Raw genomic sequence first — 55,908 nt, forward strand, 5'->3', positions numbered from 1 at the left:
CCCGGGGCTTTTTTTTTTTGGTCGGTTTCACCCGGGGGGCTATTTTTTTGCACTCAAAACCGGAACCAAAAAGCGGCCGCGATCCAGAAGATCGCGGCCGCTTTTCTGATGGAAGCTCGCAGCCGATCAGCTGATCAAAGCACGCAGCATCCAGGCATTTTCTTCGTGCTTGCCGATGCGGGCGGTCAGCAGATCGGCGGTGAACACGTCATCGGCCTCTTCTGCGACTTCGACGAAATCGCGCATGCGCTTGGCAATGGCTTCGTTGTCGGTGATCAGACCCCTGATCATCGCGTCTGCGTCACGCGGCGTTTCGCTCGAATCGACCACCGAAAGCTTGGTATAGTCACCGAACGATGCAGGTGCGATTTCACCCAGAGCGCGAATGCGCTCGGCGATCACGTCGGCCGCAGCGTGCAGATCTTCATACTGCTCTTCGGTCAGCTTGTGGACCGAGTAGAACGAAGGGCCGACGATGTTCCAGTGAACGCCCAGCGTCTTCAGATACAGCGAATAGGTATCGGCCAGCCCGTGCTGAAGCGCCTTGGCGACTTCCTTGCGATCGTTGGGCTCGATGCCGGTGTTGACGTTGTCCTTGCTGGTCGTGCCCTGAAGACCGGACTTGCCGGCACCCTTCTTGGTCGCAGCTTTGGCGGTGGTTGCCATGATATGTCTCCTGTTAGAAAATCGAAAAACGGCTGGCTCCTGCTCCTGGCAGCAACCTTACCCGACAGCCTACGCGTCACGCGATACGCGGTTCCGCCAGGTCGCAAGCGATCATACGTTCCAAATGTGACACAACCAGACTCTTGACAGTCCGCTGCAAATAGAAGCTAATCGGGAGAGGAGTGGGGCTATGAACGACGAACTGCAACCATCGGGCGTCAAACAGAAATCTGAGCAGCAACCGCCGCTTGCTCTGGTGGGCTGGACACATCTCGACATGCCCAACGGCATCGATCTTAGGGTCGAGTGCGCCAGATCGCGGATCGCGCTGGACAACGACATGATCGAGCAGCAGGACATCGTGATGACCCGCAACCAGGCGTTGCTGCTGGCGCGCTATCTCTTGAAGGTGACCGGGCAGACCCTGCAGGAAGACCCCAAACCGACATTCTGGGTGCGGGTGAAGCAGTCGCTGGCATTTTCCAGATCCCCCGCCAGACCGCCAGCCAGACCCGCTGCACGCGGTGCGCCGCGCCGCTGGGCCTCCTGATCCCGCCACGCGCTTAACGCTTGAAGTGCGAAGGGTCCGGGTCTAACGGGCCAGGCGATGGGACACCTGCGCACTCTTGCGAACACTCTGCTGCCGGCGCTGCTGGTGGCGCTGCTGTTCGGTGCGCTTGCGCCGCAGGGGTTCATGCCAAGGTTCGGGCCGCAAGGCCTGACGATCGAGCTTTGCTCAGGACTTGGCAACAAGACGGCCACGATTGCGCGCGACGATCCGCGCTATCAGGATTACGCCATGCTGGCAGCGGCCAGCAGCGATGCAAGCGACCACGATTCCGGCGAAGGTGACGACAATCCCGTGCCGCCCTGCGCGTTTGCTGGCCTCGCGACATTGGCCCTGCCGGATGTCCCGGTAACCTTGCCGCATATGGTCGCAAGCCGCGATGTTCCTCCCGCGCTGCACCACAGCCTGCTGCGCGCGCGGCACCATGCCGCAACCCCGCCTGCCACCGGACCACCCTCGCTCACCTGAACCTTGTCGAAGCTGCCGCAGCTGGGCCTGCGCGCCGGATAAACCGGCGCGTCGATGGCTTATGCGGTTCATCCTTTCCCCGTTCAGGGACGAGTACATCCATGAAGAAATCCGCCATTTTGCGCGCCGCCCTGCTGGGCGGTGCCGCGTTCGCTATCGTGTCTCCCGCTCTTGCGCAGGGCGTCGGCCAGCGCACCGAGCCGGTCATCGTCGTCACCGCCAGCGCCGCCGGCACGCCGACATCGCCCTCGATCGAGGAGGCCCGGCATAGGCTGGAGCGCATCCCCGGCGGCGTCGGGCTGGTCGAGGACACGGTGTTCGCCGAGGATTTCGCCCAGAGCATCGGCGATGTCCTGATCTTCACCCCCGGCGTGTTCGCCGACACCAGCGCGCAGCGCGAATCGCGCATCTCGATCCGCGGATCGGGACTCAATTCGGGCTTCGAGCGGCGCGGGCTGACCGTGCTGCGCGATGGCGTGCCGATCAGCCGTGCGAGCGGATCGACCGAGTTCCAGGAGATCGACCCGCTTACCATCCGCTATCTCGAGGTGTTCAAGGGCGCCAACGGCCTGCAGTTCGGCGCGGCATCCTTGGGCGGCGCAGTCAACATCGTCTCGCCCACCGGACGCACCGCGCGCTCCAATTTCTCCGCGCGGATCGAGGGCGGCAGCTTCAACACCCTGCGCGGCAACGTCAGCGCATCGGGGGTGGCGGGAGACACCGATTACTATATCGGGTTGACCGGCCTTCGCGATGATGGCTTCCGCGAGCACAGCGATGTGCGCAGCCTCTATGGCCACGGCAATATCGGCTTCAGGCTGAGCGATGCGGTCGAAACCCGCTTCTATGTCACCGCGCTCAGCGACAATTTCGAATTGAACGGATCGCTGCGCCTTGCCGATGCGCTGGCCAATCCCCGCGCTGCGGGGCGTCCGGTCACCGTCGGCCCGTTCCGTCCCGGCGGCCCGGTGACGGTGCTCGATCCTGGCCCCGTCGCCGATGACTGGGACCGCAACCTCGATGTGCTGCGCATCTCCAACCTCACCGCGATCACTCTGGGCGCCAGTACGCTCGAGATCGGAAGCTGGTACACCCGGCGGACGCTCGATCATGCGATCACCCGCTTTGCCGGGATCATCGACCAGAAAGAGGACGAGTTCGGCGTATCGCTGCGCGCGCTGGGCGAGTTCACGCTATTGGGCGATGCTGTCAGCCGCTGGACGCTGGGCGGCAGCTACGCCAAGGGCGACACCCGCGCCCGCCGTCACCGCAACCTCAATGGCGAGCGCGCCGGGCTGACCAACGAATCCGATCAGGATTCGGCCAATCTCACCGCCTTCGGCCAGCTCGACCTGGGACTCACCAGCAGGCTGACCGCGGTGCTGGGCGGCCAATATGTCAAGGTGACCCGCGATGTCGAAGCGATCCTCGCCGAGGTCTCGGGGCGCGGTGAATACGAGCAGTTCAGCCCGCGTGTCGGTGTGCTCTACGCGCTTGGCGGCAACGCGCAGCTCTACGCCAACATCAACCGCAGCTTCGAACCTGCGAGCCTTGCCGACCTGACCTCGGGCGGCTCGCGGCCGTTCGCCCCGCTCAAGGAGCAGCGCGCGACCACCTACGAGATCGGCAGCCGGGGGCAGGCGGACTTCGTCGCCTGGGACATCTCGCTGTATCGCAGCGAGGTCGAGAACGAGTTTCTCGACTTCGGCGTTCCGGGCACCAACGGGTTCGTGTCGTTCACCGACAATGCCGACAGGACCATCCACCAGGGTGTCGAACTTGGCCTGGACGTTTATGTCGCGCGCGCGCAGCTGGCGGCGCGGGGGCAGGCGTTCACGCTGCGCGGGGCGTTCACCTTCAACGACTTCCGCTTCGACGATGATGTCACGTATGGCGACAACCAGCTCGCCGGCGTCCCGCGCACTCTCTTCGTGTCCGAAGCACGGTTCGAGCAGAAGGAGTCTTGGTACGTCTCGGCCAACCTGCGCTGGGTGTTCGATGGCCCCTGGGCGGACTTTGCCAACACCGAGCGAGCCCCGGGATACGAGCTGGTCGGGCTGACCGCGGGGGTCGACGTGCTGCCCGGGGTGCGATTGTTCGGATCGGTCGAGAACCTGTTCGACACCGTGTTCATCTCCAACGTCGCCACCAACGCCAACCAGTCGCTCGAGCGCGCCGCGATCTACACGCCCGGGGTAGGGCGCGCGATCTACGGCGGCATCACCGCGCAATTCTGAGCGAAATAGGGAGAACAGCATCATGGCAAACCGTCCCAAGCTCGCACGCTGGTCGATGAGCAAACACCAATGGCTGGCGCTGATCGGCGGCATTAGCCTCTTCATCTGGGGGCTGTCAGGCATGGCGCATATCGTCATGGTGCTGTTCGGCCCGCAACAGGCCGAATTCATGCCGCCGATGCGCGCCATGGATATGACGAACGCGCAGCCGGTGGAAACGGTGTTGGCAAAGGCCGGGATCGCGAAGGCGACATCGGTCAAGGTGGTGGTCAGCGAGGACAGCAACCTGTTGCAGGTGACGCAAGCACCCCAGGCCCCTCGGCGATACTTCGCGCTCGACTCAGGTGCCGAACTGGCAGGGCAGGACGCCCGCCAGGCGGAGTTCATCGCGCGGCACTACCTCAATGACCAGCGCCCCGTCGCCGAGATCGTCCACCAGACCGCGTTCGATGCCGATTATCCCTGGGTCAACCGGCTGCTGCCCGTCTGGCGCGTCCGCTTTGCAGGCGATGACCGGCTGACCGCCTATGTGCACACCGAAACGAGCAGCCTCGCTGCGGTCAACAATCTCACCAAGACCCGGCTGCAGACGGTGTTCCGCTGGCTGCACAGCTGGGAATGGGTGCCGCCGCAGCTGGAATGGTTGCGCGTCATCGTCATCACGCTAATGGTCGGGAGCCTCGCCGCACTCGCGGTCACCGGAACCCTGCTGCTGGTCGCGATCCGGCGCGGCAAGCGGCTGGCAGGATCCAAGGGCTGGCACCGCGCGATGGGCTATGTCCTCGCATTGCCGCTGCTGATGTTCTCGGTCAGCGGCATCATCCATCTGGTGCAGTCAGCGTTTGAACGCCCGACCAGCCAGATGCGGATGTCGCCGCCGGTGAATGTCGCGGGCGCGCGTTACCCGATCGAACGCGATTGGGCCGAGGTGGCAGCAGGGCTCGACGTCAACAGCCTCTCGCTGGTCGAAGCCCCCGATGGCCGCCCGCTTTATCGCCTGGGGCTGGCCCAGCCGCGCGATGCGATGCCCAAGGGCGAGCACGATCACAGCGCGCACGCCGGACACGCGATGCCGATGGGCGACACCGCGATCCGCAATGCCCGCTTCGACGGGGTAAGCCCCACCGGCCCCGCGCTTTATGTCGATGCCGCCACCGGCAAGCCCTGGGCAGACGGCGACAAGGCACTGGCCAGGGCGCTGGGGCGCCGTTTCAGCGGCGCGCCGGACAGCGCAATCACCGGAATGGAGGTCGTCACCCGCTTCGGACCGGACTATGACTTCCGCAACAAGCGGCTGCCGGTGTGGCGGATCGATTATGGCGCGCCGGTGGATGCCACGCTGTTCGTCGATACCACTACCGGCGTCCTCGCCGACCGCACCGAAAACTGGCAGAAACCCGAGCGCACCATCTTCAGCTTCATCCACAAATGGAACTTCCTGTTTCCGATCGGCCGGGTGGGGCTGAACGTCGTGGTGGGCGTGTTTGTGCTGCTGCTGATGGGGTTCATGGGCGGCATCGGTCTGGTCTGGGACCGGCGTCGCAGGCGGGCGCGGACAGGTTGATGACGGGCCGATGCGATCAGCGGACCAGCAGATGCATACAATAGCCCGCTGCCCTGACGCGCGAACAGCCTGTTTCAGTCACAAATCCATCCACTTTACTTTCCTTGGATGCAGATGTTGTTTGACAGTCTTGTATGGCACGGGCATTCAACTCTAACCGACTGAAAATACAGGGGAAAATTTGGTGAAAAATTTTGCATATGCTATGTCATTAGTGCTACTGTCTACAACCATAGGGACGTCCTGCTTCGCGCAGGAGGTCATGACGATTGGGGCCGAACAGCGCCCTACGCTGCGCGCCGGAACGTCGGTTCCGCTCAAAACGCTCACCGAATTGACCACCAAGGGCAAGAAGCTGCGGGTGGGCGACCGCTTCAATCTTGAAGTGTCTGAACCCGTGATGGTCGATGGCGTCACGGTGATTCCGGTGGGCAGCCCGGCAATCGGTGAGGTCACAAGCGTACGCAACAAGGGCATGTGGGGCAAATCGGGGGCAATCGAGGTGCGGATGCTGTATGCCACCGTCAATGGCCGCCAGATCAGGCTGTCGGGCGCGAGCGATGACAAGGGGGTGACGGGCACCGCTGGCGTCGTTGGAGCCGTGGTATTGCTGCCGGTCGCAGGTTTCTTTCTGACCGGTACAAGTGCGGTGATCCCAGCTGGCAGTTCGGTCACCGGCTTCGTGCAAGAAGACGTGCCGCTGTCGTTTGCCAAAGGCGCCGAACCGGCACCGATGGTCGTAGGAGCCGCCGCAGCCGCGACGGCTGCCGTTGCAACCGAGCAGCCGGTCGTGGCGTCGCCGGTCGGTCAGTAAGCGAGTATCCAACAGCGGGGCAGGCGGCGGCAAAAGCTGCTTGCTCGCTGACACCATTGGCCCCTAGTCTTGGCCAAAGACTGGGGGTCCAATGAACCGAACACTTGCACTTGCGCTGGGCCTTGCGGCTGTCCTTTCCACGCCGCAGGCCCATGCTGCGCCACGTGCGGCCGTAGCGGCCAGCCCCTATGTCGGCACCGAAAAGCGCGACGGGCTGTATCCGGTGCATGTCGACCAGAAGACCGGTCGCATCCTGCTCTCGCTGCCTGCTGCAGATGCGGACGGGGTGGTCGCGCGGATGCTCTACACCACGGCGTTGCGCACCGGACTGGGCTCCGCACCGATCGGTCTCGATCGCGCACAGCCGGGACCTGCGCAGATCCTGCTGATCCGCCGGTTGGGCAAGAAGGTGTCGTTCGAGCTCGAAAACCCGCGCTTCCGTGCCAGCGCCGGATCACCGTCCGAACAGGCCGCTGCCGCGAACGCCTTTGCGACATCGATGCTGTGGCTGGGCGATGTTATCGATGCGCCCGATGGCCGGCTGCTGGTCGATATCGCGCCGTTTCTGGCGCGCGATACCCGCAACGTCGTCGGTCAGCTCAATTCCAGCGGCGAGAAGGGCTGGAAGCTGGTCGATGGCTTGAGCGCCGCCGATCCCGCTGCGGTCCGCGCCTTTCCGCTGAATCTCGAGTTCGAGGCGCGGCAGACCTATGCCACGGACACGCCAGGCCCCGAAGTGCGCAATATCGCGCCCGATTCCCGGCAGGTGACTTTGGTGGTCCGCCACAGCCTGATTGCCTTGCCCGAGGCTGGCTATGTGCCGCGCGCCTTCGACCCGCGCGGCGGAAGCTTCGCGACGCAGATGCTGGATTTTTCCGCACCGCTCGGCGGGCAGATCGTCCAGAACCTCGCCAACCGCTTCCGGCTCGAGCGGGTCGATCCGACCGCGCCGCGTTCGCGGGTGCGCAAGCCGATCAAGTTCTACATCGACAACGCCGCACCCGAGCCGATCCGCACCGCCCTGCTCGAAGGCGCGTTGTGGTGGAAGAGCGCGTTCGAGGCGGCGGGCTATATCGATGCCTATCAGGTCGAGATCCTGCCCGAGGGCGCCGATCCGCTCGACATGCGCTACAATGTCGTCAACTGGGTCAACCGCGCGACACGCGGCTGGTCCTATGGCTATGCGGTCACTGATCCGCGCACCGGCGAGATTCTCAAGGGCGCGGTGCTGCTGGGGTCGCTGCGCGTGCGGCAGGACATGCTGATCTACGAAGGGCTGGTCGGCGCGGACAAGACCGGCACCGGTGGCCCCAACGATCCTGCGCAGGTCGCATTGGCGCGAATCCGCCAGCTTTCCGCGCATGAGATCGGCCATGCGCTCGGGCTGTTGCACAATTTTGCCGGCAGCACACAGGACCGCGCTTCGGTGATGGACTACCCCGCGCCGCGCATCGGCCTGAAGGATGGCCTGCCCGATCTCTCCGATGCCTATGGCGTGGGGCTGGGGCGCTGGGACGCTTATGCGATCGATTGGCTCTATGGGGATCCGGTTAGCGGCGACCCCGACGCGGCGGCGATGGTCAAAGCGGGCGAGGCGGCGCGGCAGGGGCTGCGCTTCGTCGCGGACGAGAACGCCCGCAATGTCTCGACGAGCCAGCCCTGGGGCAGCCTGTGGGATGACGGCGCCGATCCGGTGGCAGAGCTCGACCGGATGATGCAGGTGCGTGCCGCGGCGGTGTCGCGGTTCGGACCAGCGGCACTGGCGCCCGGCGAACCGGTTGCCAATCTGCGGCGCAAGTTCGTGCCGATCTGGCTGGTGCATCGCTATCAGGTCGAGGCGGCGGCCAAGCTGCTCGGCGGGATGTACTCGCAATACGCGGTGGCGGGGCAGGGCGATGGCACAGCCGCGCCGGTTGCGCCAGGTGAACAGCTGCGCGCGCTGGATGCGCTGATGGCGACGCTCCAGCCTGCGGTGCTCGACGTGCCCGCGCCGCTGATCCCGCAATTGTCCGCCGGGTTCTCGGGCGACAGCGACCGCCAGACCGAGATCGAGCTGATGCCGATGGCGGGCGCTGCGGCGTTCGATCCGCTGGCGGCATCGCAGGTCGCAGCACAGATCACGCTCAACGCGCTGCTTGCGCCCGAGCGGCTGGCGCGGATGACGCAGCAACACCGCGCCGATCCTGCAAGCCCCGGCGCGCAATCCGTCGCACAGCGGTTGCTGGCGCTGGTCGATGCGCCTGCAGGCGAGGCCCGGCTGCAACCTGTCCGCCGGGCGTTGGCCACGCGGATCGTGCTGTCGCTGGCCAAGGCGGCGCGCAATGGCGCCAGTGGCATCGACGCTTCCAGCAGGATCGATCAGGCGTTGCACGACTGGGCCGACGCGCAAGCAGGGCGGCGGTTTGGCGACCCTGCCGACCGCGCCTGGGCGCTTTCGATGGCGCGGCTGGTCAAGGACAGGGACGCGCTGACCGCAGCGCTCGCCGGCGAAAAGGCCGAGGTGCCGATCCCGCCGGGCATGCCGATCGGAGGGTGATAGCGGCCTGCCGCCGCTGAGAAAGCCGACAACCGGGGAACACAAACGGCCGCGCTTCGCTTTCTGTAGAAGACAGCGAAAGGATGACGAAACGATGGGTTTCCTGAAAGACGGCAAATGGCACGACGAGTGGGACTATAACGACGAGGACAGCGGCGCGTTCGAGCGCGACGATAGCGCTTTTCGCAACTGGGTGACGGCCGATGGATCGCCCGGGCCGACAGGTGAGGGCGGCTTCAAGGCCGAACCCGGGAGGTACCTGCTCTACATCAGCCTGGCCTGCCCCTGGGCGCACCGGGTCAACGCCGCACGCCATCTCAAGGGGCTCACCGGAGCGATCGAACTGGTCGTGGTCCATTGGCTGATGCGCGAAGGCGGCTGGTCGTTTCGCGACGGCGAATGCGTGACGCCCGATCCCGTGTGCGGCGCGGCGAACTTGCACGAGGTCTATACCAAGGCAAAGCCGGACTATTCGGGCCATGTCACTGTTCCGGTGCTGTGGGACACAAAGACGGAGACGATCGTCAACAACGAGAGTGCCGACATTCTGCGGATGCTGGGCAGCGCGTTCGATGACTGCGGCGCGAACGATCTCGATCTTTACCCCGAACCGCTGCGCGGCGAGATCGATGCCCTCAACGACAAGGTCTATGATGCGGTCAACAACGGCGTCTACAAAGCGGGCTTTGCCGCGTCACAAGAGGCGTATGAGGCTGCGGTGCATCCGCTGTTCGCCATGCTCGATGAGCTGGAAGAACGGCTGGACGGCAAGGATTGGCTGGTCGGCGACCAGTTCACCGAGGCCGATCTTCGGCTCTGGACAACGTTGATCCGGTTCGATCCGGTGTACGTCACCCACTTCAAATGCAACATCCGCCGCATCGCCGACTATCCCAATCTTTCGGCCTTTACCCGCCGGATATATGAGATGGATGGAATGGCCGAAACGACAAATTTCAAGCACATCAAACATCATTATTTTGAGAGCCATCTCCACATCAATCCGACCGGGATCGTGCCTGCCGGTCCCGATCCACTGGTGCCCGGCCTGGATCGGCAGGACTAGAGCCAGGCGATCGGGTTGGACAGTCGTTGGCCAACAGGATGTGGTGCTGATCTCGGCAGGCTGAATTCAAGGCGTTATGTCTTGGCCAGCAACACCGCCGACCTGCAGCAATTGCGCCCTGCGGCCTTGGCCGCATACAGGGCATTATCGGCAGCACTCAGCAACGCCTCCGGCATGGTGACCGACCCGCCGTCGCGCGCCATGGCGGTTGCGCTGCCGATGCTGACCGACACGGGCTGGGCATCCAGGCCGCCATGGAGAATCTGCAGGTTGACGGTGGCTTTGCGGACACGCTCGCACACGATCGCTGCAGCGCGCGTGTCCGCTTCGGGCAGAATGATGCCGAGCTCCTCGCCGCCATAGCGGGCGACGACATCGCCCGGATAATGCACCGCAGATTGCACCGCCAGCGCGACGCTGCGAAGGCAGTCGTCGCCCACCTGATGACCATAAGCATCGTTGAACGCTTTGAAGTCGTCGATATCGACCAGCAGCAGCGACATCTGGCTGCCGGCACGCAAGGTGGCCTGCCAGGTCTCGCGCAACGCCTCGTCGAACGCACGGCGGTTGGCCAGCCCGGTAAGGCCGTCCTTCATCGCCATCGCGCGCAGGGCATCCTCGAGCGCCTTGCGATCCGATACGTCCCTGATCACGACCGCGCGGTTGCCCGGGTCGCCGTCGATCCGCTGACCCATCAGCCGGGATGCTATCTCGACCCACATCTCGGCGCCATCCGCCCTGATAACCCGAACGGTGACAACCGTGTCATCGGTCCGGCCGGCGATGACCTCTCTGGTGGCCTGGGTGATCAGCGCAAAGTCCTCGGGAGCCACGAAATCGGCGACATGACGCCCGATGATCTGCGACGTCGGCAGACCGAATAGCCTCTCGGCCGACGGAGAGATGTAGCTCACCGTCATGTCTGGTCGCACCTGCGCTATCACATCGCTCGAATATCGGGCGATCAACTCCAGGACGGTCTGGTCGTCGCTGTCGTGCGTCATTGTCCTTTCCCTTCAAGACAATCCGCCCCCGCTGGATTGCAGTATGGAGAGACGGGCCTAACATGGTATGAACGCTTCCCATGAGACAGGCAGGCCCTGTCGCAGCGGGCAGTCCCGGTGGTAGCTGCTTGGCTGGATCGGACAGCGCGGATCGCGCGCGCGGATATCAGCCCGCTGATTTCAGCCGGGATACGACGTCCTCGTCGCGGATACGGCGCCAGCGTGCATCGACGAAGCTATGGATGCCGAACAGGAACAGGCCTGCGGAAACCAGGATGTAAAGCTGCGGATATTCGTTCAGCGATGACAGCGCGTCGCCCAGCCCCTTGACTTCGGAGGCCGATCCAAACCAGCCCGCGCGCAGCAGCGACAGGCCGATGACAGCGAACACCACCGCCCGTGCCGCAAGGCCCGCCCGCCCGACAGGGACCACCCAACGCGGGGCGCTGGAAGCCACGCCTTTCATGAAATCGACGGTCCAGGCCTTGACCGCCTGGTGCGCGGCTGCAGCGAGGAAACACAACCCTACCGCGCCGAGCGCGGTGTCGCCGAGCGGCATATCGAGCATCATCTGTCCCGCCGCCTGCTCCTGTTCGCCGCTGCCTTGCCCCGATCCGCCGGTTGCAAGGCGCGTCGCCGCATACGCCATCAGGAAATGCGCAATGCCGCTTGCGGCATAGCCGACGCGAACGGCGATGCCCTTGGCGTCATCGCCCTTGCCTTCGCTGTCCAGCACGGCGCCGTACAACCTGTAGGCGCCATAGAACGCCAAGCCGACCGCCAGCAGGATCAGCAAGACCATCCCGCCCTGTGATTCCCCAATCGCGCGAAACACCCCTTGCGGGCTGGCCTCGGAAGACCCTGCGCCCGAGATCGCGAAATATGCCAACAGGCAGTAGACGACGCCGCGCGCAAACCAGCCGGCCCGGGCAAATGTCTCAAGCCTGCGCAATCTATCGATCATAATGTTCCCCGGAAAAATGGTAGCAGGCTTACGCATGCACGCAGGCGCAGTTCCCCCCAAGGCTCGCCGCAAGCCGCGCGCGCATCGACACCGGCGCGAGAGGCAGCCGAATGCGAGGCATCAGGCCTGATTCTGGCCTTGCGGTATTGCGCGACAAGGCAATTGTCTGACATTTTCACCTTGTCGAGGCATGTTCGGCTATGGCAGGTAGCACGCGAATTCCTGCCGACACTGGTCGGGACCAAGGGTAATAGGACAGCGCATGGCTCGACTGAGGATATGGCATACGGACAGCCAGAACGGCGTCCATCCACGGCGTTCGTGCCAGGCGCTGGCGCGCGCACGCTTTGCCCGTGAGGCGCAGCTGTGATGCCCATGCGCCCACTCACCCTCCACCCCGACCGCCTGTTCCCCGCCGACAGCGATATCCGGGCGATCACCCGCCGCCTTTACGACAGCGTTCGTGCTCTGCCGATCATCAGTCCGCATGGGCACACCGATCCGCACTGGTTTGCGCACGACGCGCCCTTTGCCAATGCCAGCGCACTGCTGCTGCAGCCCGATCACTATGTCTTCCGCATGCTGTACAGCCAGGGCGTGCCGCTCGAAGCCCTTGGGCTGACACCGGTATCCGATGAGGGCGCTGCCAAGGTCGATCCGCGCGAGGCCTGGCGCATTCTGGCCGGCCATTACCACCTGTTTCGCGGCACACCGTCGCGCATGTGGCTCGACTGGGTGTTTGCCGAAGGCTTCGGCATCGATGTGCAACTCACCGCCGAGACGTCCGATGTGTATTACGACCGGATCACCGATGCGCTTGCGACGCCCGCATTCCGCCCGCGCGCGCTGTTCGACCGGTTCAACATCGAGGTGCTGACCACCACCGAGTCGCCGCTCGATACGCTCGAACATCACCGTACGATCCAGTCGAGCGGCTGGAAAGGCCGGGTGCTCACCGCCTATCGCCCCGATCCGGTGGTCGACCCGGAGTATGAAGGCTTTCGTGACAATCTGGCCCGCTTTGCCGAGCTGACCGGCGAGGACACTCTGACCTGGCAGGGCTATCTGGCCGCGCATCGCAAGCGCCGGGCGTTTTTCGCCGAGCATGGCGCGACCTCGACCGACCACGGCCATCCGACCGCGCTGACCGCCGATCTTTCCGAGGCAGAGGCCGAGGCCCTGTTCGCGCGCGTCATCCGCCCCGATGTCTCGCCGCAGGATGCAGAGCTGTTCCGCGCGCAGATGCTCACCGAAATGGCGGGGATGAGCGTCGACGATGGGCTGGTGATGCAGATCCACCCGGGCGCGCTGCGCAACCACAACCCTCATGTCTTTGCCCGGTTCGGCCGCGACAAGGGCGCAGACATGCCGATGCGCACCGATTATGTCCACGCGCTGCGCCCGCTGCTCGCGCGGCATGGCAACAACCCCGATCTCACGATCATTCTGTTTACGCTGGATGAGACGGTCTATGCCCGCGAACTCGCGCCGCTGGCCGGGCATTATCCCGCGCTCAAGCTGGGCCCTGCCTGGTGGTTCCACGACAGCCCCGAAGGCATGCGCCGCTTCCGGCTGGCGATGACCGAGACCGCAGGCTTCTACAACACCGTCGGCTTCAACGACGACACCCGCGCCTTCCTGTCGATCCCCGCACGGCACGATGTCGCCCGCCGGATCGACTGCGGCTTTCTGGCGACGCTGGTGGCCGAACACCGGATGGAGGAGTGGGAGGCCGCCGAACTGGCGCACGACCTGTCCTATGCGCTGGCGAAGAAGGCCTACCGGCTGTGAGGCTGTCGCGCGAGGCGGCGGCTTCGCTCTCCCCGGACGTGGCGCGCCCGGGCTATGACTTTGCCCATCAGCGCACGGGCATCGTGCATTTCGGCATCGGCGCGTTCCACCGCGCGCATCAGGCGGTGTACACCGACGATGCGATGGCGGCAGGCGATGCCAACTGGCGGATCATCGGCGTGTCGCTGCGCTCGGGCGATGTCGCGGCGCAACTCAACCCCCAGGATGGCCTTTACGCGCTCGCCCAGCGCGCGACCGATCAGGTCTCGACCAGACTGATCGGCGCTGTCGCCGGAGTGATCGTCGCGGCCGATGCACCCGATGCCGTCATCGACGCGCTGGCCTCGGCAGATACACATATCGTCAGCTTCACGGTCACCGAAAAGGGCTATGTCCGCCGCCCGGACGGATCGCTGGACTGGGACAATGCCGATGTCGCATCCGACCGCGCCGGAACCGCACCGCCGCGCACTATCTACGGATTTGTCGCGGCGGGGCTTGCCCGGCGCAAGGCAGCTGGTCTGCCCGGCCTCACCTTGCTCAGCTGCGACAACCTGGCCGACAACGGCGCCAGGCTCCACCGCCTGATGAGCGGCTATCTGTCCGCCACCGATCCGGCGCTGGCCGACTGGTTCGACGAGCATTGCCGCTGCCCCGCCACGATGGTGGACCGGATCGTTCCTGCGATGACCGAGGCCGATCGGCGCTGGATCGCCTCTGTCACGGGGGTGGAGGATGAGGGCGCGGTGATCACCGAGCCGTTCTGCCAATGGGTGATCGAGGATGATTTCGCCGGACCGCGTCCGTGCTGGGAAGCCGTCGGCGCGCAACTGGTCAGCGATGTCGGCCCCTATGAGGCTGCCAAGCTGCGGATGCTCAACGGCGCGCATTCGGCGCTCGCCTATCTCGGGCTCGATCGCGGCCACGAATATGTCCACCAGGCGATCGGCGATCCTGCGCTGCGCGGGACCATCGACACGCTGATGCGCCAGGAGGCTGCGGCCACCCTGGACCAGGATGCGGGGATCGACTTGCATGCCTATGCCGATGCGCTGATCGCCCGCTTCGCCAATGCTGCGCTTGAGCACCGGCTGACGCAGATCGCGATGGACGGATCGCAGAAGATCCCGCAGCGCTGGCTCGAGCCGCTGGCGATCAACCAGGCCGCAGGCCGCAGCACGCCAGCCACGTTGCAGGCACTGGCGGCCTGGATCGTCCACATCCGCGGCACCAAGCGGCCCGTCGATGACCCGATGGCAGCGCAACTGGCGGAGTTATGGCAGCAGAACGGCGCCGCCGGAATTGCTGCGGCATTGTTCGGCCAAGACGGACTGTTTGCATCGACCTGGCAGGCGAAGCCCGATGAGCTTGCCTTGCTGAGCGAGCAGGTGAGGGCGGGATAGGGGCAGAAGAATATCGATATCGCGCTCGCCCAGCGCCAAAAAGGCCGCGCCAGCGCCCGCGTGCATTCAGATATTCACCGGCGCGTGGTGTGTGGCCGATGCGTTTCGAAGCGGCCCAGTGCGACAAAGCCCGCTGTCATTCCCGGCAGGCTGTCGGCAAGGTGGACGATGTCTCCAGCACACAGCATCGCTCCCCTGGTGCGGGTGATCAGTATCTGGTCGCGCGCAAGGCGTGCCCCGCCATGTCTCGGCCGGTTGATGACCGCCTTGCGGCCGGCCATCTGGTAGACGATCCCTTCGCCGGCGATGATCCGGGTGGACCGGATGCGGTTGAGGGCGATGCACTCGGTGCCCGTATCGACCAGCGGCAGCGCCTGCTCGTCGACCGGGGGCACGAACAGCAGCGTGTCACCGACCGGTTGCGCCGTGCCGGCAGAGCCGGTGATCGCTGACAGCAGCGCCACCACAAGCAGCGGATAGTGCATGTAAGCCACGTTCTGGATGCTCCTGCAGCGCGGTTTGTGGGCACCTTGAGGGGAAGGGCTAGCCGGAACCTTCCCCTCAAGGCGCTTCCGGGCTGCCCGGGGCGAGCAGGTCCGGTCAAAACCAGCCTGGGGTGTGGCTGGCTTTGATGGTAAGACGTCGCCCGCACGGGGAACCCGCAATCGGCCGTCTCGATTTTTTTGGGGCAAAATGCCGCGCGTTATACGGCTGCTTGCAGGTGGTGACGTCTGGGTGCATGGGCATCGCCCGATTTCCCGTTCTGAAATTGTTAGAAACCGCTTTCCTTAGAAAACCGCTGTCCGATGTCTGCCCAAGGTCTCGAAGCCGTATTGATCGCCGAACGCGAGCCGCTGCTGCGGTTCCTGCGTGCGCGTGGTGCAGCCGATGCCGCCGAAGACATCCTCCAGGACCTTTGGCTGCGGCTGTCTGCGCTCGATACCGGGCCCATTGCCGACGCGCGCAGCTATATCTATCGGGCCGCCAACAACGTGATGCACGACCGCTATCGATCCGCTCGCCGGTCCCGGCAGCGCGATGCGGACTGGGTGGAGGCGCATGGCGCTGACGGAGAGGCATCGGAAGCGCCGCTCCCCGACCGGCGGCTGATCGCGCAGGCGGCGCTGGCCGAGGCCGAGGCGCTGCTCAGGGGCGAGGGCGAGCGGGTGCTGCAGATCTTTCGCATGTTCCGCATCGAAGGCATAGGCCAGCGCACGATCGCAGACAAACTCGGCCTGAGTCTCAGCGCGGTGGAGAAGGATCTGCAAAAGGCGTACCGCGCGCTGATGCATTGGCGGGAGCAGCAGGATGCGGATTGAGCGCCACCGTGACGTCCTTGTTGCAGGACAGATGATATGACGGACACAAAAGACCACATCCGCCAGCAGGCGATCGAATGGGCGTTGGCGACCCAAGAGACGGATTTTACCGGCTGGGACGGGCTTGTCCGCTGGCTCGAGGCCGACCCGCGCCATACCGATGCCTATGATGCGGCGCTTGCCGCTGGCAACGTCATTCCCGATCTCGCGGCGCTTGCTGCGCCGCCCTTGCCGCGTGCGGCGAATGATGAAGACCAGGGCACGCGCCGTCCAGCCGCGCCGCGCCGATGGATCGTCGGCGCGCTTGTCGCATCGGTGCTTCTGGTCGTCGCAGCGCCGTTCTGGCAGATGCGGCCGCAGCCTTATTCGGTGACGACGGCAATCGGCGAACGGGAAACGGTCAAGCTCGCCGATGGCAGCCGCATCCTTCTCAACGGCGGCACGCGTATCGCTCTCGACCGGCGCAACATCCGTTTTGCCCGGCTGGAGAGCGGCGAGGCGCTGTTCGAAGTCCGGCACGATGCGCGCAACCCGTTCGTGGTGGAGACCGGCGATGTCCAGCTGGTCGATGCCGGTACCGCGTTCAACGTCATCCGCACCGGCGCTTGGCTTGACGTCGCGGTGTCGGAAGGGGTGGTGATCGTCAATCCGCAGCGGGAGAATGTGCGCCTGCCAAGCGGACGGCGCGCGCGCGTCGATGGCAGGACCGACAGGATCGTCGTGTCCGATATCGCGCCCGATCAGGTCGCAGGCTGGCGGTCGGGGCAATTGAGCTTTGCCGACACCAGCCTGGCAGACGTCGCAGCGGCGCTGGAGCGTGGCCTGGGCACACGGATTGCGGTCGATCCTGCGATTGCGGCGAGGCCGTTCAGCGGCGTGGTGCAGATCAACGGACGCGATGGCGGCTCCGTTGCGGCGATCGCGCCGGTGCTGGGCACACGGGCCGTCCGCCGTGGCGAGGGCTGGGAGCTGGTCGGCGCCGATGCGAACCCCTAGTCTCTCGCTGCTGGCCTTTCCCCTGCTGGTGGTTGCGTCGCCGGTGCTGGCCGAGGCGCCGGCATCGATCGACATCGCTGCCGGCCGGCTGGATGCCGCGATCATCACGCTGGGGCGACAGGCGGGCATCAACATCGGCATCAGCGACCGGCAACTGGGCGCACACCGGGTGCTGCGCCTGCGCGGGCGGATGACCCCGGCGCAGGCGCTCGAGCGTCTGCTCAAGGACAGCGATGCCCACCCGGTGCGGTTGGCGTCCGGGCACTGGCGCATCGTCCGTCAGTCGAAAACCACGCGGCGAAGCGGCGCACCGATCCGGCTGGCGGTGGCGCTGCCAACCGGCTTGCCCGCGCCGGTCGAGGAAATCATCGTCACCGCCAAGCGGCCACCGCCTGCTGGGCTGCTGGCGCGCGATGTGCCTGGCCAGTTCGAATTGGCCGGCGATTTCGTGCTGGGTGCGCAGGGACGCGGATCGGCGGCGCTGGCCGAACGGTTGCCGGCGCTCGGATCGACGCAGCTCGGTCCGGGGCGCAACCGGCTGTTCCTGCGCGCCATCGCCGACTCGAGCTTCAACGGCCCGACGCAGGCGGTGGTCGGCCAGTATCTCGGCACCGCACGGCTCAACTACAATGCTCCTGATCCCAATCTGCAACTGGTCGACTTGGGAACGATCGAGGTCCGGCAGGGGCCGCAGGGAACGCTGTATGGCGCAGGCACGCTGGGCGGGGTGATCCGGCTGATTCCCAATATGCCCGACCTGGACGGCTGGCACGCCGCACAGTCGATCTCGCTGGCCGCCACGCAGCACGGCGACCCTTCCTTCGATGGCAGCGCGATGGTCAACCTGCCGGTGATTCCGGGCGCGGTTGGCCTGCGCGCTTTGGTCTATGGCAGCCGTGACGGCGGGTATATCGATGACCGGCTGCGCCAGCGCGACGACGTCAACCGTGTCGATACCATCGGCGGACGCATTATCGGGCGGATCGAGCCGGGCAACGGCTGGGCGATCGACCTGATGGGAGCGGCGCAGGACATCGACGGACGCGACAGCCAGTATGCCGACCGGATCGGCAGCCATCTCGACCGGGCTAGCCCGTTCGCGCAGCCGTTTCGCAATCGCTTCCGGCTTGGACAGGTGGCGATCGGCAAGCAGTGGGACAGTTTCGAGCTGATTTCCACGACGACCGTCACCGGTCTCGACCTGCTCGAAACCTTCGACACCAGCCAGCCCGGTTCCGCGCCCAGCCTGTTCCGGCAGCGCGGCGAAACCCGGCTCATCACCAACGAGACACGGCTTTCCGGGGCGACGGCAGGCGGCATCGGCTGGCTCGCCGGTACCAGCCTGCTCAACAACAGCTATCGCATCCGCCGGGAGCGCGGTTCGCTTGCGCGGGCATCGGCGATCACCGGGATCGAAAACGAGGTCGACGAGGCGACCGCCTTTGCCGAACTGACGCTTCCGGCGAGCGACAGGCTGTTCGTCGATATCGGCGGGCGGATAAGCCATGTGCGGCTGTCGGGCGAGGCGCTCGATACGCCGTTGACGGCGATGGCTGCCTTCGCGCGCAACGAGGCGCGGCGGGCGCAGACCGCGTTCCTGCCATCTGCAGGTGTCCGCTACCGGTTCTCCGATTCCGTGTCGGGTCATGCGCGGTATCAGGAGGGGTTTCGTCCCGGCGGCATCAGCGTGCGCAACGAGATGGTCCGCCGCTATCGACCCGACCATGTCTCGGCGGTCGAGGCGGGGCTTGCGTTTTCGGGCAGCACGCTGAGCGGTGACGTCACCCTTGCCTATACCCGCTGGCGCAACATCCAGGCCGATCTGATCGACAGCGACGGGTTGCCTGCGACCGAAAACATCGGCAGCGGACGCATCATGACCGTCGATGCGACGCTGGCTTGGCAGCCGTCGCGCGCGTGGTCGTTCGAGGCGTCGGCGGTGTGGGCCGACAGCCGCCTCGCCAGCCCATCGGCGGGGATTTTCGTGCTGCCGGAAAACCGCGTGGGGTTCGATGTTGCCACCATCCCTGCAGGCGCGGTGGTTGCAGACAGCAACGATCTGCCCAATGTCGCACGTCTTTCAGGGCGCTTGGGAGGAAGCTACCGATCCGTGCTTGGCACGCTGGGCGATCTGACCGTCAGCGGATCGCTGCGCTATGTCGGACGTTCGCGGCTGGGCATCGGGCCGGTGCTGGGGGCAGAGCAGGGCGATGTGCTCGACACCAGCCTGTCTGCCAGCGTGACGCGCGGTGGACGAAAACTCTGGATCGAGGCGACCAACCTGGCCGATGCGCGCGGTAACCGCTTTGCGCTGGGATCGCCCTTCACCCTGCCGCTGGGCGAGCAGATCACGCCGCTGCGCCCGCGCACCATCCGGGTCGGCGCAGACTTCAGCTTCTAAAATTTGCTCCTGTTTGCAAGCGCTTGATCTGAAATCGCGCGATATTTGCGTAGCGACAATACGGGTCTGAATCGTCGGCAGCGTCTTGGAGAGTGAACCTGAAGGTTCCTTCCCATCACCGAAAGGACGAACATGCGCCTCTTGCTGGCTTGCACCTGCCTGACCCCGATTTCGATGCTTCTGCCCCACGCTGCAGCGCTGGCCGAGACCAACGTGACCACCGCGCGCACCACCCCGATCGCCACCGGCACCGCCAACAACGGGGCGGCCGACAGCATCAAGATCACCAGCACCGGATCGATCAAGCCGGCATCGGGCGTGGCCGTGACGGTCAACAGCAACCATGCCGTGACCAACGAGGGAACGATCCAGATCACCGATGCCAGCAACTCCGCCGGGATCGTGGTGAATGACGGAACGAACGCGACGATCACCAACAGGGGCACGATCACGATCGATGAAACCTACGCGCCGACCGACACCGACACGGACGGCGATCTCGACGGACCATTTGCGCAAGGTCAGGGCCGGTTCGGCATCCGCACCCTGGGCGCGCTGACCGGATCGGTCGTCAACAGCGGCAACATCACCATCGAGGGCAACGACAGCGCTGCGATCAGCCTGGAAGGGCCGCTCACCGGGTCGCTCACCAGCAGCGGCGCGATTGCGGTGCTGGGCAACAACGCTGTCGGCATCCGCACCGGTGCGGTCAGCGGCAACGTGGCGCTGACCGGATCGATCGCAGCGACCGGAGCCAACGCGACAGGGGTCGCCATCACCGGCCCGATCGGCGGCGCGCTGACGGTGCAGGGGGCCATCACATCGACCGGCTACCGCAGCACGACCTCGCCCGCCGACCCCAGCAAGCTCGATGCCGACGATCTGCTCCAAGGCGGCCCGGCGCTTCGGGTGGCAGGCTCGGTCGCGGGCGGAATCCTGTTCGATGCCCCGCCGCCGAATACCAAGCCCGACGACAAGGACGAGGACAAGGACGGCATCGACGACGACAAGGAGGGCACGGCTTCGGTCATCTCGTACGGCGCGGCACCTGCGGTGCAGATCGGTTCGGCCAGCGAAGCGGTCAACGTCGGTGCGGTCGCGGGAACGGCCGCCGCGGGCCATGGCATCGTCAACAACGGGCGCATCCAGGGCAATGGCGTCTACAAGGATGTCGCTGCCAACGGGATGGTCATCGGCGGGCAGGGAGGCGCGACGACGATCACCGGCGGTATCCTCAACAACGGCACGGTCGGTGCGCTGTCGAATGGCGGCAATGCCACTGCGATCCGCATCGGCAATCTTGGAACCGTGCCCTCGCTGCGCAATACCGGCACCATCGAGGCTGCGGGAGGCAGCGCGGCGACAAGCCTGGTGCGGGCCATCGTCGTCGATGCCGGCGGCACGCTGACCAGCCTGTCGAACAGCGGCAAGATCACCGCGACCGCCGCCACCGATGGTGCAGCCAGCGCGATTGTCGATCTGTCGGGATCGCTTCGGACGGTCGAGAACACAGGCACGATCAGCGCCATCGCCGCCAAGCCCGGCACCGACAAGGCGATCGCGGTCGATCTTGCCGCCAACACCACCGGTGCCACGGTCCGCCAGAGCGCGTTGACCGCCGAAGGCCGGCCGTCGATCACCGGCGATATCCGGTTCGGGTCGGGCAACGATCTGCTGGAGGTTTCGGCGGGCAGCATCACCGGGGCGATGCGCTTTGGCGAAGGCGCAAACCGGCTGGCAGCCAGCGGCGAGTCCCGGCTGACCGGAGACGCGACGTTCGGCAGCGGGGCCGATACGGTGCAGCTTTCGGGCAAGTCCTTGCTGGCGGGCAAGCTCGATCTGGGCGGCGGCAACGACACGCTGGCGATCTCCGGCACTGCGCAGCTGCGCGGCACGCTCAGCGGGGCTGGGCAGGCGGCGATCACCGTTTCGGGCGGATCCTTGTCCATCACCAGCCCGGGGGCAGTGCGGCTGGGTTCGCTCGCCGTGACCGACCAGGGGACCATCGGCGTCACCATCGATGGCAAGGCGGGAAGCTTCACCCGGTATGAAGTCGCCGGAGGCGCCAGCTTTGCCACGGGTTCCAAGGTTGCGATCAATCTGGTCAACGTCAGCCAGTCGGAAGGGACCTACCAGATCGTCTCCGCCGGCAGCCTGACCGGCAGCGCCAATCTTTCGACGACCAGTGTCGCGCTTCCATTCCTGTTCAAGTCGACCCTGACCGGCAGCGATGCCGCTGGCACGGTTTCGGTCGACGTCAAGCGCAAGTCGGCCACCGAACTCAGCCTCTCGGCATCGCAGGCGCGGGCCTATGATGCCGTGTTCAAGGCACTGGACAGCGATGCTGCAGTGGCGGGCAGCTTTCTGGCGATCAGCAATGCCGATCAGGCAAGTGCCGCCGTGCAGCAGATGCTGCCCGATCATGCCGGGGGCACCTTTGCCACGGTGACCCAGGGTTCGCGCGCCACCGCGCGCTTCCTCACCGATACCGCTGCGCCCTATAGCGACCAGGGGAACTGGGGCTTCTGGCTGCAGCAGACGGTGTGGGGAAGCACCAAGGACCGCGATAGCACCGCCGCGTTCGATACCAGCGGATGGGGCGGCACCGGCGGGGTCGAGATCAAGGCGGGCGATGTCGGCAATTTCGGCGTGTCGCTGGGCTATCTCAACGGCAAGAATGACGGCGACGAAACCGGCAACCAGATCAGGTCCGACCAGTACGAGCTGGCCGCGCACTGGCGTGGCAACTGGGGCGCGCTGCGGGCATTCGCACGCGGTTCGGCCGCACAGATCGATTTCAGCGGCACCCGCCGGTTCGCCGCTGAGGTGGGGGGCAGCGCGGTCTCGCGCGTCGCCAGCGCAGAATGGTCAGGGCAGCTGTACAGCGCGTCGGCAGGGCTGGGCTATGAGGCAAGGCTCGGCAGGCGCCTGATCCTGCGGCCTTCGGCTTCGATCGACTATTACCGGCTCGACGAGGACGGCTATGCCGAAACCGGCGGCGGTGATGCCTTCAACCTGACCGTCGACAAGCGCAGCAGCGACGAGATCGCGGTCAACGGCACGCTGGTTGCGGGTTACGACCTTGGCAGCCTGGCCGGAGACGATGCCTGGATCCGGGCCGAAATTGAGGGCGGTCGCCGCCAGATCATCGGCGGATCGCTGGGTGATACCACCGCACGGTTCAAGGGCGGCGAGGCATTTACTCTGGTGCCCGATACGCGCAACGATGGCTGGATCGGCGGCCTACGGCTCGTCGGCGGCCAAGGCAGCTTCGCCATGGCAGGCCAAGTCGGCGCCGAGGAACAATACGACAAGGTGGCGCTCAACGCCCGCGTATCGTTGCGCATCGGCTTCTGAAGCGATCGGTGAAACCTTGAGGGTGTGCACCCCGCCCGCCGCGTGAACCTGCGGCGGGCGGGGCGCCACCCTCTTTGCCGTTGGCGGCGCGCGCTTTGGTGCGCCAAAACCCCCACGGGTTTAGAACAACGTCTCGACCTGCGCCTCGAAGCAGTAGCCGATTCCGCGCACCGTCTTGATCCAGTTGCGCGCCGATGGATTGGCTTCCAGCTTGCGGCGCAACCGCAAAATCTGGACATCGATGCTTCGGTCGAAAATGTCCTCGTGCATGCGTGTCGCGCGCATCAGATGAAGACGGCTCAAGGGACGAAGCGGTGCCTCGAGAAAGCAGGTCAAAAGGCTGAACTCGCGCTTTGAAAGCTCGATGACCGCTCCGCTTGCATCGCGCAGGGACCGGGTTTTCTGATGAAGCTCCCACCCGTCGAAACGGAAGCCGCGGACAGTCGGACTTCCTGCAATGCTGCGGCCGATTTCCTGGCGCCGCAATATCGCGCGCGCCCGTGCCAGCAACTCGCGCGGCTCGAAAGGGTGGATGAGGACGTCATCGGCGCCAAGTTCGAGACCAACGACATAGTCGATGTCTGCGCGCCTTTCATCCGTAAGCAGGATCAACGGCACGAAGGTCTGCATGCGGATGCGGCCGAGGATGGCGAAGCCCGACGGCCCCAATGAATCGAAATCGACAATCATCAGGCCGTAGCGGCCTCTTTCCAGATGCCGCAAAAGATGGTGAGCCTCGATCGGTACGATTTCGCCGCGATGCCGCTCCAGAAAGGAGGAAAGCCTCGTTCTCAGCGCGGCGTTGTTGCTGACCACGAGCACCCTTCCCAGGGATGTGGTAAGCCCGAGCGACTGTTCCCACGCCAACCCACCGGAGGCGTCCGGCGCCTCATAGGCACGCATATCCAGGCCACGCATTGCTGGCGCACCCGTATCGTTCCTGCACTGCATATCACATGGCCCTGTCATGATAATTTTCGCCTGCACTGGGTTGGGCATCGAACGTCGTGCTGGGTTTCACGCCCGCAGGCACACAGCGACGCGGATGCAACAGCGCGGGCAGATATCAAATCTATCAAATATATCAAGAATGATTGTTTGCGGAGTGAGCCATTTTTGCGTTAGACGGAGTGATGCGGGCAACCGAGCCCGCCCGATATGGACATGCAATGAACGATGACATCCTGACCACGGCCCAGACGGCCAAGCTGCTGGGCGTTTCCGTGCGGACGGCGCAGCTGCTGATCGAAGGGGGCTCCGTGCCGTCGTGGAAGACGCCGGGTGGTCACCGCCGCGTCTATCGGCGCGATGTCGAGGCGATCATCACGGCCGGTTCAAGCGAACCTGCCAGCCCATCGGCGAACGTTCTTGCGGTGGTGCGCGGCAGCATGCGCGAGGAGCTCGCCTTGCAGCTTGGTGGGTTCAACGTCCGGTTTGCCGAGAACACGGCTGCAGCTTTGCTTGCGATAGGCGAACGCGAACCCAGGATCGTCATTGCAGAGTATGACGAGGCCGAAACCGCAACAGCGCTCATCGGTGCCCTGCTTGCTCAGACGAACATCGCTCCGAACCACATGATTGTCGTGGGAACCCCCGATGGAGCAAACGGGCGCGCCCTCGGCCACGCCATCCATGCCAGGGACACGGCTGCTGCGGTGGTTGCCGTCAAGGATATCCTTGCCGATCCGCCCAACCTTCGGCTGGAATCACAGGGCCTTCCGTTTCCGGTCGGGCTGAACGAGCACCAGCGCCTGATTGCGCTCGAGCGATCCGGGCTGGTGGACAGCGCACCGGAAGAGGCCTTCGATCGGATCGCCTGGCTTGCCGCCAACACGCTCGACGCCCCGATCTCGCTGATCACGCTGCTCACGCCGACGCGGCAGTTCTTCAAGGCGCGTGTCGGCCTCGATATGACCGATACGCCGCGCAGCTGGGCATTTTGCAACCACACGGTTCTGCAAAAGGACGTGTTCGCCGTCGAGGACCTGAGCCTTGACCCCAGGTTCTCCGACAACCCCGCAGTAGCCGACGATCCCTCGTTCCGGTTCTATGCCGGAGCACCGATCCTCGATGGCGCGGGCTTTGCCTTGGGATCGCTGTGCATCATCGATTTCGCTTCGCGCACACTCGACGATCGCCAGACGCGAACGCTGCACGAGCTTGCCGAACTGGCGAGCACCGAACTGCGGTTGCGTGAAATGAAGCGAAGCCGACGCTCGCCTGTTTCGCGCTCGGCAATCACCGTCTGAAGGGCCAAGTCCGGCAGATCCAGTGCGTATCCCGGCCTCGCAGCGCGTCTTGCGCTACAAGCGTAATCGACAAGGCATGGTTCCGACACCGCAGCGCAAGATACGATTGCCATAGCCCTCTCTCGCTTTTCAAGGAGAGGGCTAATGCACGCGATAACCGGCAGTTTTCAAAAGGATCTGTTTGCAGGCCAGACAATCCTGGTCTCGGGGGGATCAAGCGGCGTCGGGCTCGCACTGGCGCGCGGGTACGCCGCTTTGGGCGCGAATGTTATTGCGACCGGCAGTTCGGAGCAGAAGCTGGCAGGAAACCGCCAGGCACCCGCCAACCAGGGAATCGAATTCATCCGGCTCGATGTGCGCGACGGCGCGGCTATCAGCGAACGGATGTCGCAACTGCCCCGGCTCGATGTTCTGGTCAACGCCGCCGGTGTCATGGTTCCCGACGCGCCGTTCGATGAGGCCGCCTATCTCGACCTGATCGACGTCAACCTTCACGGCGCGCTGCGCATGGCGCTCGCGGGGCAGCCGCTGCTCACGCAGTCTGCGGGGTCGATCATCAACATCGTGTCGATGATCTGCTTCACCGGAAGCGCCTTCATGGTCGGCTACACGGCAAGCAAATCGGCGCTGAAGGGGTTGACGCACACACTCGCGCATCGGTTTGGGCGCGACGGAATTCGCGTCAACGCCATTGCCCCGGGGTTTCACAGAACCGAGATGACCGCCCCGGTGTGGTCCGATCCGGTCGTCTCGGATCGTGTTGTCCGACGTACCGCGCTTGGACGGTGGGGCGAGGTCGATGATCTGGTGGGCCCAGCGCTGTTCCTTGCCTCGCCCGCCGCAGCCTATGTCACCGGCGAGACGGTCATCGTTGACGGCGGCTGGCTCAGCGGGTCGGGTCTCGATTAGGCGATCGAGTCATGAGACCGGCTGGAATGGGCGTCGATCGCCGCCAGCGTTTCGCCAGTGCGGCGTGTTACGACCGTAGCTTGGCCTGCGGCATTCTGAAGCAATCGGGCAACCCAGCGCCGCCATAGCTGCGGTCGGCTGCAACCGATGCAGTCGTCCACCCAACCGCAACGGCCTGTCATGTTCTCAGACACTCTCCTTCCATTCCTCGCCACGGCGACCGTGCTGACGGTGACCCTCGGACTCGATACCGCGATGGTCATCCAGTCGGCGGCCACCCAGGGCGTCAAGCAGGGCCAGTACACCAGCCTGGGCATCACGCTTGGCTGCCTGTGCTGGGGCTCGGCAGCCGCGATCGGGCTGGGCTCTTTGATGAAGGGGGTGCCGCTGGCGTTCGACCTTTTGCGGGCTGCAGGCGCGATCTATCTGGCCTGGCTGGGTGTCCGGCTGCTGGTCAGGCCTCGACGATTGTTCGTCGAATCCCGGAGCGGCACCTTTGCTGCCGATGGCATAAGCAACGCGGTGCGGACGGGTTTTCTGACCAATATCCTCAACCCCAAGGTCGGCATCTTCTATATCACCCTGCTTCCGCAGTTCGTGCCACGCGGCGACGCAGGCTGGCACGCGTTCGCTCTGGCGAGCACGCACGTGGCTATGGCGCTGGCCTGGTTCGTCTTCCTGAGCGCGCTCACGGGAGAAATCGGCCCGTGGCTGCGCCGTCCCCGCGTGATCGAGACGCTCGACCGGCTGACAGGAAGCATTCTCATTGCTCTCGCCCTTCAGCTCTCGCTGATGGCGAACACTCTTGGCTGAAAGACACGACATGACCATGACGAAATCTGAACGAATCGGGCGCCTGATGGTGCTGATTGCCTCGCTGGCCCTGACGGCCGACGGGTTGCTCCAGCTGGCATCGCCGCCTTCGATGATCGAGGCGATGAAGCATATCGGCTATCCCGCCGACGCCGGCCCCACTCTCGCCATCCTGACCTTCGCATGCGCCGCCTTGCTCGCTTTGCCCGGCACCAGCCTTGCAGGCGCGATTCTCACGACGGGCTTTCTCGGTGGCGCGATCGCCGTGCATGTGCCCGGCGGTGGGCTGTTCTCGCCGCCGCAGCTCATCTGTTTTGCCATCGGCGCTTTCGTGTGGGTGGGGCAGGTCCTTGGCGATCGGCGCCTCAAGGCGCTGCTCGGTTTCGAAAATGCCGTCAACCGCTTTGGCAGTCTGTACGCTGCAGATTGAATATTGCGGCTGCCTGGCACCAGCCCTCGCGCGCCGGCCGGATGCCGGGCGCGAGGGCCGCACGCATTTAGCCTGCAAACATGACGCAGCTGTAATCTGCCACCTTGCGAAAACCGAGCCTCCGGTAAACCGGCTCGCCCAGAGGGGTCGCCTGCAGCGTCGCATGATCGAGGCCGTGTTCCGGCGCCGCGCGCGCCGCAGCCACAGTCAGCGCGGCACCGATCCCCTGGCGTCTGAACGGCTCGGCAGTGGAACAGGTATAGATGCCCGCGACACCCTCCGCCTCGAACATCGCGGACGTCCCGATCATTCGCCCATCCAGGCGCGCCGCGAACCGGCGGTATTGGCCCGGCCGATCCAGGCGGCTGTGTTCGGCATGCTTCATCCGTTCGAGTTCGCCCGGCGGAATACCCATCGACGGCGCCATGCACGCGACCCATTCGTCCAGTGCCGCCGCGCCGGCGATCTCGTCTATCGAAACGCCGTCGGGCACGGTCAGCGTCGGCAACTCGTCTAGGGGCCTTATGTAGACCGGCATAGACCCTTGCAGCGTTCCGCCGCACTGCAACAGCACCTCGAGCGTGGAGGGGTGCGAGTCGGGTCCGACCCACCACGCCGAAGCTTTGCCAGCAAGCTGCGATCTGGCGTCGCTGATGGTCTGAGGGTCGGGATCGTCGACGCGAAAGACACCATTGAGCAACGGAAAATCGATCCCGCTGCGATGCAGTGCCACGCCATCATCATGGCTGATTTCGATCCCGTAATTGAGCCAGTAGCGGCAGCAATTGGCAAGACTTCTGGTCACGACATCGCGATCGATGTCATTCGATAGGGGTGCAGTCACCGATGATCCTTTTGTCGTTATGGCAAGGTCCGCGGTCGCTCGGACCGGACAGACAACGTCTGCATTGCGGCCATGGCCGCCAGCGTCAAACCCGTTGGCCCTTAATGTTTCAGCCGTAGCGATACAGGCCGCACATTATCGTGCGGGTGACTGAGTATCCTCAAAATCAAAACACTCCATCCTGAAAAATCCCGATTATCGGGACATAATGCTGCGCCTATGGTGCCAGCAGACAGTCACGCAAACGCAGGAGCAGACCATGACGACCACCACTTCCACGACTCACAAGCCGACCCCGTTTCTGACGCTGGAGGGCAAGCGTGCGCTCGTCACATCGGGAACGCGCGGAGCGGGTGCGGCGACCGTGGCGCTGCTGCGCGAACTGGGTGCGACCGTCGTCACGACCGCGCGCAGCAGGGCGGACGATATCGCCGAATCCACTTTCATCGCGGCCGACCTCACGACCACGCAAGGCTGCGCCGAGCTCGCCGCAGCGGTGCATGAGCGGCTGGGCGGTGTCGATATCATCGTCCACATGCTGGGCGGATCGTCGGCTCCGGCAGGCGGCTTTGCCGCGCTCGGCGATGACGAATGGCGCAGCGAGATCGATCTGAACCTGATGCCGGCGGTGCGGCTCGACCGGGCGCTGGTGCCCGGCATGGTCGCGCAGGGCCATGGCGTCGTGGTCCATGTCACTTCGATCCAGAACGTTCTGCCGCTGCCCGATTCGACGACGGCCTACGCGGCGGCCAAGGCGGCACTCTCGACCTACAGCAAGAGCCTCTCCAAGGAGATCGCGCCGCGCGGGGTCCGGGTGGTGCGGGTCTCGCCGGGCTGGATCGCGACCGAATCCTCGATCCATCTGGCGCAGCGGCTGGCCAAGGAGCACGGCACCGATGTCGAGGGCGGCAAGCGGATGATCATGGAGGCGCTGGGCGGGATCCCGATCGGACGCCCCGCCGAGCCAGAAGAGGTCGCAAACCTGATCGCCTTCCTCGCCTCGGACCGCGCCGCGACGATTACCGGCACCGAGTATGTGATCGACGGTGGCACGATCCCGACGGTGTGATCGGTGCGCGCCGCCGAATCAGTCGGCCTCGGGTCGGGGGCCGGCGGCGACCTCCCAGCCACCGGTATGCCTGTAGACGGCATCTCGCAGCGCCCGGACGTCGGCGTTGAGGCTGCCCAGGGCCGCAGGCGACTGGCCCGACGCCGCGAGCAAGGTGTCGCCCAGACAGCCCGCACGACCGCGGATGGCGCGGCCCGCGTCGGTCAGCCGCACGACGACCTGCCGTTCGTTGGCGGGATTGCGGGTTCGCTGAACCATGCCCGCCGCCTCGAGGCGTTTGAGCAGCGGCGTCAGCGTGCTCGATTCGAGCGCCAACTGTTCGGCGATCCGCCCCACCGGCTGGGCGTCCTCGCGCCACAGAATGTTGAGCACCAGATACTGCGGGTAGGTCAGCCCCAGTTCGTCGAGCAGCGGTTTGTAGGCGCGCTGGATCGCCATGCCTGCCGAATAGATCGCATAGCAAAGCTGATCGTCGAGCGGGACGGGGGGGTTGGCTTGGGTCATCTCGGCACTCCTTCTGCACCCCATATAGCGACCGGATCGAAAAAATACATATCGCGATAACTTTTTGCTGGACAGACCGCGATGCTCAAATTAGATAACTGCTATCGCGATAAACGTTATCGCATATAGGAGAACGAAGATGAACGTTTTGTATCGTACCGAAGCAAGTGCAACCGGTGGCCGCACGGGCCATGCCACAACCGCCGACGGCTCGTTCGCGATCGACCTGGCTACGCCGAAGGAACTCGGCGGCGCAGGCGGCGCAGGGACCAACCCCGAGCAGCTTTTCGCCGCCGGCTATTCGGCCTGCTTCCTGGGCGCCCTGAAGTTCGTGGCTGCACAGCGCAAGGTGAAGCTTCCCGAGTCCGCCAGCGTCACCGCATCGGTCGGCATCGGTCCGCGCGACGACGGTCAGGGATTTGGTCTCGACGTGGCCCTGTCGGTCTCGCTGCCGGGGATTGATCCAGTCATCGGTCAGCAGCTTGTCGATCAGGCGCACATCGTCTGCCCCTATTCGCACGCCACCCGCGGCAATCTCGACATCCGTCCTGCGCTCGCCGCCTGAACTGCCCGCTTGAAAGGAAGGGAATTTGCCATGTTCTATACCGTTCGCACCTTCGTCGCCGCAGCCGCCGCAGTGGCCGCGTCATTTGCCGTCCCCGCCATCGCGCAGACCGCCAACTCGTCGGCGCCCTTGGTCGCCGAACAGTCGGTTCGCAATGTCGTGCTGGTCCACGGTGCCTTTGCCGACGGATCGGGCTGGCGCGGCGTCTATGACGACCTGACCAGCCGCGGCTATCGCGTCACGATCGTCCAGAACCCGCTCACCTCGCTGGCCGATGATGTCGCTGCGACCCGCCGCGCGATCGCCCGGCAGGACGGACCCGTCATCCTGGTCGGCCACAGCTGGGGCGGGACCGTAATTACCGAAGCGGGTGTCGATCCCAAGGTCGCGGGTCTGGTCTATGTATCAGCGCTGTCGCCCGATGCCGGGGAGACCACCGCGCAACAGTATGACGGCTTTACCACTCCGCCCGAATTCGTGCTCGATGTGCAAACCGATGGCTTTGGCTTTATCGACCTTGCCCTGTTCAAGGCCGCGTTCGCTGCGGATACCACGGACCGGGATGCAGCCTTTATGCGCGATTCGCAGGTGCCGATCACCATGTCGGCGTTCACCACCACGCTGTCCCAGGCAGCTTGGCGCAGCAAGCCCAGCTGGGCGGTCATCGCGACCGACGACAAGGCGTTCGACCTTCGCATGTTGCGTTCGATGGCAACGCGGATCGGCGCCAGGGTCACCGAGGTTCAGGCAAGCCATGCGGTCTTCATGACCCAGCCCAAGGTGGTGGCCGACACGATCGACCAGGCCGCGCGGTCGGCTTCGCGCACGGCCCCATGATCCGATAGCATCCTGCCTCCATGCCCCTCCCCGGGCAGGGTGCTGGCAGGGCAGTGCTGCGAAGCGCTGCCCTGCACCCTTTTCCCCCAGGATGGCCGCAAGGCTGCAGACCGCTCAAGATACGGAGACCGACATGCCACCGCTTGCCGCATTGTCATCGGCGCTGATCGCCGCACTCGTCGGATTTGGCGGCACCGTGGCGCTGGTGGTTCAGGCCATGCGGATGCTGGGTGCCACCGTTGCGCAGACAGGCTCTGCAGTGACGGCGCTGTGCCTTGGGATCGCGCTGGCAGGTGCTGTGCTGTCCTTTCGGCTGAGAATCCCGGTGGTGCTGGCGTGGTCGACGCCCGGCGCAGCCTTGCTCGCAGCAAGCGCACCCGGCCTGTCCTGGACCATCGTCACGGGCATATTCCTCTCGGCAGGGCTGATGACGATCGTGCTGGGCTGCATCCCGGCGCTTGGCCGTCTGGTCGAGCGCATCCCGCCTGCGATTGCGTCGGCGATGCTGGCAGGGGTGCTGCTGCCGTTCTGTCTGGAACTGTTCCGCGCCGCGCGGGTCGATCCCCTGATCGTGCTGCTGCTGCTCGCGCTGTTCGTGATCGGCCGCAGCCGCTTTCCCAACCATGCGCTGGTGCTCGTCCTCGCGGCGGGGTTTGGCGCGACTTTGGCGCGCGGTGATTTCGCCGCAATGCCGAGCGGTGCGACCCTAGGCACGCTCGCGCTGGTTACGCCGACGTTCGATATCAGGGCGATCGTGAGTATCGCCATTCCGCTATTCCTGGTCACTCTGGTGTCGCAAAATCTGCCCGGCCTCCTCGTGCTGCGCGCAGCCGGGTACGAGCCCAAGGCCGGCCCCCTGCTCGTGGGCACCGGCATCGCCAGCGTCGTGGCCGCACCCTTTGGAGGCCATGCGATCAATCTGGCCGCCATCACCGCTACCATCTGCACGGGGGACGATACGCAGCTGGAGCGTGACCGGCGGTGGGCGGTAGGCGTCGTCTATGCAGCGATCTATCTGCTGCTGGCGCTGTTTGCGCCTTTGCTGGTGCGATTGTTCCTCGCGCTGCCTTCACCGGTCATCGCGACGTTGACGGGCCTTGCTCTTGTCTCCTCGCTCACGGCGGCGTTGGATGCGGCGCTGGCTTCGCGCAACCACCGCGACCCTGCGATGCTGACCTTCCTCGCGACAGCCTCGGGGCTGACCGTGTTCGGCCTGGGTTCTGCCTTCTGGGGACTGATGGCCGGGTTCGGCACGCTTGCGTTGAGACGCGCCCTGAACCGCTCCGTCTGAACCTTCTCCCGCTTGTGCGACGACCAAATGTTGCAAACCTGTAACCACATTCTGAAAATAATGCTTTTGATGTATTTGATAGATTTGATACTTACTCGCTTATCGAAATGCCTCATTCTCCGGTTGCCGCAGGCATGCGGCTGATGCGCGCGACCGGTCTCCGCCCGCCCTCGAAGCCGCAATCATTCCAGATGAAAGGAAACGACGATGACAATCGATACACACCCCCATCAAGTTCCCGGTTTTGCATCACGGGCCGCCGAAAATCAGGCGCGGCTCAATGGCAACATCAAGCACACCTATGACTTCATCGTCTGCGGTGCAGGCTCTTCGGGCTCGGTCATTGCCCGCCGCCTCGCCGAAAATCCTGCGGTCGATGTCCTGCTGATCGAAGCCGGCGCAAGCGATGAGGCGGAATCGGTGCTGAACCCCGCCCTGTGGCCGACGAACCTCGGCACCGAGCGAGACTGGGGTTTTCAGGCCGAACCCAACCCGCATCTGAACGGCCGCGAACTGTCGATGGCGATGGGCAAGGGTCTGGGTGGCGGATCAAGCATCAACGTCATGGTCTGGGCACGCGGCCACAAGGCCGACTGGGAGCACTTCGCCTCCGAGGCCGGCGACGATCGCTGGAGCTACGAATCGGTGCTCGACATCTATCGTCGGATAGAAAACTGGCAGGGCGCGCCCGACCCGCGCTATCGGGGCACGAATGGGCCGGTCTGGGTGCAACCAGCGCACGACCCTAGCCCGCTGGCGACCGCGCTGCTCGGCGCGGCGCGCGATCTGGACATCCCGACGTTCGACAACCCCAATGGCGCGATGATGGAAAGCCAGGGCGGCGCGGCGATGACCGATATGCTGGTCCGCGACGGGCGTCGCCATTCGCTGTACCGCGCCTATGTCCATCCTCTGACAGATCGTCCCAATCTCACGGTGATGACCCGCACGCTCGCCCGCCGCGTCCTGTTCGACGGGCGCCGCGCGATCGGTCTGGAGGTTGAGAAGGACGGACGCGTCTTCTCGGTCGGCGCGCGCCACGAAGTCGTCTTGTCAGCGGGCGCGATCAACACGCCCAAGCTGTTGATGCTGTCGGGCATCGGCGACCGCGCCGAACTGGAACGGCATTCCATCCCCGTGGTGCAGCATCTGCCGGGCGTCGGGCGCAACATGCAGGATCATGTGTCCTTCGGGTGCATGTGGGAGCTCGGCGAACCGCTGGCGCCACGCAACAGCGGCAGCGAAGCCAAGCTCTACTGGAAGAGCCGCCCCGATCTGGCCTCGCCCGATCTGCTGTTCTGCCAGGTCGAGTTCCCGGTGCCCAGCGAACGCACCGCCGCGATCGGCGTGCCCGAGCATGGATGGACGATGTTTGCAGGTCTCGCGCAGCCCAAGAGCCGCGGCCGCCTATTCCTGCGTGATACCGATCCGGCCAAGCCGCTCGCCATCGATACCAACATGCTGTCCGATCCCGAAGACCTCGAGGCCGCACGCGCCTGCGTCAAACTGTGTCGAGACCTGGGCAACGGCGATGCCTTCAAGCCCTTCGTCAAGCGCGAGGTCATGCCCAACGACCGTGACACCGAAGGGCTCGATGCCTTCATCCGCGATTCTGCGGTCACCTATTGGCACCAGTGCGGCACCGCCAAGATGGGACAGGACGACATGTCGGTCGTCGATGCATCGCTCGCGGTCTACGGGATCGAGGGCCTCAGGGTCGCAGACGGTTCGATCATGCCGCGCGTGACCACCGGCAACACGCAAGCACCCTGCGCCATCATCGGCGAGCAGGCCGCGATGCGCATCCGCACCCAACACGGCCTTTGAGCCGCGTTTGCTCCAGCACCCGTTGGCCGGATTGGTCCGGCCAACGGGTGTGATGCACGTTCGCAAGACTTCAGGTCGCTCCACGCGCAAAATCCTAAAGAGAGACGCATGATGCACACAGATACCCCCATCCGCCGGCTGCTGGCCATTTCCGGGCGCACGCTCTCGGTGCTCGATCAGGGCGAAGGTCCGGCGGTGCTGCTGGGCCACGGGTTCCTGTGGGATTGGCGCATGTGGCAGCCGCAGGTCGAGGCGCTCAAATCGCGGTACCGGCTGATCGTGCCCGAAATGTGGGGCCACGGCCAGTCGGGGTCGCTCCCATCCGGGACGGAAACGCTGGCCGATATCGCCAGCCAGATGCTCGCGGTCATGGACCAGCTCGAGATCCGGACGTTCGCGGTCGCCGGCTCCTCGCTGGGCGGGATGTGGGGAGCGCATCTCGCGGCGATGGCACCGCAACGGGTCACCAGCCTTGCGCTGATGAACACCTATCTCAGTGCCGAGCCGGAGATGAACCGTCAGACGTATTTCGCGATGCTCGATCAGGTCGCACGCGAGGGCCGGGTCAACGACGCCGTTGCAGCGACGATCGCCCCGCTTTTCTTCGCTCCCGGCAGCGCACCGATCCTCAAGGATCGCCTGCAAGTCCAGATCGAGCGTTTTGGCGCCAATCGGCTGCGCCAGTCGATCGTGCCGCTTGGGAAACTGATCTTCGGGCGTGACGACGCGCTCGACCTGCTTGACCGCATCGCTGCGCCGACGCTCATCGTTGCGGGGCGACAGGATGCGTCGCGTCCTGCCGCCGAGAGCATCGTAATGGCGGGCCGGCTTGGCGTTGCAGCGCATATCATCGACGCTTGCGGCCATAGCGCGACCCTCGAACAGCCCGATCACGTCAACGCGCTGCTGGACGAGTTCCTTACACGGACATCCAGGTCGCCGGCGATGTCGGGGTGCGAGCCCGTGTCGGGATAGAGCGGCGCGATTTCATCATGCCAGTCGACCATCCGATGGTTAAGGCGGCGCAGCGTTCAGATCCGAGGAGATCCCCGTCATGAGACAGATATTGCCGTTCGCCGCACTGGTTTCGCTTGCCCTGGGCGCATGTTCATCCCAGCCGGATCCAGCCGCAGCGACGAAGCGCGCCACGCCGGATCAGCCGCCGCAAGCCCAACCCACACCACGTTCTTCCCGCTTGCCAGAATTGACCGCGCAAGGACTTGGCGACCTCAGGATTGGGCAGCCGGTCCCCGCCTCGGGCGGCTGGTCCAGCCTAGGTGTCACCAGCGCAAATGGCTGCACGACATCCTCATCTGCCGATCTCGGCGGCGTCTATGCGATCGTGGAGCAAGGCAAGGTTCGCCGCATTACCCTGGGCCCGACTTCGACGGTCAGGCTGACTGGCGGCCTTGGTGTCGGAGCCAGCGAAGCCATGGTCATCCTGCGTTATCCCGGATTGAGCGAGGAGCTTCACAAATACGAGGCGCCGCCCGCCAAATATCTGACCACCGTCGATGCGGGTCCTGAAACGTCCGGGCTGCGGTTCGAGATCGGCACGGATGGAACGGTCAGCCAGATACATGCAGGCCAGATGCCTGCACTGGCCTATGTGGAAGGTTGCGGCTGAGGCAAGACGCCCATTGGCTGGTGCCTTTTCGGCTTGCCCATAGTTAATCGCGCGCCGCCGCTTGCATCGTGCCAGTTGTCCGTACCGCTTCGACCCCGGATACTTCACCAGCGCAGAGCAGCGAACCTTGTTCGTGCCGGCTGAGCAACTCCTGCCAGTCAGCGAAGCGAGACTGGATTGCGGGGCCAGCCAGTGGCTCGTAGCGATACACAGCCACCCGTTGGTTATCGCGGACCGTCAGCGTCAATGGCTGATTGAAGCGCATCGCCAGCTGCTGCCATGCCAATAGCTCTGCCACATCCTCGCTCGCTGCCGCGGTCGCATAGAACGAGACGAACGGGCTTTGGCGAAGCGATTCATAGTAAGCCGGCGCATAGCGCAACGGTATAGGCGGCTGCCTTCGAAATGGCGTTGATGCGGCGAGACTGTCGGCGTGGGGCTGTGAGAGAGCCCGGACATCAGCCCAGACACCTGACATGAAGGGGCCTGCGGCATCGTCGGTAAGGCCCAAGACCTGATCGACGATATGCGTTGCTTCGTGGAGCAATACATAGGTCAGGGCATCCGCCGGACCGGCGTCGAATTCCACGCTGAAGCCCGATCCATCGTCCACAAACAGACGGGCTTCCTTTGTGTTCAGAAACTTGGTCAGACTTTCGTCGAGCAGGCTTGCCCTGAAGGTGATATCGAATAGCGTGCTGGCGTCATCAGGCCCGACCTTGCTGGTCAAGGCGCTTCCGCCGCCCGATTCCAGATCGAGAAAACTCAGCCGCCTTAAATGCCGCTGCAGAACATCGCGGTGCAGGCGCGGCAACTTCGCAAGGGCGTTTTGCAATCGCACCCGTTCCGGCGGGGTCAGCTGGTGCACCGCGATAGCGGATGTTGCCGCGCCAGAAAAAATCTCCAGTACCGCAGCGTCCGGTGGGCCGACGCGGGAGACGATCGGCGAATAAGCTTCAAAACCGCCGGGCTCGGGACAGGCGACCGTCTTGCCACTGGTTGCGAGCTGGACGGGAACATGTGGATAGGCAGGTGGCACGGCAAGAGATAACGCCGCGAACACGACAGCAGCCTTCTTCATATGCTTCCTCCAACCCGCATTCTGCTGATCATCAGCCTATGCGCTGGATCAGGGAATAATCTTCAACCGGGCGATCCGGCCTTCGTCGAGAACGAAAAAATAGCGCAGATCGACAGGGCTGCCAGGAAAATTGCCGACCAGGTGACTGGTGACGATGATACCGTCGTCGTCTTCCGAAAGGTCGAAGGGCTCGACCGTGTAGGTGTACTGCGTCGAGGCATTCGCCATCCACTGCCGGATTGCATCGCGGCCCACATACGTGTTGCCTTCGTCAATCACGACCGCGTCGGTCGCAAAGCATTCGGCAATGGTCTGCGCATTGCCCTGCTTGTCGGCTGCAAAATATTCGGCGATCACGTTCGGCAATTGGATGGTCATGGTCTTTCTCCTGATTGGCCCGGCGCATCGGATGGCGAATGCCAAGAATGCATGCGGGCTTGATGACCCCAGACTAGGCCTTTGACCTCGTCATGATAATCAGGATAAAACGGGACATAGTATTGCGAGTTTCCGGACAATGTCGAATTTCAACCTGACCGATTTCGATGCGGTTCTGGCGATCGATCGCCGCGGTTCGTTTCGCGCAGCCGCGCTCGATCTTGGCATGTCGACCAGCGCGCTCAGCAACGCGATCGCCAAGCTCGAAGCGCAATTGGGGGTGCGGCTTTTCAATCGGACCACGCGCAGCGTCTCGCTCACGCAAGCCGGGCGCAGGTTCGTCGATCAGGTCACGCCGGCGTTGAAGCAGATCAACCAGGCGCTCGATACCGTCCGCTCGCAACAGGATACCCCATCGGGCACGCTGCGCATCAACACCTTCGCAACAGCAGGGCGCGAGATCCTGTCTCCGCTGATCCTCGAGTTCCTGCGGCGATTTCCGCAGGTCCGGATCGATCTGGTGACCGAGGGCAATCTGGTCGATATCGTCGCGGACGGCTTCGATTTCGGGGTGCGCAGCCAGAACCTTGTGCCGACCGACATGATCGCGATCCCGCTCGGTCCCGCGCGGCGCTACGCGGTGGTCGCCTCGCCGGCGTATTTCGACCGTCGCGGCCAGCCCCAGGTCCCCGCCGACCTGCTCACCCACGCCTGTATCCGCACCCGGCTGCCCAATGGCGCGATGTTTCGCTGGCAGTTCGAGGCGGAAGGGCAGGAGTTGCAGGTCGATGTCGACGGGCCGATCACGCTCGACGAAGCCAGCCTGGCGCGGATCGCCGTGCTGGAAGCGGTAGGCATCGGGTTCTTCATGGAATCGGACGTCGCTGCGGATATGGCTGCCGGCCGGCTTGTGCGTGTCCTCGAACAATGGACGCCGCAGCTTTCGCCGCTGTGCCTGTATTACCCCAGCCGTCGCAATCCCCCCGCAGCCTTCAAGGTGTTTGTCGACCTGGCGCGTGAACTCGCCCGGGCAGCACGGACAATGTGAGCTAGCCAACCCGCGCGGCATCGGCAAGCGCGGCCTCGATCGCTTTATCGCGCTGCTCGGGTCCGGTCGCGATGCCTTCGGCGATGATGACCTCAGGGTTCGCAATCCCGATGAAGCCCAGCATGGCACGCAGATGCGTCTCGGTATGCTCCATCGTGGCGCCCGCAGCGTCGGTGTAGAACCCGCCGCGCGCCAGTGCGACGATGACCCGCTTGGCACCCGCAAGCCCTTCGGCGCCGTTTGCGCCATAGCGGAAGGTCTTGCCCGAGATCAGGATGTGGTCGAACCAGCTCTTGAGCTGCGTCGGTATCCCGAAATTGTACATCGGCGCGCCGATCACCACGATGTCGGCTGCGAGAAACTGCTCGAGAATGTCTGCCGCTTCAGAGGATCCGAAGCCAGCAAGCGTCAGATGTGCAGGCGGACTGGAGCCGAGATCGCGATACGCAATCTCGAGATCGCCCTGTGCCCGGCGCAGTTGCTCGACGACGGCGGCAGAAACCGCGCGACTGACCGAGTTTTCGCCCTGAATCGAGGAATCGAGATGGAGAACTTTCATGGGGGACTGTTCCTATTGGTTTGGGTCTCCCATAAATACGCAGTGCGCTTCGACCGCCAAGAACGCATATTTTCAGGACCTAGTCACATGGATATGACCGCAGAACATGCACTGGACACCGACCGGTGCCCGCAGGTCGCCCAACATCTGGCATGGATCGGCGATCGCTGGACGTTGCCGGTGGTGGTCGTGCTGGACGCAGGTGCGCAGCGGTTCAACCAGCTCCGCCGTTCGGTCGCGGGTATCTCCCAGCAGATGCTGACCCGTACGCTGCGCAAGCTGGAGCGTGATGGCATGGTTCGCCGCACGGTGTATCCCACGGTCCCTCCCCAGGTAGAGTATGCGCTCACGCCATTGGGGCACTCGCTTGCCGAACAAGGCCTTGCGCTGGGGCGTTGGGTCTTCGATCATGAAGGTCTGATCGAGACGAGCCGAACAGTTTTCGATGCGCGCGAAACATCGGTTGAATGAGCCGGGTAGCGATCTCGTTCATTGCCACCTAAGCTGTTCGATCCAGGCGTGAGTTCAAGCCATGTTGCGAACCGACGTCCGGCTCGGGGCAGGGATACATCGCGCACCGCCGATCATATAGCCGAAGCTTTGTCCGGGCCATTTCCCGAAATCGTGGCGAGCCGCCGATCAGCGCCCAAAAACTCGAGCAAAAGCCTGTTGAAAGCGGTTGGCTGCTGCCAGGGGGCGAAATGACCGGCATCGCGAATGATGCGGAGCCGCGCGCCCGATATGTGTTTGGCAAGATACTCGGGATGCTCTGGCGTAATGAACTCGTCATCACTGCCGGCTGCGATCGTGACGGATAAGCCTTCGATTGCGGTCAGTCGGCTGGTTCCACAGCCATCCAGCCCTTGTTGCATCTTGCGGACCGCGCTGCTCAGAGTTGCAAAGTCGCTCGGCGCCGGCGACAGTTCAATATAATCCTGGCGCAGGCGTGGCCCGACAAGTTCCAGTATGGGCGCCCGGTCCGCGTCGGCGCGAACGCCCTGCGCGCTCATATTGGCACCAAAGGCAAAAACCCCGCTCAGGCCATGGTTTGCACGACCGGCGAGCATGAGCGCGACGATGCCGCCATCGCTCCATCCGATAAGCGATGGGGCATCAAGGTCGAGCTCCGCGATGACCGCAGCAATATCGTCAGCCAGCAGTTCGTATCTGAGCGGACTGGCGCCCAATGTGCTTTGCCCGTGGCCGCGGCTATCGACCAGAATCACTTCATGGCCCGCCGCGATCAGCGCTGGTACCTGCAACGCCCAGGAACGGCTGCTCGCCATGCCGCCGTGCAGCAGAATGACCGGCGGCCCCGCACCGATGCGCCCGTACCAAATTTTGGCTCCGGAAGTTTCGGTATAGCCTTCGGTATCCAGGTCCGGGAGCGACGGAACGGGAGGCAGTGATCGCGTCCGGAAGGGTTGCGCGATGGCTTGAGCGCCGATTGAAACGCCTAATCCTGCGGCAAGTCCGGCCATAAGTCCTGACAGCATCGTTCTGCGCGAAATGAATGTGCGGGCGAGTGGCATGGTTGCACCTCATCGGAGTGGACGCGAGACCTTTTCGTGCACCGGCGCTGGAGGTCAATCGCGGACGGCGCTTGTGTTGCGTATGTCATCGAAATGCGTGGGCGCGGTCCTGAACCGATTGCCGGATGTTACATCCGCAACAGCGCGGCTGCGGTTTGATATCGTTGCGTAGCCCAGCGCAGATAGAAACGGCCTTGCGCTCGAGGCCATGCAACCTTGCGCGCAACATTTCGCACCAGACCGTACCGCTGCTGCCGTGCCCGCTGCAGCGGCGGGGAAGGTGAGGCTCCCTGACCCTCCTCTGCCTCCCTTTGTCTGTGCGAAATTTCCGCTCATCGCGGTATGTTGGGGTCCGCCCCGTTTGCCCGGCGGGGCGGACGCCTCTCCAGCATCAGCGCAGCCGAAACGGTCGTCGCCGACGATCTGCGCGCGACCATGTCAACGCGGGAAGCACGTTGCTGCGACTTCAAGCCCGCTGCCGGGGGAGCATCGAACCCGCGTTCCATCGCGCCTTCAGGCAGGAACGAACTGTGCCCTGGCCATATCGGCGGTGCGGTGCAGCTGTTCGTCGGGCATCTCGCCGAACATGCCGAACCCCAGCCCGTCCTGGGCCCAGGTCCAGCCGCGGACGGGACCGATATCGCGCTTGATCATGCGATCATTCCCCTCGACGCGCATCGGACGCAGATAAAGCGCCACCCGATTGCCCGAAGCATCGCGATAAAGATACAGGCCGGCGGGACCGGAATCGGTCGCGACCAGCCGCCCGCCGATCAACCGAAACCCCGCAGCGCCAAGATCGGGCGCCCTGATCGGCCGCGACAGACGGCGTGAGAACCAGTCGTCGAGCAGCTGCTGTTCGCTTGCCGCGATCTCGACCGGGCGGTCCGCGTCGCTGGCAAAAACGGCATAGCTGGCCGCCGCCTCGCGGGCGAGCGCAGCGGTGCCTGCTGTCGCAGGCGTGCTCAAGCCGCGTAACACCCAGCCCGATCCCCCTCCGATCATCAGCGCCAGCATGATGCTGGCGGCAAGCGCCCGCCCGTGCGCGGACCAACGCCCGAAAGGCCCGGATCGCCGCAGATGCAGATCGAGTTCGGGGGGCAGGGGTTCTTCTGCAACCGGGGCGAGCGCCAAGCGCAAGGCATCGCGCTCGCGACGGTATGCCTCGATACGCGCGGCCTCATCCGGGCGCGCGGCGAGCCACGCAGCGACGATTTCTTCGCGGCTTTGCGGCAGCCGACCGTCGACATATTGCTGAAGTTCGGCTTCGGTCACATGGGTTTTGGTCATTTCACGATCCTCAGCGCAGGCGAGGAAGCCGGCGCGTCCTCCATCATCCGCCGCAATCTCTCGCGTGCCCGAGAGAGCCGCGACATCACCGTGCCTTGCGGGATATCGAGCACCGCCGCAGCTTCGGCATAGCTCAGATCTTCCACGCCGATAAGCAGCAGGACGCTGCGTTGCTCTGCGGGCAACAGCGCAACCAGCAACAATATGTCGCCCTGCCGCATCGCGGCTTCCTGCTCAGGCGGTATCGAAAGCGCGGCCTCGGGCACAGTGTCGATGTCGGCAGGGGTGCCGCGCCGCAGTCTCCGCCGCAGCTGATCGATCGCCAGATTGTGCACGATGGCGAACAGCCATGCGCGCACGGAGCCCTTGGCATGACGCTGATGCCACCGCGTCATCGCCCGTTCGAGCGCGTCCTGGACCAAATCGTCGGCGTCATCGCGATCGCGCAGCAGCCCCCGGGCATAGCGCCGCAACGCCGGGATCAGCGGCTGGACGGCTTCGATCAGATCGGCCTTCGGCTCCACCGGTGCTTGCATGATGATAAGGACGTAATGGAACCGCGTTTATTCCGCGCGCGAAAAATTATCATGTGGTCCGGAATAAACCGACCGCAGGCGTCGTCTGGTGTGGATCATTCACGAAATCGGAATTCTCCATGTCAACCGACCGACATACGCGCCTGGGACCATTGGCCTTGATCGGGGCAATCGTCCTGCTGTTCATTGCCGCATTTGCCTGGGCAGCCGGCTGGATCGGCGCCAGGCGCGTCAACGGCGGCGACGTGATCGCTGCGCTCGAGGATAACGGCGGCAAGCACCCCGGCTATCGCCGCGCGCATGCCAAGGGGCTGTGCTTTTCGGGCACGTTCGCTGCGACGGGGTCCGGTGCGGCGCTGTCGGTTGCGCAGGCGCTCGCACGTGGCAGCTACCCGGTCATCGGCCGCTTTTCGCTTGCCGGAGGCAACCCGCTGGCTGGCGACGGGCGCAACGTCTTTCACTCGATGGCGCTGCTGTTGAACACACCCGACGGTCAGCAATGGCGGATGGCGATGGACCACACGCCGATCTTTCCGGTTGCCGACATCGACTCGTTCCTGGCGCTCCAGCGCGCGACAAAGCCCGATGCCACAACGGGCATGCCCGACCCAGCGCTGATCCAGCCCTTCCTCGCCGCGCATCCGGAGGTGAGGGCGTTCCAGGACTATATGGCAAAAGCGGTGCTGCCTGACAGTTTTGCCAACGCAATCTATTACAGCATCAATGCGTTCCGCTTCACCGATCGTGCAGGCACGGCGCGGCTGGTGCGCTGGCATTTCGTTCCCGAGGCGGCGTTGACCGGGCTCGACAAGGCCAGGCTCGATCGATTGCCGCGCGATCACCTGTTGCGCGAGATGACAGCGCGGACCGCCAAAGGGCCATCACGCTGGCACCTCCAGCTTGTCGTTGCCAACCCGGGCGACGTCACCGACAACGCCACGGTGGCCTGGACCGGGCCACACCGGACGATCGAGGCCGGAATACTGACGATCAACGCGGTGTCGCCAGAAGAAACCGGCGCGTGCCGCGATCTGAATTTCGACCCGACCATTTTGCCCGAGGGTATCGGCCTGTCCGATGATCCGCTGCTCGCTGCGCGCGCCAAGGCCTATTCCTCTTCGTTCTCCCGGCGCGCCGCCGAGGGGGCGGGGCCAAGCGCGGCCGGTGGGGCCATGGATCCGGAGACAGCACGACGGGAGACAGCACGATGAGCCGCCATGTTCAACGCTTCCACCCTGCGCTGCGCATGCTCCACTGGCTTATGGCGCTGGCCGTGCTGGCGATGCTGTTCATCGGTGTCGGCATGGTATCGACCACGGGCCCGCTTTATCCGGCGCTGCTGGCACTGCACCGTCCGGTGGGCATCGTGATCCTGGCGCTGGTGCTCGTACGGTTGCCGCTGCGCCTGATGACGCAGGCGCCGGCGTTGCCGCATGACCTTTCGATGTGGCAAAAGCGGATTGCCGCAGCGTCGCACATCCTGCTCTATGCCGCGATGATAGGAATGCCGCTGCTCGGCTGGGCGATGCTTTCGGCGGGCGGCTATCCGGTCGTAGTGACAAAAGCGCTGACCTTGCCAGCGATCCTGCCGCACGACCTTGCGCTCTATGCGCTGCTGCGCAAGGCGCATACCGTGGTCGCGCTGTTGTTCTTCGTGCTGATCCTAGGCCATCTCGCGGCGGCCCTGGCGCATGGACTGCTGCGCCGCGACGGCGTGTTGCGCAGCATGACGCTTGGTCTTGGCCCACATTGATCCATGTGTGTCAGTGGGAGGCATAGGCTGACCAAGACCTACCATGGGTGATGAATCAATCTGCTTCTTAAGGTCGCCAGTTACCGGTCCACCGCCAATAGCTGAAACTACCGCAGAGCAGTGTAAGCAGCACCAGGTTGAGCGCCGCTGCCCAATAATCGATCAGCGTTCCGCCCATCTGATTGAGCCCCACCATGAGTTCGAGCCCCGAGGTGGTGGGAAACAGTCGGGCAATCGCGACCAGCGCAACCGGAGTTGCCTCTGCAGGCCATGACAGGCCGGTCAGAAAGAACAGGGGTAGCGACAGGGCAAGGCCCAGCTGCAGAGGGCGTTCGCGGGTTCTGAACAGGCTGGCCAGCGCAAGCGCGGCAGCCACCGTGGCGGCGACGAACAGGACCGCGGCTGCCATGACATCAAGCAGTGGCGCAGCCGCTCGGGGATAATCGTGCCACCAGAACACCATGCCGACGAACCAGGCGACTTCTGCCAGGCCGATGCACGATGCTGCCAAAGCGATGCCAGCCAGCTGCCGGGGCGCAAATCGCATCGCGGGGCCCATCTTCTCGCGCGCGGTCCCGGCAAGCAAGGTAAGGCCCAGCAACAGGCTCTGATGGATGATGACAAAGGCCACGCCGGGGAAGACCGCCGCACCATAGCCTTCGCGGGTGTTGAACAGCGGGCGGGACACCAGCACCAGTCCGGGTTGCGTGGGTGGCCCTGCGGCGCGCGCCTGTTCCCTTGCAGCATCGCGGCCCGTTCGGCCGAGCGCCACGCCGATCCCGGAAAGTGCGCTCGATGCCCGCAGCAGATAGGCGCCGTTGCCGGTCAGCAGCACCGTTCCGGGGTCGCCCCGGGCGATATCCTCGCCGAAGCCTTGCTGGATGATCAGTGCCGCCACCGCCCGCCCTTCGGCGAGCCACAGCTGCGCCTCTGCAGTGCTGGCAAGGCTGGCGACTACCTCGGTCTGCTGGACCGCGCCGACGCCGATCAACAATCCCCGGCTCGCCGACGTGCCATCCTGGTCCACCACGACCACTGGCGCGCGGACCACCACTTCGCCGGTATAGGCGCTGGGATAGAAACCGGCATAGATCAAAGGTGAGAGCAGCAGCAGCAAGGTCGCGGCGCGATCGGCAAAAATCGCCGCAAAAAGCGCCCGGAAGGCTTGTCCCATCAGCGCCGCCCCCAACTGCGGGGATCGCGCGATGCCTTGAGATACAGCAGCACGCCCGGCACTGCGCTGACCAGCGCAATGACCAGCATCCACAACAGGGGGCCAACGTGCGATGCCGGCGTTCCTTGCGCGATCCAAGTGCGGGCCAGCAGCCTGGAAAAATGCGTGAATGGCAGAAGGTTGCCCCAGACCCGGCCAAACAGGCTTGCCTGGTCGAGCGGGAAGATGGCACCTGCAAAGGCGAAGGATGCCCCGGCATACAGCCCGGTCATCGACAGCGACTGGCTGAGCGTGCGGGTGGCGCCGACCAGCAGCAGCGCCATGCCCAGATACGCCAGATACATCGCGGCGTAGCCCGCAATCAGCACCGTCGGCGATCCGGCAAACTGCCACCCGCGCACGCCTGCAAGCCACAGGATCGCGAGCAACCCCCAGCCCATGAACACCGCAAGATAAGGCGCAGCCTTGCCCGCCAGCGCAGGCATATCGGGTTCCCATTCGGCGATGCTGCGATCGCGCAACTCGCGCCCGAAAGCAGAGACCACTGCCAGCATGAACAGCAGGTGGAGTAGGGCCGGGTGCAGCAGGCTGACCAGTTGTTGCTCCTGGCTGGCTTGAGCATTCCCGGCCATCACCGTGATTGCGCGGACCGGCGCGGGACGCATGCTTGCGGGCAGCACATCAATCCCCACCCGGGTCACGGCAAGACGGGCATTGGCGGACTCGATGACAGCAGCGGCTTCGCGCTGGATGGTCGCAGCAGCAGAAGGGTAGCTGGCGTTGAAATAGACGATGACGGGCGCCTGACCGCTCAGCGCGGCGCGCGCGGTTTCGCGGGGGACGAGGATGGCTCCGAGCGCCTGCTTTGCGCGGATCATGCGTTCTGCGGTGGGCAGATCGGGCACCTTTCCTGCCAGCCTCAGGCCGGGCGCTGCCTCGATGCGGACCGCGAGATCCCGCCCGATGGCGCTGTGCCCCTGATCGATCAGCAGCACCGGCAGATCCCGTGCCACTCCGCTCGACAGCTGCCACGCAATCACACCGCACAGCAAAAGCGGCAGCCACGTAAGCAGCGCCATATCCCAGGGATTGCGACGCAGATACCGGCATTCACGCTCAAAGCTGGCGCGAAATATGGCGCTGCGCGTCATTGCGGCCAGTCGAACAGCACCGACATCCCCGGACGCAGCCCCCGGATGGGCTTGGCGGGCGTGAGGCGCAGTTCAAAGCCTTTGATATCGAACCCGCTGGACTGGCGGGTGGCGCGCCAGGTGGCATAATCGCCAGCCGGAGCGATAAAGCTGACCTGGAACTGCGCCCGCCTGCCATCGAGCGCTGGAATGCGCCCGGTGAATGCACTGCCCATGCGCACACCCTGCATCTGGTCCTCGCGCAACGTCACGGTCACCCAGGGCGCCTGCACTTCGGTGAGCAGCAGCACAGGGAAACCCGCGCCCACGATCTCACCGGGCTGGGCAAGGCGGCGACCCACTTCCCCTGCGGCAGGGGCTACCAGACGGGTTTCAGTATGGGCGGCTTCCACCTCGGCCGCTGCGCCGCGCGCCTGCGCCACCTGCGCGGAAGCGGCGCGCACATCCTCTGGCCGGGCACCCGCGCGTGCCTGGTCATATTGGGACCGGGCCGCGCGCGCCGCCTCGTTCGCGGCGATCATGTTGGCGCGCGCCTCATCGCGCTTCTGGCCAGCGACCGCGCCCTGATCGGCCAGCCGGTTGACCCGCTCATAGGTCACCTGCGCCAGATCGGCGGCGGAAGCCGCCCGGCGCCATTGCGCTTTGGCTGCGTCGATCTCGGTCTGGCGCGCACCTGCCATGGCTTTGTCCGCCTGGGATTGCGCGGCCTCCACGGTGGCGTTGACCTGCGCCTGTTTGGCGGTCACCTCCGGGCTGTCGATCCGGCCCAGCAGCTGCCCCGCCGTGACTGTCGCGCCTTCGGCAACCAGCACCTGCGACAGCCGTCCGGTCACTTTGCTGGCGACCCTGAATTCGCGCGCATCGACAATGCCCTGCACTTGGCCTTGCTGTGGCGACCATGCCAGCCACAGACCCAGTGCAAGCACTGCGATCACAAGAGCTGCCAGCACGGCTAGCCTGGATCGGCCAGGCGAAGATGCGGCCGGCTCCGCAGATGTGTCCGTTGCTGTCATGGCTGGCCTGTCTGTGATGCGGGCAGGAAGTCGGGGAGGCTTTCGATCTGGCCGCTGACTTCCAGCAGTGCCACCAGCGCTTCCAGATACTCATAGGCCGCGCGCGCCTGCTCCACCCGCACGCGCCCGGCGGTGAGCTGCGCATCCGTGACGTCGCGGCTGGTGCCCTGCAGCTCGCGGAACGACAGCTGTGAGACGCGTAGCGATTCATCTGCCGCCGCGATGGTCCGTGTATAGAGGGCGTAACGGTCTTTGGCGGACTGGGCCTGCGCGTGCGTGATCCGCACACCGGTTTCGACCTGCACCTGCGCCTCGCGCACCCCGGCTTCGGCCTGCGCCTGGGTGGAACGGGCGGCGGAGACTGCGGACCGGCGACCCATGCCCGAGGCGAGCTTGTACTTCACGCCGACGCCGAAGATGAAATCCGGATCGGTCACCAGCGAGTCCTCGCGGTCGAGATTGTATTGCGCCAGTGCATAGACCGTCGGGCGCAGCTGCGCCTTTTCCGCCTCGACCCCCGCGCTTGCCTTTTTGACGGTTGCCTCCAGCCGCTTGATGCTGGGGTGAAGATCGAGCGCGGCGGCGATGAAATCGTCGACGGGGGGCAGATGTGCCTCGGCCACACCCAGCGGCGTCACCGGCGCGAGCGGCCCTTGCGCACGCAGCAGACCGGCAAGTTGCAGATTGGCTGCGGCCAGATCGGCGGCGGCCTTTTCCGCCTCGCGCAGCGCCTCTTCATGCTTTGCCTCGGCCTGAAGCCGCTGGACCGGGGCGATCTGCTGTTCCCTTTCCAGCGCGCGGGCAGCGACGACATGATCGCGCATGCCGCCGACCACATCCTGCCGGATGGCCAGCGCCTGGCTCGCCAGCTGTTGGCCGAAATAGGCCCGCGCCAGCTGGGCCAAACCCTGCTGGGCTGCCTCGTCGCGATTGGCCCGTTCGATCTGCACCTGGCTGGCCGCGCCCTCCTGGGCTGCGCCGATCTGGCCGCCAGAATAAATCGGCATCGTGGCGGTGATGATCGGGCGCGATACAAACCGGCGGATGCGGAACCTCAACGGGTCGGCGATGCCGAAACTGTTGGCGACCGGCTCCAGCGAACCCAGCGGCAGGATCAGGGTTTTCTGGAATTCGAGCGCCTGCGCCTCGATATCGACATCCGGTCGGCGCAGTGTCCGGGTGGCCTGCTGGCGGGCCTCGGCGGAGTCCACCGCAGCATCGGCGGCATCGATGGCATCGGACTGGTCGAGAAACCGCGCCTGCGCTTGTGAGTAGGTCAGCGCGAGCGGATAATCCTGTGCAAGCAGCGGCCCGGTTGCGGCAGCCAGAGCGGTCGTCGCAAGGGCCAGGCAGCAGAATCTTGAAGCAGTTGCAGCGCGGAGCAAATGCATCTCCATGGTCGTTTTTGCGCCTTGCGGTGCCGAGGTGAAGATCGCAGCTCCGTTCTGGAGCCGCTGGTCCCTCGTTCCGGTATCTGACATGGAAGCCAAGGCTTGGCAATCGTCCGCGCCACCCCGGCAAAATCATTCATTGGCACTTCGAAATTCGAGCCGAAGCCATGGCTGAGATCGAAACGAAAAGTCGCAAAAGGGCCGGATTCAGCCTGACGGGAATTACACCGTTATGCCTGCGGACCGTCCTTCAAATGGCCAATCCGGCCATGCCTCCAGCTGGCGTGCCATCGATCAGCCTGATGTTCGACAGCTAATCTGTCCGAGGGCGTTGCGGCGTGTCGATCACCAGGACCAGCCGGGATAGACCAGTCCCCTCAATCGGTGGGGAACGGTGCAGGCATGCAGCATGGCCTGCTCCGAACTCGCGCCCTTTGAACAAGGCTACCGCGCCAGTGGGGATGCTCAGCAGCGGTCCTGCAGGATCATCGCCCAGCGTGTAGTCCGTGCCAGGACCTGCCAAGGTGCAGATGAGGCGCAGGTCGGTATAATCCGCATGGACCTTGCGGCAGGCGTTGCCGGTGATGCCCTCCAAGCGAAGCCGGACGGTGTCGCAATGCATCAACCCAGCAAATCGAGTTGCCAGATCGGTGATAGCATCAGCCAGTTCCTTCGAGAGCGAAGGCAGCTGCGCAACCATAGCTTCAGGAGTGCCAGACACGGCATGACTGAAGGGCGCGGCGGCAAGCAGGCTATCAGTCACATCCCGTAAGAGGGATATAAATGCCTCGTCGATAACGATGCGCACTGCTGGATCGTCAATCGCCTTCCAGTTGTTGTAACTGACTGCAGGCCGGGCGCGTGTTTCAAGCTGTGTCATGGCTTACGCATTCTCCAGCACGCGGGCATTCTCGCCCCATTCCGGGAACGGATCGTCCAGCTGCTGCCAGCGCTCGGGGGTAAATCCGTCTGCAGCTACCAGGCATTCTCCCAACCGCTGGCGCAGCGCCGCCTCATCCATGTTGATACCGATGAACACCAGCTCTTGTCGCCTGTCGCCCCAGACCGCATCCCAGTTGTGCGCGACGAAATCCTCAAACTGGTTGTCGTGCGGCCACTGATTCTTGGGCACCGAGGCCCACCAGCGGCCCAAGCGTGCGGTCATCGTCTGCGAACCGGCCACCGCCAACTCGCCAACCCACAGTGGCCGGGTTGCCAGCCAGAAAAAGCCCTTGGCGCGAATGACACCCTCAAGCCCATCCCCCACCAGGAAGTCATGAAAGCGCGCCGGATCGAATGGCTGGCGGGCACGATAGACGAAGCTCTCGATGCCGTATTCCTCGCTTTCCGGGCGATGACTGGCATAGCCGTAAAGCTCCTTAGCCCATAATGGATGCTCGGCAGCACGCTCGTCATCGAACAGCCCCGTGCCGAGAATCTGCTTCAGGTCGATCCGCGCGCGATCGGCGGTGATGATCCGAGCATCGGCATTGAGCGATGCGCACAGCTTCTTGACGACATTCAGCTGGTCCGCGCCGACGTCGGATGCCTTGTTGATGACGATGACATCGGCAAACTCGATCTGCTCGACCAGCAGCGCGACAAGGCTGCGGGTGTCGTCATCCCCAAGAGATTCGCCGCGATCGGCCAGAAACTCATGGCTGGCGTAGTCCTTGAGCAGGTTCACCGCATCGACCAGGGTGACCATGGTGTCGAGCGTTGCGACATCGCCCAGTGATTCCCCGGCCTCATCGCGGAAATTGAACGTCGCGGCGACCGGAAGCGGCTCGGAAATACCGGTGCTTTCGATTACCAGATAATCGAACCGCCCGCCCTCAGCGAGCGTGCGCACCTCCTTGAGCAGGTCGTCCCGCAGCGTGCAGCAGATGCAGCCATTGGTCATCTCGACCAGTTGCTCGCTTGCCCGGCTCAGCGCCGCATCGCCGCCGCGAACCAGTGCTGCATCAATGTTTACCTCGGACATGTCGTTGACGATCACGGCGACGCGCAGGCCATCGACGTTGGCAAGAATGTGATTGAGTAGCGTTGTCTTTCCGGCGCCCAGAAAGCCGGAAAGAACGGTGACTGGCAGCCTCTCGGTTGGTTGGCTGGATGAACCCATAGTGAAAACCTCCTTGTCATGATATACTATATCATTATAGCGATCCTCTCGATTGCACAAGCGGGGAAAAATGCGTTTCTTCAAAGCAAACAGGACCAACCACCCGGCTCCGCTGCCGACCGACGCCGCCGAGGGGTTTGCGATTGGCGGCGCGCTGCTCTGCCTGGTCCATTGCCTATTTTTGCCGATGCTGTTGGCGTGGACGCCGACGTTGGGCCGCGCATTCGATCCCGCCATCGACCTGCATTTTTGGCTGGTGATGATTGTCGGGCCGGTCAGTGCCTGGCTTCTGCTCAGCGTCGTCCAGCACCACAGGCTTCCCCTGCTGGCGGCAGGTTTCGCCGGGCTTGGCCTGCTGATCCTTGCGCTGATCTTGCCGGTTACGGTGCGGCAGGAAACACTGATGAGTGTTGCAGGAAGCATCCTGCTGGCTGCCACTCATGCGATTAACTGGGCGCTGCGTCGCCGCCATCGCCACAGTGTGTTGCTGAATTGAAAAACCGCTTCATCGGCCACTGGACGCGAAAACTGCTTTGAGTCGATCTTGGATATGTTGTATCGTGTCTTCTCCAAGATCGGGGAGACTGGTGATGCGCAACAATCTGGTGGTTTTGACCGTGGCTTTTGCCGCCTTGGCCAGCGCTCAGTCAGCTCAGGCCTGCGATATGGAAGGCTTCGGCTTCGCCCGGATCAACCCGTTCGGCCAGCATGCCGCGTGGAACGTTCCAAACGATGCCCCCAACCCGCAGCAGAGCGAGAACTCCGCCGTTCTCAGCAACCAGGCGCGCGAAGAGGCCAAGCGGTCGGTCGCGCAGGAGGTGGCAAAGCTCTCAAATGCTACCCGGCTGTCTGCAGACGCTGCGCCCAAGGCTCTTGCCGTTTCTCAATCCACCCCCGCCGAACAGGCCATGCGCTTTACCGCGACCAAGGATTGAAGCGTCCGGGCCCTGATATGCTTTTGTCGATTGAGCAGCTCGCGTTCGCCTATCGCGGAACCCCGGTCCTGTCCGGCTTTGACTTCCACATGGCCGCAGGCGAGCACAGCCTGCTGATCGGCGCATCGGGCTGCGGAAAATCGACTTTGGTCAACCTGATCTGCGGACTGTTGACCCCCGAAAGCGGCACGATCACTCTGGGCGGCGAAGCGATGACCGGGCTGTCGCCCGCGCGCCGCGATGACCTGCGCCGCCGCCGCATCGGGTTGGTGTTCCAGACGCTGCGGCTGGTCTCCTCGCTCGACCTGACCGCCAACCTGGCGCTTGCGCAGAAGCTGGTCAGTGGCGAGGGCGGCGGGGATCGCATCGCCATGCTGATCGAGCGGCTGGGCCTTTCGCACCGGGCACATGCCTTGCCGCGCGAACTCAGCCAGGGCGAGGCGCAGCGTGCAGCGATCGCGCGGGCACTGGTCGGACGGCCCGACCTGATCATCGCCGATGAACCGACATCTGCGCTCGACCATCGCAACATGGAAAATGTCGTCACGCTGCTGCGCGAATGCGCCGATGAATCGGGCGCCAGCCTGCTCGTCGTCACCCATGACGACCGGCTGCGTGATCACATCGCGTCTGTCAGGCAGCTATCCCCCGTTGGGCAAAGGGCCACCGCATGATCGGTCTTGCTCTTGCCTATATGCGCGACCGCCCCCTGACGGTGGCGCTCAACGCGCTGCTGCTGGCGATCGCGGTTGCAACGCTCGTGCTGCTGCTCCAGTTTTCGACCCAGGCGGGCGAACGCTTCGAGCGCGATGCGCGCGGGATCGATCTGGTCGTGGGGGCCAAGGGGTCGCCGCTGCAGCTCGTTCTGTCGAGCGTCTACCATATCGACCAGCCCACCGGGAACATCCCGCAGGGCGCGCTCGCGATGCTGCGCCGCGACCCGGGGGTGGCGCAAGCCGTTCCGCTGGCCCTGGGCGACAATTTCGAGGGGTTTCGGATCGTCGGCAGCGATACCGGTTTTCTGACGCTCTATGATGCCCGATTGGCGCAAGGCGTTGCGTTCGAAGCCCCGGGCGATGCCGTGCTGGGGGCCGACGTGGCCCGGCGCACCGGCGCCGGCCTTGGCCAGAAATTCATTGGCAGCCACGGCCTCGAGAGCGGCGAAGAGGACGGGCAGGGCCATGATCACGCCCCGTTCAAGACGGTCGGCATCCTCGCGCCGACCGGCACCGTGCTCGACCGTCTGATCCTGACATCGATCGAGTCGGTATGGGACGTCCACGGCATCGCGCATGATGACGATCAAGCCGGGCATGATGCCCACGAGCACCACGCCGACCAGGATCATCATGAGGAGGCGGCTGGGCCCGCCGGGCTGGAGCCCGAGATAACCGCCGTGCTGGTGCGCTACCGCAACGCCTCGGGCGCGATGCGCATTCCTTCGCAGATCAACCGCCAGAGCGCGCTACAGGCTGCGGTGCCTGCGACCGAATCGGCGCGGCTGCTGGGGTTGTTCGGATCGGTGATCGAGGGCGCGCGACTGTTCGGCTGGCTGCTGGCGATCTCGGCGGGGCTCAGCCTGTTCGTCGCCTTATGGAGCGCGACCCGCGCCCGCGAGGGCGACCTCGCGCTACTCCGCGTCATGGGCGCAACACCGGCGGCCGTCTTCGCCACGATCCTGCTCGAAGGACTGCTGATCGCCGGGATCGGCGCATTGGCAGGGATTGCATTGGCGCATGGGCTGATCGCCTTGGCAGTCGGCAGCTTCCCGACATTGGCCGAGCTGGGCCTGGTCGCAACGCGGGTTCTACCCGGCGAAGCAGCGATCCTGGCCGCGGTGCTCGGCATCGGCCTGATTGCTGCGATCATTCCGGCCATCCGCATTTTCCGGGTCGATCTGGCCCGTACCCTGGCACGATTGAGTTGAGGACACGAACGATGCGCAAACCCCTGATCCTGCTGGCAACCCTCGTCATGGCAGCGCTTCCACTTGGCGCTTCGAACGCCGCGATGCAGCAGGGCAAAAAGGCCCCTGTCGAAGACGTGTGGAAGCCTGCCGCCACCCCCAAGGGTGGTGTTTCTTGGGCGGTGCTGGAGGCCACAAAGGAGCAGACCCGCACCGCCAAGGACGGCTATCTTTATTCCAAGCCGCTGTTCACGCCCGCGGTCAAGGCGCTGGCGGGCAAGCGCATCAAGGTCGCAGGCTGGATGAAACCGCTGGAGACCGGCGCGCGTCAAAAGCATTTCGTGCTGCTCGCCTATCCGCCGGGCTGTCCGTTCCACTTCCACGCCATCCCCAATCAGTTCATCGAAGTGCTTGCGGACATCCCGTTCCCGACCAACGAGTCCAAGATGATCGTCGTTACGGGCGTGCTTGAACTCACCGGGCAGGACGAAAGTGGCATCTTCTACCGAATGAAGGCAGCGAGCCCGGCGTGACGAGGCAACATTTTCAATCAGCCCGCAGGCTGGGTTGCGACCACGCTGGGACATGAAAACAGCCATCCATTTCAGCCATCCGGTCACTTCGACATGACCGGGCTGGATGTATCGGGTGCGCCTTGGCTCACCGCTTCGCTCGTCGCGCTCGACCGCTATTGGCTGCAACGGACGTAGATCGGCCCGAACGGCAACGGGCCAGTTCGGACTTCAGTTGGCGAAACACCACTTCCTGTGCCGGAATTGTCAGCCTCCACCTTCGCCAGCTGCGGGCTCCCAGCGTCGTGCGAATCCGGGCCTATTGGAAACTTCCTTAGCACGGGATCGTCCAATCTTGGGCCATCAGACCGGCTGTGGGCCAGGGCGACCTTGTTCGACCACGAACGATGCAAGAGTCGCAAGCTGTCCGCCGGGGGTATCGACCTGGTCCATCACTTTGACATCCGCCACCCAGCGTTGCGGTGAAAGACGATAAAGCTGATAGCCGCGCTGGTTGTTGAGCAGCTTCAGGTGCGGATTGCGCTGCAGAGTATCTTGCTGAAACGGATGGCGGGGCGAGCCACTGCCGCCCGATGTGATCGAACTTGCCAGAAACTCGCTGGCCAGCGCCGGCGATGCCGGGTCGTCAGGATCAGTGGGGAGATAGCCGACAACATGTTGGTGCATATCGCCGCTGCCGATGACAACGTTGCGCAGGCCCCGCTCCGCGATAATGTCAGCCATGCGCCGCCGCGCGGCAGGATAGCCGTTCCAGTTGTCGGTGCTATAGGCCGGCGCCATTGCGCCGTCCTCGCGGACGTCGAAGGGCATCACCATGACCTGCTGGGCGATGAAGTTCCAGCCATGCTCGGCGGAAAGGCCGCGGCCCAGCCACGCCTCCTGCTCCTGCCCCAGCATCGTGCGCGATGGCACATCGTCAATCCGGGGCACCGGGCCGGACTGGCCACCGCCGAGCTGTTCACTGCGGTGCGAGCGCGTGTCGAGCACGTGCATACGCGCCAGATTGCCGAAGTCGAAACGCCGGAAGTAGCGGTGGTCGTGACCCGGCTGCAGCGCTGCACGCACCGGCATGTGTTCGCGCCAAGCCTGCAGCGCGGCGGCCTTGCGGGCGGCAAAGGCGGCGGTGGCGCCGTCGTCCTTGCCGATCGCGGCCGCCCAGTTGTCGTCCACCTCGTGATCGTCGAAGCTGGTGATGAAGACCGCGCGCGCGTGCGCGGCGCGCAGATCGGGATCCTGCTTGTACTGGGCGTAGCGGCGCCGGTAATCTTCGAGCGTGTAGGTCTCATCGCCGGCATGGATCCGATGCGGGTTCCTCTCCCGCCGCCCGAATTCGTAGATATAGTCGCCATAGTGGAACACTGCGTCGAGTTCGGGTTCGGCAGCCAGA

54 protein-coding genes (1 of these 54 only partly in view) are annotated in these 55,908 nt (G+C 64.6%); 34 read left to right on the forward strand and 20 right to left on the reverse strand.

Annotation, left to right across the window (positions count from 1 at the left end; genetic code table 11):
* Positions 1-126: 126 nt before the first annotated feature.
* Positions 127-666, reverse strand: coding sequence for a Dps family protein (locus tag ACK4R0_RS14655; RefSeq protein WP_409675505.1), 540 nt, complete (start codon positions 664-666; stop codon positions 127-129).
* A gap of 190 nt (positions 667-856) precedes the next feature.
* On the opposite strand from ACK4R0_RS14655, the gene ACK4R0_RS14660 reads away from it, so the two are divergent.
* The 7 genes from ACK4R0_RS14660 (at position 857) to ACK4R0_RS14690 (ending at position 9,919) form a co-directional block, all read left to right on the forward strand.
* Positions 857-1,216 carry a hypothetical protein gene (locus ACK4R0_RS14660; RefSeq protein ID WP_409675508.1) on the forward strand — a complete coding sequence of 120 codons (360 nt, stop codon included), beginning with the start codon at positions 857-859 and terminating at the stop codon, positions 1,214-1,216.
* 57 nt (positions 1,217-1,273) lie between these two features.
* The gene (locus ACK4R0_RS14665) at positions 1,274-1,702 is read left to right on the forward strand and encodes a hypothetical protein (protein WP_409675511.1); all 429 of its coding nucleotides are present in this window, start codon (positions 1,274-1,276) and stop codon (positions 1,700-1,702) included.
* A 101-nt stretch (positions 1,703-1,803) separates the two neighbouring features.
* On the forward strand, positions 1,804-3,939 hold the full coding sequence (locus ACK4R0_RS14670; RefSeq protein WP_409675514.1) for a TonB-dependent receptor family protein: 2,136 nt from the start codon (positions 1,804-1,806) through the stop codon (positions 3,937-3,939).
* A gap of 22 nt (positions 3,940-3,961) precedes the next feature.
* The gene (locus ACK4R0_RS14675) at positions 3,962-5,503 is read left to right on the forward strand and encodes a PepSY domain-containing protein (RefSeq protein ID WP_409675517.1); all 1,542 of its coding nucleotides are present in this window, start codon (positions 3,962-3,964) and stop codon (positions 5,501-5,503) included.
* Between the two features lie 262 nt (positions 5,504-5,765).
* Positions 5,766-6,317, forward strand: coding sequence for a hypothetical protein (locus ACK4R0_RS14680; RefSeq protein WP_409675520.1), 552 nt, complete (start codon positions 5,766-5,768; stop codon positions 6,315-6,317).
* 91 nt (positions 6,318-6,408) lie between these two features.
* Entirely contained in the window at positions 6,409-8,853 is a 2,445-nt protein-coding gene (locus ACK4R0_RS14685; protein ID WP_409675523.1) for a zinc-dependent metalloprotease, read from the forward strand.
* A gap of 94 nt (positions 8,854-8,947) precedes the next feature.
* Positions 8,948-9,919, forward strand: coding sequence for a glutathione S-transferase family protein (locus ACK4R0_RS14690; protein WP_409675526.1), 972 nt, complete (start codon positions 8,948-8,950; stop codon positions 9,917-9,919).
* Between the two features lie 74 nt (positions 9,920-9,993).
* Here the strand turns inward: ACK4R0_RS14690 and ACK4R0_RS14695 are convergent, their stop codons facing one another.
* Together ACK4R0_RS14695 and ACK4R0_RS14700 are read right to left on the reverse strand one after the other, a co-directional pair.
* Positions 9,994-10,923, reverse strand: a complete 930-nt coding sequence (locus tag ACK4R0_RS14695) for a GGDEF domain-containing protein (RefSeq protein WP_409675529.1) — start codon at positions 10,921-10,923, stop codon at positions 9,994-9,996.
* 166 nt (positions 10,924-11,089) lie between these two features.
* On the reverse strand, positions 11,090-11,887 hold the full coding sequence (locus tag ACK4R0_RS14700) for a DUF1206 domain-containing protein (protein WP_409675532.1): 798 nt from the start codon (positions 11,885-11,887) through the stop codon (positions 11,090-11,092).
* A gap of 369 nt (positions 11,888-12,256) precedes the next feature.
* On the opposite strand from ACK4R0_RS14700, the gene uxaC reads away from it, so the two are divergent.
* On the forward strand, positions 12,257-13,678 hold the full coding sequence (gene uxaC / locus ACK4R0_RS14705) for a glucuronate isomerase (protein ID WP_409675535.1): 1,422 nt from the start codon (positions 12,257-12,259) through the stop codon (positions 13,676-13,678).
* Positions 13,675-15,081 carry a mannitol dehydrogenase family protein gene (locus ACK4R0_RS14710; protein WP_409675538.1) on the forward strand — a complete coding sequence of 469 codons (1,407 nt, stop codon included), beginning with the start codon at positions 13,675-13,677 and terminating at the stop codon, positions 15,079-15,081. Before uxaC ends, ACK4R0_RS14710 begins: the two co-directional genes overlap by 4 nt.
* A gap of 74 nt (positions 15,082-15,155) precedes the next feature.
* Here ACK4R0_RS14710 and ACK4R0_RS14715 read toward each other — a convergent pair whose 3' ends face one another.
* Positions 15,156-15,575 (reverse strand): hypothetical protein, encoded by a 420-nt coding sequence (locus ACK4R0_RS14715; RefSeq protein WP_409675541.1) that lies wholly within the window; start codon positions 15,573-15,575, stop codon positions 15,156-15,158.
* A gap of 312 nt (positions 15,576-15,887) precedes the next feature.
* Between ACK4R0_RS14715 and ACK4R0_RS14720 the strand changes: the two genes are divergently transcribed.
* From ACK4R0_RS14720 to ACK4R0_RS14735, 4 genes are all read left to right on the forward strand, one after another.
* A complete protein-coding gene (locus ACK4R0_RS14720) occupies positions 15,888-16,400 on the forward strand; it encodes an RNA polymerase sigma factor (RefSeq protein ID WP_409675544.1) in 513 nt (170 codons plus the stop codon).
* A gap of 36 nt (positions 16,401-16,436) precedes the next feature.
* Positions 16,437-17,396: a FecR family protein gene (locus ACK4R0_RS14725; protein WP_409675547.1), complete on the forward strand. Its 960-nt coding sequence runs from the start codon at positions 16,437-16,439 to the stop codon at positions 17,394-17,396.
* Positions 17,383-19,797, forward strand: coding sequence for a TonB-dependent receptor domain-containing protein (locus ACK4R0_RS14730; protein WP_409675550.1), 2,415 nt, complete (start codon positions 17,383-17,385; stop codon positions 19,795-19,797). The genes ACK4R0_RS14725 and ACK4R0_RS14730 overlap by 14 nt, the downstream gene beginning before the upstream one ends.
* Positions 19,798-19,971: 174 nt before the next feature.
* Entirely contained in the window at positions 19,972-23,154 is a 3,183-nt protein-coding gene (locus ACK4R0_RS14735) for an autotransporter domain-containing protein (protein ID WP_409675552.1), read from the forward strand.
* A 120-nt stretch (positions 23,155-23,274) separates the two neighbouring features.
* On the opposite strand, the gene ACK4R0_RS14740 is transcribed toward ACK4R0_RS14735, so the two are convergent.
* Positions 23,275-24,057 (reverse strand): winged helix-turn-helix domain-containing protein, encoded by a 783-nt coding sequence (locus ACK4R0_RS14740; RefSeq protein WP_409675555.1) that lies wholly within the window; start codon positions 24,055-24,057, stop codon positions 23,275-23,277.
* Positions 24,058-24,323: 266 nt separating this feature from the next.
* On the opposite strand from ACK4R0_RS14740, the gene ACK4R0_RS14745 reads away from it, so the two are divergent.
* The 4 genes from ACK4R0_RS14745 (at position 24,324) to ACK4R0_RS14760 (ending at position 27,555) form a co-directional block, all read left to right on the forward strand.
* Positions 24,324-25,403 carry a GAF domain-containing protein gene (locus ACK4R0_RS14745; protein WP_409675558.1) on the forward strand — a complete coding sequence of 360 codons (1,080 nt, stop codon included), beginning with the start codon at positions 24,324-24,326 and terminating at the stop codon, positions 25,401-25,403.
* Positions 25,404-25,547: 144 nt separating this feature from the next.
* Complete coding sequence (locus ACK4R0_RS14750; RefSeq protein WP_409675561.1) at positions 25,548-26,312, forward strand: SDR family NAD(P)-dependent oxidoreductase; 765 nt, start codon at positions 25,548-25,550, stop codon at positions 26,310-26,312.
* Between the two features lie 180 nt (positions 26,313-26,492).
* Positions 26,493-27,125: a LysE family translocator gene (locus ACK4R0_RS14755; RefSeq protein WP_409675564.1), complete on the forward strand. Its 633-nt coding sequence runs from the start codon at positions 26,493-26,495 to the stop codon at positions 27,123-27,125.
* Between the two features lie 10 nt (positions 27,126-27,135).
* Entirely contained in the window at positions 27,136-27,555 is a 420-nt protein-coding gene (locus ACK4R0_RS14760) for a DoxX family protein (RefSeq protein WP_409675567.1), read from the forward strand.
* A 67-nt stretch (positions 27,556-27,622) separates the two neighbouring features.
* On the opposite strand, the gene ACK4R0_RS14765 is transcribed toward ACK4R0_RS14760, so the two are convergent.
* Positions 27,623-28,399: a GNAT family N-acetyltransferase gene (locus tag ACK4R0_RS14765; protein WP_409675570.1), complete on the reverse strand. Its 777-nt coding sequence runs from the start codon at positions 28,397-28,399 to the stop codon at positions 27,623-27,625.
* Positions 28,400-28,658: 259 nt separating this feature from the next.
* Here ACK4R0_RS14765 and ACK4R0_RS14770 point away from each other — a divergent pair, with 259 nt between their 5' ends.
* The gene (locus ACK4R0_RS14770; protein ID WP_409675573.1) at positions 28,659-29,468 is read left to right on the forward strand and encodes an SDR family oxidoreductase; all 810 of its coding nucleotides are present in this window, start codon (positions 28,659-28,661) and stop codon (positions 29,466-29,468) included.
* Between the two features lie 18 nt (positions 29,469-29,486).
* Here ACK4R0_RS14770 and ACK4R0_RS14775 read toward each other — a convergent pair whose 3' ends face one another.
* Positions 29,487-29,972 (reverse strand): MarR family winged helix-turn-helix transcriptional regulator, encoded by a 486-nt coding sequence (locus ACK4R0_RS14775; protein ID WP_409675576.1) that lies wholly within the window; start codon positions 29,970-29,972, stop codon positions 29,487-29,489.
* 139 nt (positions 29,973-30,111) lie between these two features.
* On the opposite strand from ACK4R0_RS14775, the gene ACK4R0_RS14780 reads away from it, so the two are divergent.
* The 6 genes from ACK4R0_RS14780 to ACK4R0_RS14805 all read left to right on the forward strand — a co-directional run bounded on the left by ACK4R0_RS14780 (position 30,112) and on the right by ACK4R0_RS14805 (position 36,119).
* Positions 30,112-30,537, forward strand: coding sequence for an organic hydroperoxide resistance protein (locus tag ACK4R0_RS14780; RefSeq protein WP_409675579.1), 426 nt, complete (start codon positions 30,112-30,114; stop codon positions 30,535-30,537).
* Between the two features lie 30 nt (positions 30,538-30,567).
* Positions 30,568-31,374, forward strand: a complete 807-nt coding sequence (locus ACK4R0_RS14785) for an alpha/beta fold hydrolase (RefSeq protein WP_409675582.1) — start codon at positions 30,568-30,570, stop codon at positions 31,372-31,374.
* A gap of 133 nt (positions 31,375-31,507) precedes the next feature.
* On the forward strand, positions 31,508-32,665 hold the full coding sequence (locus tag ACK4R0_RS14790; RefSeq protein WP_409675585.1) for a benzoate/H(+) symporter BenE family transporter: 1,158 nt from the start codon (positions 31,508-31,510) through the stop codon (positions 32,663-32,665).
* 207 nt (positions 32,666-32,872) lie between these two features.
* A complete protein-coding gene (locus ACK4R0_RS14795; protein WP_409675588.1) occupies positions 32,873-34,492 on the forward strand; it encodes a GMC family oxidoreductase in 1,620 nt (539 codons plus the stop codon).
* A gap of 108 nt (positions 34,493-34,600) precedes the next feature.
* The gene (locus ACK4R0_RS14800) at positions 34,601-35,467 is read left to right on the forward strand and encodes an alpha/beta fold hydrolase (protein WP_409675591.1); all 867 of its coding nucleotides are present in this window, start codon (positions 34,601-34,603) and stop codon (positions 35,465-35,467) included.
* A 79-nt stretch (positions 35,468-35,546) separates the two neighbouring features.
* Positions 35,547-36,119, forward strand: coding sequence for a hypothetical protein (locus ACK4R0_RS14805; RefSeq protein WP_409675594.1), 573 nt, complete (start codon positions 35,547-35,549; stop codon positions 36,117-36,119).
* A 43-nt stretch (positions 36,120-36,162) separates the two neighbouring features.
* Here ACK4R0_RS14805 and ACK4R0_RS14810 read toward each other — a convergent pair whose 3' ends face one another.
* Together ACK4R0_RS14810 and ACK4R0_RS14815 are read right to left on the reverse strand one after the other, a co-directional pair.
* Positions 36,163-37,200, reverse strand: a complete 1,038-nt coding sequence (locus ACK4R0_RS14810) for a hypothetical protein (RefSeq protein WP_409675597.1) — start codon at positions 37,198-37,200, stop codon at positions 36,163-36,165.
* A gap of 48 nt (positions 37,201-37,248) precedes the next feature.
* Positions 37,249-37,578 (reverse strand): nuclear transport factor 2 family protein, encoded by a 330-nt coding sequence (locus tag ACK4R0_RS14815; RefSeq protein WP_409675600.1) that lies wholly within the window; start codon positions 37,576-37,578, stop codon positions 37,249-37,251.
* 139 nt (positions 37,579-37,717) lie between these two features.
* Here ACK4R0_RS14815 and ACK4R0_RS14820 point away from each other — a divergent pair, with 139 nt between their 5' ends.
* Positions 37,718-38,626, forward strand: a complete 909-nt coding sequence (locus ACK4R0_RS14820) for a LysR family transcriptional regulator (RefSeq protein ID WP_409675603.1) — start codon at positions 37,718-37,720, stop codon at positions 38,624-38,626.
* Between the two features lies 1 nt (position 38,627).
* On the opposite strand, the gene ACK4R0_RS14825 is transcribed toward ACK4R0_RS14820, so the two are convergent.
* Positions 38,628-39,185, reverse strand: a complete 558-nt coding sequence (locus ACK4R0_RS14825; protein WP_409675606.1) for an FMN-dependent NADH-azoreductase — start codon at positions 39,183-39,185, stop codon at positions 38,628-38,630.
* Between the two features lie 87 nt (positions 39,186-39,272).
* Between ACK4R0_RS14825 and ACK4R0_RS14830 the strand changes: the two genes are divergently transcribed.
* Entirely contained in the window at positions 39,273-39,656 is a 384-nt protein-coding gene (locus ACK4R0_RS14830; protein WP_409675609.1) for a winged helix-turn-helix transcriptional regulator, read from the forward strand.
* Between the two features lie 113 nt (positions 39,657-39,769).
* Here ACK4R0_RS14830 and ACK4R0_RS14835 read toward each other — a convergent pair whose 3' ends face one another.
* The 3 genes from ACK4R0_RS14835 to ACK4R0_RS14845 form a co-directional block, all read right to left on the reverse strand.
* A complete protein-coding gene (locus tag ACK4R0_RS14835) occupies positions 39,770-40,717 on the reverse strand; it encodes an alpha/beta fold hydrolase (RefSeq protein WP_409675612.1) in 948 nt (315 codons plus the stop codon).
* A 513-nt stretch (positions 40,718-41,230) separates the two neighbouring features.
* Positions 41,231-42,007 carry an anti-sigma factor family protein gene (locus ACK4R0_RS14840; protein ID WP_409675615.1) on the reverse strand — a complete coding sequence of 259 codons (777 nt, stop codon included), beginning with the start codon at positions 42,005-42,007 and terminating at the stop codon, positions 41,231-41,233.
* Positions 42,004-42,543, reverse strand: a complete 540-nt coding sequence (locus tag ACK4R0_RS14845) for a sigma-70 family RNA polymerase sigma factor (protein ID WP_409675618.1) — start codon at positions 42,541-42,543, stop codon at positions 42,004-42,006. The genes ACK4R0_RS14840 and ACK4R0_RS14845 overlap by 4 nt, the downstream gene beginning before the upstream one ends.
* A 119-nt stretch (positions 42,544-42,662) precedes the next feature.
* On the opposite strand from ACK4R0_RS14845, the gene ACK4R0_RS14850 reads away from it, so the two are divergent.
* Together ACK4R0_RS14850 and ACK4R0_RS14855 are read left to right on the forward strand one after the other, a co-directional pair.
* Positions 42,663-43,754 carry a catalase family peroxidase gene (locus ACK4R0_RS14850; protein ID WP_409675621.1) on the forward strand — a complete coding sequence of 364 codons (1,092 nt, stop codon included), beginning with the start codon at positions 42,663-42,665 and terminating at the stop codon, positions 43,752-43,754.
* Positions 43,751-44,296: a cytochrome b gene (locus ACK4R0_RS14855; protein ID WP_409675624.1), complete on the forward strand. Its 546-nt coding sequence runs from the start codon at positions 43,751-43,753 to the stop codon at positions 44,294-44,296. Before ACK4R0_RS14850 ends, ACK4R0_RS14855 begins: the two co-directional genes overlap by 4 nt.
* Before the next feature lie 67 nt (positions 44,297-44,363).
* On the opposite strand, the gene ACK4R0_RS14860 is transcribed toward ACK4R0_RS14855, so the two are convergent.
* The 4 genes from ACK4R0_RS14860 to ACK4R0_RS14875 all read right to left on the reverse strand — a co-directional run bounded on the left by ACK4R0_RS14860 (position 44,364) and on the right by ACK4R0_RS14875 (position 49,115).
* The gene (locus ACK4R0_RS14860) at positions 44,364-45,470 is read right to left on the reverse strand and encodes an ABC transporter permease (RefSeq protein ID WP_409675627.1); all 1,107 of its coding nucleotides are present in this window, start codon (positions 45,468-45,470) and stop codon (positions 44,364-44,366) included.
* Complete coding sequence (locus ACK4R0_RS14865) at positions 45,470-46,549, reverse strand: ABC transporter permease (RefSeq protein ID WP_409675630.1); 1,080 nt, start codon at positions 46,547-46,549, stop codon at positions 45,470-45,472. Before ACK4R0_RS14865 ends, ACK4R0_RS14860 begins: the two co-directional genes overlap by 1 nt.
* Before the next feature lie 68 nt (positions 46,550-46,617).
* Positions 46,618-47,571 (reverse strand): HlyD family secretion protein, encoded by a 954-nt coding sequence (locus tag ACK4R0_RS14870; RefSeq protein ID WP_409675633.1) that lies wholly within the window; start codon positions 47,569-47,571, stop codon positions 46,618-46,620.
* Between the two features lie 59 nt (positions 47,572-47,630).
* On the reverse strand, positions 47,631-49,115 hold the full coding sequence (locus ACK4R0_RS14875; RefSeq protein WP_409675636.1) for a TolC family protein: 1,485 nt from the start codon (positions 49,113-49,115) through the stop codon (positions 47,631-47,633).
* A 77-nt stretch (positions 49,116-49,192) separates the two neighbouring features.
* Here ACK4R0_RS14875 and ACK4R0_RS14880 point away from each other — a divergent pair, with 77 nt between their 5' ends.
* Entirely contained in the window at positions 49,193-49,342 is a 150-nt protein-coding gene (locus tag ACK4R0_RS14880; RefSeq protein WP_409675639.1) for a hypothetical protein, read from the forward strand.
* Here ACK4R0_RS14880 and ACK4R0_RS14885 read toward each other — a convergent pair.
* The gene (locus ACK4R0_RS14885) at positions 49,339-49,905 is read right to left on the reverse strand and encodes a DUF1826 domain-containing protein (RefSeq protein ID WP_409675642.1); all 567 of its coding nucleotides are present in this window, start codon (positions 49,903-49,905) and stop codon (positions 49,339-49,341) included. The genes ACK4R0_RS14880 and ACK4R0_RS14885 overlap by 4 nt on opposite strands.
* A 3-nt stretch (positions 49,906-49,908) precedes the next feature.
* Positions 49,909-51,147 carry a GTP-binding protein gene (locus tag ACK4R0_RS14890; RefSeq protein ID WP_409675645.1) on the reverse strand — a complete coding sequence of 413 codons (1,239 nt, stop codon included), beginning with the start codon at positions 51,145-51,147 and terminating at the stop codon, positions 49,909-49,911.
* A gap of 70 nt (positions 51,148-51,217) precedes the next feature.
* Between ACK4R0_RS14890 and ACK4R0_RS14895 the strand changes: the two genes are divergently transcribed.
* From ACK4R0_RS14895 to ACK4R0_RS14915, 5 genes are all read left to right on the forward strand, one after another.
* Positions 51,218-51,643, forward strand: a complete 426-nt coding sequence (locus ACK4R0_RS14895; RefSeq protein ID WP_409675648.1) for a MerC domain-containing protein — start codon at positions 51,218-51,220, stop codon at positions 51,641-51,643.
* 94 nt (positions 51,644-51,737) lie between these two features.
* Positions 51,738-52,082: a hypothetical protein gene (locus ACK4R0_RS14900; protein WP_409675651.1), complete on the forward strand. Its 345-nt coding sequence runs from the start codon at positions 51,738-51,740 to the stop codon at positions 52,080-52,082.
* A gap of 17 nt (positions 52,083-52,099) precedes the next feature.
* Positions 52,100-52,756 carry an ABC transporter ATP-binding protein gene (locus ACK4R0_RS14905; protein WP_409675654.1) on the forward strand — a complete coding sequence of 219 codons (657 nt, stop codon included), beginning with the start codon at positions 52,100-52,102 and terminating at the stop codon, positions 52,754-52,756.
* Positions 52,753-54,009 carry an ABC transporter permease gene (locus tag ACK4R0_RS14910; RefSeq protein ID WP_409675657.1) on the forward strand — a complete coding sequence of 419 codons (1,257 nt, stop codon included), beginning with the start codon at positions 52,753-52,755 and terminating at the stop codon, positions 54,007-54,009. The genes ACK4R0_RS14905 and ACK4R0_RS14910 overlap by 4 nt, the downstream gene beginning before the upstream one ends.
* 11 nt (positions 54,010-54,020) lie before the next feature.
* Positions 54,021-54,521, forward strand: a complete 501-nt coding sequence (locus tag ACK4R0_RS14915) for a DUF3299 domain-containing protein (RefSeq protein WP_409675660.1) — start codon at positions 54,021-54,023, stop codon at positions 54,519-54,521.
* A gap of 342 nt (positions 54,522-54,863) precedes the next feature.
* Here ACK4R0_RS14915 and ACK4R0_RS14920 read toward each other — a convergent pair whose 3' ends face one another.
* Positions 54,864-55,908 carry the 3' portion of an alkaline phosphatase D family protein gene (locus tag ACK4R0_RS14920; RefSeq protein ID WP_409675663.1) on the reverse strand. Its footprint extends 503 nt past the window's final position, so only the last 1,045 of its 1,548 coding nucleotides appear in the window; the start codon falls outside the window, past its right edge; the stop codon is at positions 54,864-54,866.

The organism is Blastomonas sp. (assembly GCF_046294995.1).
In the GTDB taxonomy this organism is placed as follows: domain Bacteria; phylum Pseudomonadota; class Alphaproteobacteria; order Sphingomonadales; family Sphingomonadaceae; genus Blastomonas.

Coding starts and splice junctions, on each gene's coding strand:
- ACK4R0_RS14725 (WP_409675547.1), top strand. CDS start 16,437: ATGACGGACACAAAAGACCACATCCGCCAGCAGGCGATCGAATGGGCG.
- ACK4R0_RS14720 (WP_409675544.1), top strand. CDS start 15,888: ATGTCTGCCCAAGGTCTCGAAGCCGTATTGATCGCCGAACGCGAGCCG.
- ACK4R0_RS14770 (WP_409675573.1), top strand. CDS start 28,659: ATGACGACCACCACTTCCACGACTCACAAGCCGACCCCGTTTCTGACG.
- ACK4R0_RS14670 (WP_409675514.1), top strand. CDS start 1,804: ATGAAGAAATCCGCCATTTTGCGCGCCGCCCTGCTGGGCGGTGCCGCG.
- ACK4R0_RS14905 (WP_409675654.1), top strand. CDS start 52,100: ATGCTTTTGTCGATTGAGCAGCTCGCGTTCGCCTATCGCGGAACCCCG.
- ACK4R0_RS14780 (WP_409675579.1), top strand. CDS start 30,112: ATGAACGTTTTGTATCGTACCGAAGCAAGTGCAACCGGTGGCCGCACG.
- uxaC (WP_409675535.1), top strand. CDS start 12,257: ATGCCCATGCGCCCACTCACCCTCCACCCCGACCGCCTGTTCCCCGCC.
- ACK4R0_RS14825 (WP_409675606.1), bottom strand. CDS start 39,185: ATGAAAGTTCTCCATCTCGATTCCTCGATTCAGGGCGAAAACTCGGTC.
- ACK4R0_RS14900 (WP_409675651.1), top strand. CDS start 51,738: ATGCGCAACAATCTGGTGGTTTTGACCGTGGCTTTTGCCGCCTTGGCC.
- ACK4R0_RS14800 (WP_409675591.1), top strand. CDS start 34,601: ATGATGCACACAGATACCCCCATCCGCCGGCTGCTGGCCATTTCCGGG.
- ACK4R0_RS14685 (WP_409675523.1), top strand. CDS start 6,409: ATGAACCGAACACTTGCACTTGCGCTGGGCCTTGCGGCTGTCCTTTCC.
- ACK4R0_RS14785 (WP_409675582.1), top strand. CDS start 30,568: ATGTTCTATACCGTTCGCACCTTCGTCGCCGCAGCCGCCGCAGTGGCC.
- ACK4R0_RS14890 (WP_409675645.1), bottom strand. CDS start 51,147: ATGGGTTCATCCAGCCAACCAACCGAGAGGCTGCCAGTCACCGTTCTT.
- ACK4R0_RS14660 (WP_409675508.1), top strand. CDS start 857: ATGAACGACGAACTGCAACCATCGGGCGTCAAACAGAAATCTGAGCAG.
- ACK4R0_RS14760 (WP_409675567.1), top strand. CDS start 27,136: ATGACCATGACGAAATCTGAACGAATCGGGCGCCTGATGGTGCTGATT.
- ACK4R0_RS14730 (WP_409675550.1), top strand. CDS start 17,383: ATGCGAACCCCTAGTCTCTCGCTGCTGGCCTTTCCCCTGCTGGTGGTT.
- ACK4R0_RS14740 (WP_409675555.1), bottom strand. CDS start 24,057: ATGCGTGCCTATGAGGCGCCGGACGCCTCCGGTGGGTTGGCGTGGGAA.
- ACK4R0_RS14695 (WP_409675529.1), bottom strand. CDS start 10,923: ATGACGCACGACAGCGACGACCAGACCGTCCTGGAGTTGATCGCCCGA.
- ACK4R0_RS14700 (WP_409675532.1), bottom strand. CDS start 11,887: ATGATCGATAGATTGCGCAGGCTTGAGACATTTGCCCGGGCCGGCTGG.
- ACK4R0_RS14835 (WP_409675612.1), bottom strand. CDS start 40,717: ATGCCACTCGCCCGCACATTCATTTCGCGCAGAACGATGCTGTCAGGA.
- ACK4R0_RS14790 (WP_409675585.1), top strand. CDS start 31,508: ATGCCACCGCTTGCCGCATTGTCATCGGCGCTGATCGCCGCACTCGTC.
- ACK4R0_RS14680 (WP_409675520.1), top strand. CDS start 5,766: ATGACGATTGGGGCCGAACAGCGCCCTACGCTGCGCGCCGGAACGTCG.
- ACK4R0_RS14855 (WP_409675624.1), top strand. CDS start 43,751: ATGAGCCGCCATGTTCAACGCTTCCACCCTGCGCTGCGCATGCTCCAC.
- ACK4R0_RS14690 (WP_409675526.1), top strand. CDS start 8,948: ATGGGTTTCCTGAAAGACGGCAAATGGCACGACGAGTGGGACTATAAC.
- ACK4R0_RS14830 (WP_409675609.1), top strand. CDS start 39,273: ATGGATATGACCGCAGAACATGCACTGGACACCGACCGGTGCCCGCAG.
- ACK4R0_RS14910 (WP_409675657.1), top strand. CDS start 52,753: ATGATCGGTCTTGCTCTTGCCTATATGCGCGACCGCCCCCTGACGGTG.
- ACK4R0_RS14755 (WP_409675564.1), top strand. CDS start 26,493: ATGTTCTCAGACACTCTCCTTCCATTCCTCGCCACGGCGACCGTGCTG.
- ACK4R0_RS14895 (WP_409675648.1), top strand. CDS start 51,218: ATGCGTTTCTTCAAAGCAAACAGGACCAACCACCCGGCTCCGCTGCCG.
- ACK4R0_RS14820 (WP_409675603.1), top strand. CDS start 37,718: ATGTCGAATTTCAACCTGACCGATTTCGATGCGGTTCTGGCGATCGAT.
- ACK4R0_RS14840 (WP_409675615.1), bottom strand. CDS start 42,007: ATGACCAAAACCCATGTGACCGAAGCCGAACTTCAGCAATATGTCGAC.
- ACK4R0_RS14860 (WP_409675627.1), bottom strand. CDS start 45,470: ATGGGACAAGCCTTCCGGGCGCTTTTTGCGGCGATTTTTGCCGATCGC.
- ACK4R0_RS14815 (WP_409675600.1), bottom strand. CDS start 37,578: ATGACCATCCAATTGCCGAACGTGATCGCCGAATATTTTGCAGCCGAC.
- ACK4R0_RS14750 (WP_409675561.1), top strand. CDS start 25,548: ATGCACGCGATAACCGGCAGTTTTCAAAAGGATCTGTTTGCAGGCCAG.
- ACK4R0_RS14735 (WP_409675552.1), top strand. CDS start 19,972: ATGCTTCTGCCCCACGCTGCAGCGCTGGCCGAGACCAACGTGACCACC.
- ACK4R0_RS14795 (WP_409675588.1), top strand. CDS start 32,873: ATGACAATCGATACACACCCCCATCAAGTTCCCGGTTTTGCATCACGG.
- ACK4R0_RS14865 (WP_409675630.1), bottom strand. CDS start 46,549: ATGGCGCTGCTTACGTGGCTGCCGCTTTTGCTGTGCGGTGTGATTGCG.
- ACK4R0_RS14745 (WP_409675558.1), top strand. CDS start 24,324: ATGAACGATGACATCCTGACCACGGCCCAGACGGCCAAGCTGCTGGGC.
- ACK4R0_RS14810 (WP_409675597.1), bottom strand. CDS start 37,200: ATGAAGAAGGCTGCTGTCGTGTTCGCGGCGTTATCTCTTGCCGTGCCA.
- ACK4R0_RS14875 (WP_409675636.1), bottom strand. CDS start 49,115: ATGTCAGATACCGGAACGAGGGACCAGCGGCTCCAGAACGGAGCTGCG.
- ACK4R0_RS14775 (WP_409675576.1), bottom strand. CDS start 29,972: ATGACCCAAGCCAACCCCCCCGTCCCGCTCGACGATCAGCTTTGCTAT.
- ACK4R0_RS14845 (WP_409675618.1), bottom strand. CDS start 42,543: ATGCAAGCACCGGTGGAGCCGAAGGCCGATCTGATCGAAGCCGTCCAG.
- ACK4R0_RS14850 (WP_409675621.1), top strand. CDS start 42,663: ATGTCAACCGACCGACATACGCGCCTGGGACCATTGGCCTTGATCGGG.
- ACK4R0_RS14665 (WP_409675511.1), top strand. CDS start 1,274: ATGGGACACCTGCGCACTCTTGCGAACACTCTGCTGCCGGCGCTGCTG.
- ACK4R0_RS14805 (WP_409675594.1), top strand. CDS start 35,547: ATGAGACAGATATTGCCGTTCGCCGCACTGGTTTCGCTTGCCCTGGGC.
- ACK4R0_RS14675 (WP_409675517.1), top strand. CDS start 3,962: ATGGCAAACCGTCCCAAGCTCGCACGCTGGTCGATGAGCAAACACCAA.
- ACK4R0_RS14655 (WP_409675505.1), bottom strand. CDS start 666: ATGGCAACCACCGCCAAAGCTGCGACCAAGAAGGGTGCCGGCAAGTCC.
- ACK4R0_RS14915 (WP_409675660.1), top strand. CDS start 54,021: ATGCGCAAACCCCTGATCCTGCTGGCAACCCTCGTCATGGCAGCGCTT.
- ACK4R0_RS14880 (WP_409675639.1), top strand. CDS start 49,193: ATGGCTGAGATCGAAACGAAAAGTCGCAAAAGGGCCGGATTCAGCCTG.
- ACK4R0_RS14885 (WP_409675642.1), bottom strand. CDS start 49,905: ATGACACAGCTTGAAACACGCGCCCGGCCTGCAGTCAGTTACAACAAC.